Origin of the sequence: Arthrobacter sp. CAN_A6 (assembly GCF_015751715.1) — a bacterium.
GTDB lineage: Bacteria > Actinomycetota > Actinomycetes > Actinomycetales > Micrococcaceae > Arthrobacter_D.
In genome coordinates, this window is the sequence record NZ_JADOUV010000005.1 from 114627 (window position 1) to 171128 (window position 56502).

General features: G+C 67.9%; 56 protein-coding genes and 4 tRNA genes (2 of these 60 running past the window's edge). 34 read left to right on the forward strand and 26 right to left on the reverse strand.

Features of this window, described 5'->3' with window-relative positions; all coding sequences use genetic code 11:
* The 9 genes from IWX75_RS10250 to IWX75_RS10290 all read right to left on the reverse strand — a co-directional run.
* Positions 1-1330 carry the 5' portion of a 3-hydroxyacyl-CoA dehydrogenase NAD-binding domain-containing protein gene (locus IWX75_RS10250; protein ID WP_196822156.1) on the reverse strand. It extends 794 nt beyond the left edge of the window, so only the first 1330 of its 2124 coding nucleotides appear in the window; the start codon lies at positions 1328-1330; the stop codon falls past the left edge of the window.
* A complete protein-coding gene (locus tag IWX75_RS10255; RefSeq protein ID WP_334684247.1) occupies positions 1327-2577 on the reverse strand; it encodes a thiolase family protein in 1251 nt (416 codons plus the stop codon). Before IWX75_RS10255 ends, IWX75_RS10250 begins: the two co-directional genes overlap by 4 nt.
* Before the next feature lie 65 nt (positions 2578-2642).
* Entirely contained in the window at positions 2643-4001 is a 1359-nt protein-coding gene (locus IWX75_RS10260; RefSeq protein WP_196822157.1) for a ribonuclease D, read from the reverse strand.
* Between the two features lie 85 nt (positions 4002-4086).
* Complete coding sequence (locus tag IWX75_RS10265) at positions 4087-4731, reverse strand: DUF3000 domain-containing protein (RefSeq protein WP_196822285.1); 645 nt, start codon at positions 4729-4731, stop codon at positions 4087-4089.
* 96 nt (positions 4732-4827) lie between these two features.
* Positions 4828-5898: a threonine aldolase family protein gene (locus IWX75_RS10270; protein ID WP_196822158.1), complete on the reverse strand. Its 1071-nt coding sequence runs from the start codon at positions 5896-5898 to the stop codon at positions 4828-4830.
* 7 nt (positions 5899-5905) lie between these two features.
* A complete protein-coding gene (locus IWX75_RS10275) occupies positions 5906-6679 on the reverse strand; it encodes an SDR family NAD(P)-dependent oxidoreductase (protein ID WP_196822159.1) in 774 nt (257 codons plus the stop codon).
* Positions 6676-8049 (reverse strand): DUF6421 family protein, encoded by a 1374-nt coding sequence (locus IWX75_RS10280; RefSeq protein WP_196822160.1) that lies wholly within the window; start codon positions 8047-8049, stop codon positions 6676-6678. The genes IWX75_RS10275 and IWX75_RS10280 overlap by 4 nt, the downstream gene beginning before the upstream one ends.
* Positions 8050-8275: 226 nt before the next feature.
* Positions 8276-8722, reverse strand: a complete 447-nt coding sequence (gene msrB, locus IWX75_RS10285; protein ID WP_196822161.1) for a peptide-methionine (R)-S-oxide reductase MsrB — start codon at positions 8720-8722, stop codon at positions 8276-8278.
* 14 nt (positions 8723-8736) lie between these two features.
* Positions 8737-9222 carry a hypothetical protein gene (locus IWX75_RS10290; RefSeq protein WP_196822162.1) on the reverse strand — a complete coding sequence of 162 codons (486 nt, stop codon included), beginning with the start codon at positions 9220-9222 and terminating at the stop codon, positions 8737-8739.
* 103 nt (positions 9223-9325) lie between these two features.
* Between IWX75_RS10290 and IWX75_RS10295 the strand changes: the two genes are divergently transcribed.
* Complete coding sequence (locus IWX75_RS10295) at positions 9326-10588, forward strand: alpha/beta hydrolase family protein (protein WP_196822163.1); 1263 nt, start codon at positions 9326-9328, stop codon at positions 10586-10588.
* 22 nt (positions 10589-10610) lie between these two features.
* On the opposite strand, the gene IWX75_RS10300 is transcribed toward IWX75_RS10295, so the two are convergent.
* Positions 10611-11054, reverse strand: a complete 444-nt coding sequence (locus IWX75_RS10300) for a SufE family protein (RefSeq protein ID WP_196822164.1) — start codon at positions 11052-11054, stop codon at positions 10611-10613.
* A gap of 2 nt (positions 11055-11056) precedes the next feature.
* Positions 11057-11977 carry a sulfurtransferase gene (locus IWX75_RS10305; RefSeq protein WP_196822165.1) on the reverse strand — a complete coding sequence of 307 codons (921 nt, stop codon included), beginning with the start codon at positions 11975-11977 and terminating at the stop codon, positions 11057-11059.
* Between the two features lie 216 nt (positions 11978-12193).
* Between IWX75_RS10305 and zapE the strand changes: the two genes are divergently transcribed.
* Positions 12194-13222 (forward strand): cell division protein ZapE, encoded by a 1029-nt coding sequence (gene zapE, locus IWX75_RS10310; protein WP_196822166.1) that lies wholly within the window; start codon positions 12194-12196, stop codon positions 13220-13222.
* Between the two features lie 78 nt (positions 13223-13300).
* Here zapE and IWX75_RS10315 read toward each other — a convergent pair whose 3' ends face one another.
* From IWX75_RS10315 to IWX75_RS10335, 5 genes are all read right to left on the reverse strand, one after another.
* The gene (locus IWX75_RS10315) at positions 13301-13585 is read right to left on the reverse strand and encodes an antitoxin (protein WP_196822167.1); all 285 of its coding nucleotides are present in this window, start codon (positions 13583-13585) and stop codon (positions 13301-13303) included.
* A 265-nt stretch (positions 13586-13850) separates the two neighbouring features.
* Positions 13851-13927 (reverse strand) — tRNA-Gly (locus IWX75_RS10320).
* Positions 13928-13958: 31 nt separating this feature from the next.
* Positions 13959-14030 (reverse strand) — tRNA-Val (locus IWX75_RS10325).
* Positions 14031-14055: 25 nt separating this feature from the next.
* A tRNA-Cys gene (locus IWX75_RS10330) sits at positions 14056-14129 on the reverse strand.
* Positions 14130-14191: 62 nt separating this feature from the next.
* Positions 14192-14265, reverse strand: a tRNA-Gly gene (locus IWX75_RS10335).
* A gap of 172 nt (positions 14266-14437) precedes the next feature.
* Here IWX75_RS10335 and IWX75_RS10340 point away from each other — a divergent pair.
* From IWX75_RS10340 to rpe, 5 genes are read left to right on the forward strand one after another with little or no spacing between them, the layout of a single operon-like run.
* Complete coding sequence (locus IWX75_RS10340; protein WP_196822168.1) at positions 14438-15319, forward strand: cytochrome; 882 nt, start codon at positions 14438-14440, stop codon at positions 15317-15319.
* A gap of 42 nt (positions 15320-15361) precedes the next feature.
* Positions 15362-15976: a peptide deformylase gene (def, locus tag IWX75_RS10345; RefSeq protein ID WP_196822169.1), complete on the forward strand. Its 615-nt coding sequence runs from the start codon at positions 15362-15364 to the stop codon at positions 15974-15976.
* A complete protein-coding gene (gene fmt, locus IWX75_RS10350) occupies positions 15973-16905 on the forward strand; it encodes a methionyl-tRNA formyltransferase (protein ID WP_196822170.1) in 933 nt (310 codons plus the stop codon). The genes def and fmt overlap by 4 nt, the downstream gene beginning before the upstream one ends.
* Positions 16902-18488, forward strand: coding sequence for an RsmB/NOP family class I SAM-dependent RNA methyltransferase (locus tag IWX75_RS10355; RefSeq protein ID WP_196822171.1), 1587 nt, complete (start codon positions 16902-16904; stop codon positions 18486-18488). The genes fmt and IWX75_RS10355 overlap by 4 nt, the downstream gene beginning before the upstream one ends.
* A 45-nt stretch (positions 18489-18533) precedes the next feature.
* Entirely contained in the window at positions 18534-19193 is a 660-nt protein-coding gene (gene rpe, locus IWX75_RS10360) for a ribulose-phosphate 3-epimerase (protein ID WP_196822172.1), read from the forward strand.
* Positions 19194-19201: 8 nt separating this feature from the next.
* Here the strand turns inward: rpe and IWX75_RS10365 are convergent, their stop codons facing one another.
* Positions 19202-19849, reverse strand: coding sequence for an acVLRF1 family peptidyl-tRNA hydrolase (locus tag IWX75_RS10365; RefSeq protein WP_196822173.1), 648 nt, complete (start codon positions 19847-19849; stop codon positions 19202-19204).
* Between the two features lie 158 nt (positions 19850-20007).
* Here IWX75_RS10365 and IWX75_RS10370 point away from each other — a divergent pair, with 158 nt between their 5' ends.
* From IWX75_RS10370 to nusB, 13 genes are all read left to right on the forward strand, one after another.
* On the forward strand, positions 20008-21348 hold the full coding sequence (locus IWX75_RS10370) for a replication-associated recombination protein A (protein WP_334684264.1): 1341 nt from the start codon (positions 20008-20010) through the stop codon (positions 21346-21348).
* Positions 21349-21620: 272 nt separating this feature from the next.
* A complete protein-coding gene (gene rpsD / locus IWX75_RS10375; RefSeq protein WP_196822174.1) occupies positions 21621-22247 on the forward strand; it encodes a 30S ribosomal protein S4 in 627 nt (208 codons plus the stop codon).
* 151 nt (positions 22248-22398) lie between these two features.
* A complete protein-coding gene (locus IWX75_RS10380; protein WP_196822175.1) occupies positions 22399-22773 on the forward strand; it encodes a DUF948 domain-containing protein in 375 nt (124 codons plus the stop codon).
* A gap of 45 nt (positions 22774-22818) precedes the next feature.
* A complete protein-coding gene (locus tag IWX75_RS10385; protein WP_334684248.1) occupies positions 22819-23076 on the forward strand; it encodes a hypothetical protein in 258 nt (85 codons plus the stop codon).
* Positions 23077-23164: 88 nt separating this feature from the next.
* Positions 23165-25843: an alanine--tRNA ligase gene (alaS, locus tag IWX75_RS10390; protein WP_196822176.1), complete on the forward strand. Its 2679-nt coding sequence runs from the start codon at positions 23165-23167 to the stop codon at positions 25841-25843.
* Positions 25844-25853: 10 nt separating this feature from the next.
* Complete coding sequence (gene ruvX, locus IWX75_RS10395; RefSeq protein WP_442858968.1) at positions 25854-26456, forward strand: Holliday junction resolvase RuvX; 603 nt, start codon at positions 25854-25856, stop codon at positions 26454-26456.
* On the forward strand, positions 26453-27685 hold the full coding sequence (gene mltG / locus IWX75_RS10400; protein ID WP_196822177.1) for an endolytic transglycosylase MltG: 1233 nt from the start codon (positions 26453-26455) through the stop codon (positions 27683-27685). Before ruvX ends, mltG begins: the two co-directional genes overlap by 4 nt.
* Positions 27686-28618 (forward strand): shikimate dehydrogenase family protein, encoded by a 933-nt coding sequence (locus IWX75_RS10405; protein ID WP_334684249.1) that lies wholly within the window; start codon positions 27686-27688, stop codon positions 28616-28618.
* A 32-nt stretch (positions 28619-28650) separates the two neighbouring features.
* Positions 28651-29850, forward strand: coding sequence for a chorismate synthase (aroC, locus tag IWX75_RS10410; protein ID WP_196822178.1), 1200 nt, complete (start codon positions 28651-28653; stop codon positions 29848-29850).
* Positions 29850-30434 (forward strand): shikimate kinase, encoded by a 585-nt coding sequence (locus IWX75_RS10415; protein ID WP_196822179.1) that lies wholly within the window; start codon positions 29850-29852, stop codon positions 30432-30434. The genes aroC and IWX75_RS10415 overlap by 1 nt, the downstream gene beginning before the upstream one ends.
* Positions 30424-31515 (forward strand): 3-dehydroquinate synthase, encoded by a 1092-nt coding sequence (gene aroB, locus IWX75_RS10420; protein WP_196822180.1) that lies wholly within the window; start codon positions 30424-30426, stop codon positions 31513-31515. The genes IWX75_RS10415 and aroB overlap by 11 nt, the downstream gene beginning before the upstream one ends.
* A gap of 148 nt (positions 31516-31663) precedes the next feature.
* The gene (gene efp, locus IWX75_RS10425) at positions 31664-32227 is read left to right on the forward strand and encodes an elongation factor P (RefSeq protein WP_026550346.1); all 564 of its coding nucleotides are present in this window, start codon (positions 31664-31666) and stop codon (positions 32225-32227) included.
* Positions 32224-32634, forward strand: a complete 411-nt coding sequence (nusB, locus tag IWX75_RS10430) for a transcription antitermination factor NusB (RefSeq protein ID WP_196822181.1) — start codon at positions 32224-32226, stop codon at positions 32632-32634. The genes efp and nusB overlap by 4 nt, the downstream gene beginning before the upstream one ends.
* A gap of 108 nt (positions 32635-32742) precedes the next feature.
* On the opposite strand, the gene IWX75_RS10435 is transcribed toward nusB, so the two are convergent.
* From IWX75_RS10435 to IWX75_RS10455, 5 genes are all read right to left on the reverse strand, one after another.
* Entirely contained in the window at positions 32743-33150 is a 408-nt protein-coding gene (locus IWX75_RS10435) for an ester cyclase (RefSeq protein ID WP_196822182.1), read from the reverse strand.
* A gap of 204 nt (positions 33151-33354) precedes the next feature.
* A complete protein-coding gene (locus IWX75_RS10440) occupies positions 33355-33858 on the reverse strand; it encodes a hypothetical protein (protein ID WP_196822183.1) in 504 nt (167 codons plus the stop codon).
* Positions 33859-33894: 36 nt separating this feature from the next.
* A complete protein-coding gene (locus tag IWX75_RS10445) occupies positions 33895-34974 on the reverse strand; it encodes a S1C family serine protease (RefSeq protein ID WP_196822184.1) in 1080 nt (359 codons plus the stop codon).
* A gap of 37 nt (positions 34975-35011) precedes the next feature.
* Positions 35012-35482, reverse strand: a complete 471-nt coding sequence (locus IWX75_RS10450; RefSeq protein ID WP_196822185.1) for a hypothetical protein — start codon at positions 35480-35482, stop codon at positions 35012-35014.
* 386 nt (positions 35483-35868) lie between these two features.
* The gene (locus IWX75_RS10455) at positions 35869-37122 is read right to left on the reverse strand and encodes a PrsW family intramembrane metalloprotease (RefSeq protein ID WP_196822186.1); all 1254 of its coding nucleotides are present in this window, start codon (positions 37120-37122) and stop codon (positions 35869-35871) included.
* Between the two features lie 96 nt (positions 37123-37218).
* Here IWX75_RS10455 and pyrR point away from each other — a divergent pair, with 96 nt between their 5' ends.
* The 13 genes from pyrR to IWX75_RS10520 all read left to right on the forward strand — a co-directional run bounded on the left by pyrR (position 37219) and on the right by IWX75_RS10520 (position 52300).
* Entirely contained in the window at positions 37219-37818 is a 600-nt protein-coding gene (gene pyrR / locus IWX75_RS10460; protein ID WP_196822187.1) for a bifunctional pyr operon transcriptional regulator/uracil phosphoribosyltransferase PyrR, read from the forward strand.
* Complete coding sequence (locus tag IWX75_RS10465) at positions 37815-38864, forward strand: aspartate carbamoyltransferase catalytic subunit (RefSeq protein ID WP_196822188.1); 1050 nt, start codon at positions 37815-37817, stop codon at positions 38862-38864. Before pyrR ends, IWX75_RS10465 begins: the two co-directional genes overlap by 4 nt.
* Entirely contained in the window at positions 38861-40210 is a 1350-nt protein-coding gene (locus tag IWX75_RS10470) for a dihydroorotase (protein WP_196822189.1), read from the forward strand. The genes IWX75_RS10465 and IWX75_RS10470 overlap by 4 nt, the downstream gene beginning before the upstream one ends.
* Positions 40211-40233: 23 nt before the next feature.
* Complete coding sequence (locus IWX75_RS10475; protein ID WP_196822289.1) at positions 40234-40725, forward strand: PH-like domain-containing protein; 492 nt, start codon at positions 40234-40236, stop codon at positions 40723-40725.
* 29 nt (positions 40726-40754) lie between these two features.
* Positions 40755-41957: a glutamine-hydrolyzing carbamoyl-phosphate synthase small subunit gene (carA, locus tag IWX75_RS10480; RefSeq protein WP_196822290.1), complete on the forward strand. Its 1203-nt coding sequence runs from the start codon at positions 40755-40757 to the stop codon at positions 41955-41957.
* Positions 41957-45283, forward strand: coding sequence for a carbamoyl-phosphate synthase large subunit (gene carB, locus IWX75_RS10485; protein ID WP_196822190.1), 3327 nt, complete (start codon positions 41957-41959; stop codon positions 45281-45283). The genes carA and carB overlap by 1 nt, the downstream gene beginning before the upstream one ends.
* Complete coding sequence (gene pyrF / locus IWX75_RS10490; RefSeq protein WP_196822191.1) at positions 45273-46232, forward strand: orotidine-5'-phosphate decarboxylase; 960 nt, start codon at positions 45273-45275, stop codon at positions 46230-46232. Before carB ends, pyrF begins: the two co-directional genes overlap by 11 nt.
* Before the next feature lie 99 nt (positions 46233-46331).
* Positions 46332-46670, forward strand: coding sequence for an integration host factor, actinobacterial type (gene mihF / locus IWX75_RS10495; RefSeq protein ID WP_196822192.1), 339 nt, complete (start codon positions 46332-46334; stop codon positions 46668-46670).
* Positions 46671-46680: 10 nt separating this feature from the next.
* Positions 46681-47250, forward strand: coding sequence for a guanylate kinase (gene gmk, locus IWX75_RS10500; RefSeq protein WP_196822193.1), 570 nt, complete (start codon positions 46681-46683; stop codon positions 47248-47250).
* A gap of 43 nt (positions 47251-47293) precedes the next feature.
* The gene (rpoZ, locus tag IWX75_RS10505) at positions 47294-47554 is read left to right on the forward strand and encodes a DNA-directed RNA polymerase subunit omega (protein WP_026533320.1); all 261 of its coding nucleotides are present in this window, start codon (positions 47294-47296) and stop codon (positions 47552-47554) included.
* Positions 47555-47588: 34 nt separating this feature from the next.
* The gene (gene coaBC, locus IWX75_RS10510) at positions 47589-48806 is read left to right on the forward strand and encodes a bifunctional phosphopantothenoylcysteine decarboxylase/phosphopantothenate--cysteine ligase CoaBC (protein ID WP_196822194.1); all 1218 of its coding nucleotides are present in this window, start codon (positions 47589-47591) and stop codon (positions 48804-48806) included.
* A gap of 74 nt (positions 48807-48880) precedes the next feature.
* Positions 48881-50092 carry a methionine adenosyltransferase gene (metK, locus tag IWX75_RS10515; RefSeq protein WP_334684251.1) on the forward strand — a complete coding sequence of 404 codons (1212 nt, stop codon included), beginning with the start codon at positions 48881-48883 and terminating at the stop codon, positions 50090-50092.
* A gap of 51 nt (positions 50093-50143) precedes the next feature.
* Positions 50144-52300, forward strand: coding sequence for a primosomal protein N' (locus IWX75_RS10520; RefSeq protein WP_196822195.1), 2157 nt, complete (start codon positions 50144-50146; stop codon positions 52298-52300).
* Positions 52301-52348: 48 nt separating this feature from the next.
* Here the strand turns inward: IWX75_RS10520 and IWX75_RS10525 are convergent, their stop codons facing one another.
* Genes IWX75_RS10525 through IWX75_RS10535 form a run of 3 tightly spaced genes read right to left on the reverse strand, consistent with a single transcriptional unit; the run spans position 52349 to position 55283 of the window.
* Entirely contained in the window at positions 52349-53428 is a 1080-nt protein-coding gene (locus tag IWX75_RS10525; protein ID WP_196822196.1) for a glycosyltransferase family 4 protein, read from the reverse strand.
* A complete protein-coding gene (locus IWX75_RS10530) occupies positions 53425-54453 on the reverse strand; it encodes an alpha/beta fold hydrolase (RefSeq protein WP_196822197.1) in 1029 nt (342 codons plus the stop codon). Before IWX75_RS10530 ends, IWX75_RS10525 begins: the two co-directional genes overlap by 4 nt.
* Positions 54453-55283: an aldo/keto reductase gene (locus IWX75_RS10535; RefSeq protein WP_196822198.1), complete on the reverse strand. Its 831-nt coding sequence runs from the start codon at positions 55281-55283 to the stop codon at positions 54453-54455. Before IWX75_RS10535 ends, IWX75_RS10530 begins: the two co-directional genes overlap by 1 nt.
* Positions 55284-55354: 71 nt before the next feature.
* Here IWX75_RS10535 and IWX75_RS10540 point away from each other — a divergent pair, with 71 nt between their 5' ends.
* Positions 55355-56329, forward strand: coding sequence for an AAA family ATPase (locus IWX75_RS10540; RefSeq protein ID WP_196822199.1), 975 nt, complete (start codon positions 55355-55357; stop codon positions 56327-56329).
* A 26-nt stretch (positions 56330-56355) separates the two neighbouring features.
* Here the strand turns inward: IWX75_RS10540 and IWX75_RS10545 are convergent, their stop codons facing one another.
* On the reverse strand, positions 56356-56502 hold the 3' portion of the coding sequence (locus IWX75_RS10545; RefSeq protein ID WP_196822200.1) for a sugar-binding domain-containing protein. It continues 846 nt past the right edge of the window; 147 of the gene's 993 nt are visible here — the last part of the coding sequence; the start codon falls outside the window, past its right edge; its stop codon occupies positions 56356-56358.

Here is a 56502-nt window from a genome sequence, read left to right on the forward strand (position 1 = left end):
AGACCTGCTTCTTGACGGACAGCTCCTCGAAGACGGCTTCGATGACGAAATCCGCGTCGGCGAAGACGTCCTTCGACACGGAGCCGGAGACCAGCGCCCTGGTGCGGTTGGCGGCGTCCAGGGACAGTCGCTTCTTGCCCAGCAGCTTGTCCACTTCAGCGTGCACGTAGGCCACGCCCTTGTCCACGCGGGCCTGGTCGATGTCCGTGAGCACCACGGGAACCTTGAGGTTGCGGGCGAACAGCAGCGCGAGCTGACTGGCCATCAGACCGGCGCCCACGATGCCCACCTTCGTCACGGGCCGGGCCAGCTTCCGGTCCGGCGCCCCGGCCGGGCGCTTGGCACGCTTCTGCACGAGGTCGAGGAAGGCGTACACCGTCGAGTGGAACTCGGGGGTCTGCATGAGGTCGCTGAGCGCCTTGCACTCGGCGCGGGCCGATTCCTCCCTGGAATAGCTCTTCCCGGCTTCGAAGAGGTCGAGGACCCTGGACGGCGCCGGGGCGGCATTGCCGGTCCTCGCCTCGACGAAGGCCCGGCCGGCGGCGACGGCGGCGTCCCAACTGGCGTCGTCGTAGGATCCGAGCCGCGAGCGCCGCTCCTCCTGCGTCCGGATGGCAGCAGCATCCCCGGAGACGATCCTCGCCGCCCACAGGAGCGACTGCTCCAGGAAATCCGCCGGTTCGAAGAGCTGGTCGGCGATCCCGAGCTCGAACGCCGCCGCGCCGTCCAGCATCCGGTTGTTGCTCAGCGGATTCTCGATCATGACCTTCACTGCTGCGGCGGGCCCGATCAGGCGGGGCAACCGATACACGCCGCCCCAGCCGGGAACGAGCCCGATGAAAGCTTCCGGAAGACCGATGCCGTTGGCACCCGTCGACACCGTGCGGTAATCGGCGGCGAGGGCGATCTCCAGCCCGCCGCCCAGGGCGACACCGTTGATGAAAGCGAAGCTCGGAACGCCCAGGCTTCCGAAGAGGTTGTAGGCCTCGTGGCCCAGCTCGGCCATCAGGAGTCCGTACTGCTCGGTCTTCAGCGACTTCACGGTCGAGAGATCGGCGCCGGCCACCAGGAAGTACGGCTTGCCCGTCACTGCGACGGCCTGGATCTCGCCACGTCCGGCACGCTCCTTGAGGCCCTCGAGGGTGCGGCCGTATTCGATCAGCGTGTTCGGGCCCAGTGTGGTGGGCTTCGCGGAGTCGAGGTCGTTGTCGAGCGTGACCAGCGCCAGCACGCCGGCCCCGAACGGGAGGTCGATGTCCTGGACGTAGGGATGGGTGACGATTTCGGTGGGAACCAGCGCGGCAAGTTCCTCAAAGCGGTCGAAGCTCATGCTGCGTCCTGTCCATAGTCGGCGTGGTGGGGGTTCTCCCAGATGACGGTGGCGCCCATTCCGAGGCCGATGCACATTGTCGTCATTCCGTAGCGCACGGCCGGGTCCTTCCCGAACTGGCGTGCGAGCTGGTTCATGAGGCGGACGCCGGAGGACGCGAGCGGATGCCCGACGGCGATGGCACCGCCGTACTGATTGACGCGAGGGTCCTCGTCGTCGATGCCGAAGGAGTCGAGGAAGGTCAGCACCTGCACGGCGAAGGCCTCGTTGATCTCGAACAGCCCGATGTCGGAAATGTCGAGCCCTGCCTGGCGCAGGGCCTTCTCGGTGGCCGGCACCGGGCCGATTCCCATGACCTCGGGCTCGACGCCGGCGAAGGCGTAGGCCACGAGGCGCATCCGGACGGGAAGGCCCAACTCCGCTGCGGCGTCGGCAGAGGCCAGCAGTGCCGCCGTCGCGCCGTCGTTCAGTCCTGCCGCGTTGCCGGCTGTCACCCTGCCGTGGGGGCGGAACGGCGTGCGGAGCTGTGCGAGGTCCTCGACGGTGGTGCCGGGACGGGGTGGCTCATCAGCGGTGTTGAGGGTCCAGCCGGCTCCCGCCTTCTTGCCCGCGACGGGCACGAGGTCGGGCTGGATGTGCCCGGCTTCAAGCGCTGCCGCGAACTTCGCCTGGCTCCGGGCCGCGTAGGCGTCGGTGCGCTCCTTGGTGATCGCGGGGAAACGGTCGTGGAGGTTCTCCGCGGTGTTTCCCATATTGAGGGCTGCGGGGTCCACGAGGCGCTCGGACAGGAACCGGGGGTTGGGGTCGGTTCCGGCACCCATCGGGTGGTTGCCCATGTGCTCGACGCCACCGGCGATGACGACGTCGTAGGCGCCGAAGGCGATGCCCGAGGCAGTGGTGGTCACGGCCGTCAGGGCGCCCGCGCACATGCGGTCGATCGCGAATCCGGGTACGCTCCGCGGCAGGCCCGCGAGGAGCGCGGCGGTCCGCCCGATCGTCAGGCCCTGATCGCCCGTCTGGGTGGTGGCGGCGATGGCGACGTCGTCGATACGCTCCGGCGGAAGCGAGGGGTTCCGGCGCATGAGCTCGCGGATGCATTTCACGACGAGGTCATCGGCCCGTGTTCCGGCGTGGATTCCCTTGCTTCCGGCCTTGCCGAAGGGAGTGCGTACCCCGTCGACGAAGACGACGTCCCGAACGCGGCGCGATGCTCCGCGGGCAGGGGTGGTCTCGATTTCTGCGCTCACCTGTTGCTCCTCTTTGAGATGTTGGTCCGCGACTAGGTTACTGACCGGTAACTTAGGGTGGCAAGTCAGCCGGCAGAGGCATCGAGCCGGGCAGTGTTCTCCGTGCCGGACGCCGTGCCGGGTCCCCCGCCGGAATTCTTGGCGGGGAGCGGATCAGGATCGAGGAAGGCCACGGTGATGATTGCCGCGACCTGCTCGATCTGCCATTGCCGCGCTCCCAGTGCTGCAAGCGCCGAGCTGACTGTTTCAAGAGTGATGTCCGCGGGCGGGCGCCAGGCGATCCGCCGGAGGAAATCAGGGGTCAGGAGATTCTCCAGCGGCAGGTTGAGTTTCTCCGCCTGGGCGGCCACCCGGGGCCGAGCCGTTCCGAGCCGTGCAGCGGCCTCCGGGTCCTTCTCCGCCCAGATACGCGGCGGAGGCGGCGCGTTGCTCGGAACATGCAGGGGCGGCAGGTCGGTGGCCTTCCGGGCGTCGTTGATGCTCTTGATCCACCGGGGCGCCTCCTTCTGCGCGGCACGGCCGTTGAAGCCTTTGGTGGAGAGCAACTGCGGGACGGTCGACGGCATCGCCTTCGCCGCGGCCACGATGGCCGAGTCCGGGATCAGGCGACCCGGGGCGACGTCACGGCGCTGTGCGAGATCTTCTCGCTCGAGCCACATCTGGCGCACCGCCTCGAGCTGGCGGCGGTCACGCAGTTGATGGAGCCCCGAGGTGCGGCGCCAGGGATCGGTCTTCGGTTCTGCCAGGGGGGACGTGCGGATGTGCTCGAATTCCTCTTCGGCAAGGGCGAGCTTGCCGCTCTCGGCAAGGCGCTCCACCAGCTTGTCCCGCAGTTCGGTGAGGACCTCGACATCGAGGGCCGCGTAGCGCAGCCACGGCTCGGGCAGCGGGCGCTTGGACCAGTCGGCTGCCGAGTGTTCCTTCGCCAACGAGAAGCCGAGCTGGGATTCGATGACGGCGGCGAGGCCCACCCGCGGCAGTCCGGCGAGCCGTGCCGCAAGCTCGGTGTCGAACAACTTGTCCGGCCACATGCCCAGTTCCGACAGGCACGGCAGATCCTGGCTGGCCGCATGCAGGATCCATTCGACCCCTTCGAGGGCGTCATCGAGGATCTTCAGGTCCCGGAAGGGTTCGGGGTCGATGAGCCAGGTTCCAGCCCCTTCCCGCCGGATCTGTACGAGGAAGGCGCGTTGCCCGTAGCGGAAGCCCGATGCCCGTTCGGCGTCCACTCCCGCGGGACCGGTCCCGGCAGCGAGGGCCGCCGCTGCCCGCTCCAGCCCGGGAAGCGTGTCGATGACGAGGGGTACGCCGTCGCGCGGGTCGGTCAGCACGGCGAGCGGCGGACTGTTCTCGGGAGACTCGTTCGGCGGGAGTGTTTCAGGAGCGGGAATGTTGCCCGCTTGCTCGGAAGTCTGGGAACTCATGGTGATTTCAGTCTATCCCCGCGGTGATTGCCGTTCGTGCTGCTGGTGCCGGGGCTGGTGGGCGCTCGGCCGGGGCTCGTGGGCACTAGCTCCGCCGGTGCGGCAGCGGAAGGACGCCCTCGGGCAGGGGAGGGATCCCCGCGAAGGTGCAGACCATGTCCGACCATGCCTCCAGGTGGCTGCGCACGTCCCCGCTCGCCGGCGTCCAGGAGGCGCGAAGCTCGATGTCGATGGTGTCGCCCCGTTCCTCGAGGGTGCCGTAACTCTCCGAGAGGATCCGGGTCGCCGTACCACCCGCGCTGTGGTGATGTGCACCGTGGTTCTCCAGGGCTTCGACGAGCCACGTCCAGGCGACGGAGCCGAGCAGGGCGTCATTGCCCATGTCCGCGTCGAGCTGAGCGCGGATATAGGTCACCACGCGGAACGTCCCGTTCCACACTTCCGGGCGTCCGGGATCGTGAAGAAGGATGAAGCGCCCCGTGGCGAGCTCCTCGGGTTCCCGGGGAACCGGACCGAGCCGGGCAGGGCCATGACCGAAGGCTGCGGAAGCCCTCCGCGTCGGAGCTGCGTACAGCGGAGGGAAGACCTCGGCGCCCAGTGCGACGGCGAAGGGAGCAAGGCGCGACGGCGCGGGGAGCTCTTCGAGGCGCAGCTCATTGCGGCAGGTGGCCTCCCGGAGTCCGGACAGGGCACTCAGGAATTCCTGGGGGACCTCTTGCAGGCCGCCGATTGCGCTCACTACCGCAGGCTATGCCCTGCAGTAGTGAGAACAGCACAGCGACGCGCCGGGGAGCCCGGTGTGCAGGCCGGTGGTTTCCGCCTGGTGTCAGCTCCCCAGTTCGCGCCGGATCGCGGCGGCGAAGGCGTCGACGTCTTCCTCGGTGGTGTCGAAGGAGCACATCCAGCGCACTTCACGCGTCTGCTGGTCCCAGTCGTAGAACCTGAAGTGCTTCCGGATACGGTCGGCAGCCCCGGGAGGCAGGATGGCGAAGACCGCGTTGGCCCGGGTCTCCTGGGTGAGCTGGACGCCGTCGATTCCCCTCACCGCCTCGGTGAGGCGTGCCGCCATGGCATTGGCGTGGGAAGCCGATCGGAGCCACAGGTCGCCCTCGAGCAGCGCGATGAGCTGAGCCGAGACGAACCGCATCTTGGAGGCGAGCTGCATGTTCATCTTCCTCAGGAACTCGAGCCCCGTCGACGCCTGCTCGTTGAGTACCACTACGCACTCGCCGAAAATGAGTCCGTTCTTCGTACCGCCGAAGGACAGGATGTCGACGCCGGCGTCGCGCGTGAACGCCCGCAGCGGGACGCCGAGTGCGGCTGCGGCGTTCGCCAGGCGGGCGCCGTCCATGTGGAGGTGCATGCCACGTGCATGGCAGTGGTCGGCGATCGCACGGATTTCCTCGATCGAGTACAGCGTGCCGAGCTCGGTGGTCTGGGTGATGGAGACGGCCAGCGGCTGCGCACGGTGCGGGTCGCCCCAGCCCCATGCCTCGCGGTCGATGAGCTCAGGGGTGAGCTTCCCGTCCGGGGTGGCTACGGGCAGGAGCTTGATGCCTCCCACGCGCTCCGGGGCAGCATTCTCGTCGACATTGATATGGGCTGTCTGCGGGCAGACGACGGCGCCCCAGCGGGGCAGGATCGACTGCAGCGACAGGACGTTGGCGCCGGTGCCGTTGAAGACGGGGAACACGGAGATGCCCTCGCCGAAATGGCCCTCCATCACCTGCTGGAGGTGCCGGGTGTAGACGTCGTCACCGTATGCGCCCTGGTGTCCGCCGTTGGCTGCCGCGAGGGCGGCAAGGACCTCGGGATGGACGCCCGAATAGTTGTCGGACGCGAATCCGCGCACCGAGGCGTCGTGAAGCGGCTGGAGGGTCGAGAGAGTTTCAGTCACCGTGCCATTATCCACCAGCAAGCCCCGCGTCCGGGCCTGCTGGTGCGAGGAGCTCGGCGGGGAGGAACCGCCTGCCGTTCACCGCTGCCGCGGGAGCCGACATCAGTGCGGCGACGGCGTCGGCCAGCTGCTCGACCGGGGTGAAGCCCGGGAACTTTCGCTCGGGCTGCGCAAGGCGCATCTCCTCGTCCACGAGGGCCTTGACCACCAGCGCCGTGGAGGCGGCCGATGTTCCGTCCTTCGCGAACCCGTCCGCCACCGCACGCAGCCAGGTCTCGACCGCTGACTTGACGGCCGCGTAGGAAGCAGTCGACGCCGTGGGATGCTCGACGGCGGTCGCGGACACCGCCACCAGGCGCCCGTTGTTCGCGGCCAGCTGGTCATAGAAGGCCCGGCTGGTGTTGAAGAGCGTGCCGAACACGGAGGAGGAGAGGAAGGCGAAGTCCTCGTCCGTCTGCGTGGGAATTCCCTGCCCGCCGCGCCAGCCGCCCACCAGATGCACCAGGGCCGAGGCGCCGCCGTCGTCCTCCTGCGCGATCCGCGTGGCCAGGGACCGGACTGCCGCGGCATCTGCGAGGTCGCATACGCTCACTTCGACGCCGGGAACATCCCCCAGCGCGGCATCGAGCCGCCCGGCATTGGAGCCGACGCCTATCACCCGCGCCCCGCCGGCGGCGAGGCGGCGGGAAACCGCGACGCCCGCCGCGCTCGTGGCACCCGCTACCACCACGGTTCTCCCGGCAAGGGATTCGCTGGTGCTTTCTCCCGGATCGGCGTTCACCCGGCAGCTCCGGTGATGCCGGCCGTCGACTCGATGACGGGTTTCATCTTGCGCTCGAGTGCCTCGAAGAACATCGACAGGGGGAACTCGTCGTCGAGCACGGCGTCGGTCAGCCCGCGCGGCGGCCCGGTCAGCGCGAGTGCGTCGGGCCCTTTCGCCCAGACGGACGCCGGGTGCGGGGTGACGGTCTTCGACACCAGCTGGTACGCGGCGAGCCAGTGCGCCGTCTTGGGGCGGTCGATGGAGCGCCAGTACAGCTGCTCGATCTCCTCGCCGAGGGCCACGACGACGCCGGCGGCCTCGTCCCAGTCGATCGTCAGTTTGGTGTCGGTCCAGTGGAGGACGCGGTGCTGGTGCATCCAGGCGAACAACAGCTGCCCGCCCAGGCCGTCGTAGTTGCGCACACGGGTTCCCGTGATGGAGAAGCGGAAGATGCGATCGAAGATGACGGCGTACTGCACGAGCCTGGCGTGCCTGCGTGCCTCGGGGGAGGCGTCGTCGTCCTTCGCGATCTTCACCGATTCGCGGAAGGCGGTGAGGTCGCACCGCAGTTCCTCGAGCGAGTAGAGGAAGAAGGGCATGCGCTGCTTGATCATGAAGGGGTCGAAGGGCAGGTCGCCGCGCATGTGGGTGCGGTCGTGGATCAGGTCCCACATCACGAAGGTTTCCTCGGTGAGCTTCTGGTCGTCGAGTAGCTCGCGGGCCTCCTCCGGCAGGTCCAGGCGGGTGATCTCGGCAGCCGCCCGCACCACCCGGCGGAAGCGGGCAGCTTCGCGGTCGGCGAAGATGGCGCCCCAGGTGAAGGTGGGAGTCTGGCGTACGGCGACGGTTTCGGGAAAGAGGACCGCCGAGTTGGTGTCGTATCCCGCGGTGAAGTCGAGGAAGCGGATGGGTACGAAGAGGCCGTTCGAGTAGTCGCCGGCCTCGAGTTCGGCGATGAATTCAGGCCAGAGCACCTCGATCAGCACGGCCTCCACGAGGCGGCTCGAGCTGCCGTTCTGGGTGTACATGGGGAACAGGACCAGGTGGTGCAGCCCGTCGATGCGGCTCTGCTGCGGCTGGAATGCCAGCAGCGAGTCGAGGAAATCGGGAGTTTCGAAGCCCTTGGCCTCCCAGGCCTGGAAGTCCGCGATGACCAGCTCCAGGTAGGGGGCGTCGTGGGGAAACAACGGCAGCAGTTGCCGGACCGACCCGGTGAGGATGTCCGTCAGTGCCGATGCACGGGCATGGTCGTCCGGCTCGGGGATCGAACCGTCCTTGACCTGCAGTCCCTGCAGTTCGGTGGCTGCCGCCTTGAGGGCCAGCCACGCCAGATGGTGCTGCGGAGCTGTGGTGCCGAGGATTGCTGGTGCCACTGATGTCGCGGTCATGTTGCCTGCTTTCGGTGCCGGCCCGAGGTTCGCCCGGGGACTGAGCGGAGGATTGGCACGAGCGTAGCAATAAAAAAGCGTTTCTTATGCTGAGAACATCCCAGCATAAGAAACGCTTTTGCTAGACGGAGAACTCCCTGTAGGAAGCAACAGCGGCCCTGCGCCTGCTGACTGAGCGGTGGCAGGCAGCGCCGGAGCTGCCCCGGCCGCTCAGCCGCCCGTCTGCTCAGCCGCCCGTCTGCTCGGCCGCCACCGAGGGAACGAGCTTCATCGAGATCGAGTTGATGCAGAAGCGCTGGTCCACCGGGGTCTGGAATCCCTCACCCTTGAACAGATGTCCGAGGTGGGAATCACACCGGCCGCAACGGACCTCGATGCGTTCCATGCCGAGTGAACGGTCGTGGAGGTAGCGGACCCGGTCCTCGGCGAGCGGTGCCCAGAAGGACGGCCACCCGCAGGAGGAGTCGAACTTCTCATTGCTGGTAAACAGGTCCTGTCCGCAGGCACGGCACTGGTAGACCCCCTCGGTATGCGAGTCGTAGTACTCGCCCGTGTAGGGACGCTCGGTGCCGGCTTTCCGGAGCACCTGGAATTCCTGCGGCGTCAGTTCCTGGCGCCACTCGTCGTCGCTCTTGGAAACCTCGGGCTGGTGGGCATTCTTCGCGGAAGTCATATCCTGGTCAACGCCTACGAGTCACCAATAAATCCCGAACCGGAATAGAGGTGGAGCACCGCGATACCGAGCTGGTCCTGGGCCTGGTTCGCCCAGTCCCGATGGAACGTGTCCGCCACGGCATGCGGCCGGGTGATCACGACCGCCTGGGACGCATCGGTCTCCTTCGCTGTTGCCACGAGGGCCTTCACCGCGTTTCCCTCAACCGTCTCCCCGCGTGCGGCAAGTCCGTGCCGCGTTGCCACCTCCAGCGAGTTCTGCAGTGCGGTGGCAGGAGCCGGCGCGTCTGCTGGAGGCTCGTCCTTCGAAAGGCCGCGGAAGGCTTCCGCAAGCTCCAGCAGGCTCAGGTGATGGAGGAATTCACCCACCACCGAGGTATTGCGGTCCTCAGGAACCAGAAGCAGGAATTCCGTGGCGTCGTCGCCCTGCAGCGCCTGCAGATTCAGCGCGTCGGCATCGGTGAGTGCTTCCTCGGTCAGTACCACGATTGTCTGGTTCATGCTCAAAACATTAGCCGGGTATCGTCCGCGAATCAGCCTCGCCCCGGGAGTGGCTCTCCGGCCCGAATCGACGCTCCGCATCCCTGCGGGTAAGAATGTGGGTATGTCACCGAAGCAAGCAGGGTCCGCGGCAGCGGAACCCACCACCTCTCCGTGGATCAAGTGGACCGCGCTCGGCGTGGGAATCGGAGCCGTCCTCACCTCGTCGGCCGCGGGAGCCGCCTCCGGCCTCGCCGCGCACTTCGCCCGCCAGATCGTGACTCCGGCGCGATACCGGGAGGAGAACCTCGACATCCTCGCCGTCGTCAACACGGGCACCGGACAGCAGGTCATCCTTCCAGCGAACGACGACACCACCGTCGAGGGAACCTACAGCCTCTATTTCGCCAAGGGAGCCGGGCACGCGCGCATCGGCGCGATCCGCTCCTACGTCCCGCGGGAAGGCACGGTGCAGCGCGACGTCGAGAAGGTCTACGCGGGAGACCTCGCCGCCGCGACCCGCGGCTGGTGGAGCGGGGCGGTCTACGCTGTGCCCTCGGATCTCGGGCTCGCGGATGAGGAAGTGAGGATACCCGTCGACGGCGGTGGAGCTCCGGCATGGCTGGTGCGCGCTGAGGTTCCCTCCGAGACCTGGGCGATCCTGATCCATGGCAGGGGCGCCGACCGCTCGGAAACGCTGCGGGCGCTGCATCCCGCGCGGACCCTCGGCCTGACCAGTCTCGTGATTTCCTACCGGAACGACGGCGAAGCGCCCTCCGCTCCGGACGGCCGCTACGGCCTCGGCATGACCGAGTGGCGCGACGTCGAGGCCGCCATCGACTATGCGGTGTCGCACGGAGCGCGGCAGGTGGTGCTGTTCGGCTGGTCGATGGGCGGCGCTATCGCCCTCCAGACCGCTGACCTCTCGCGCCACCGCCGCAGGATCAGCGCACTGGTGCTGAACGGCCCGGTCATCAACTGGATCGAGGTACTGGCGCACCACGCCGAACTCAACAGGATTCCCGCCCCCGTCGGAAGGCTCGGCCAGTGGCTGCTGGCCAACGACGCCGCGAAGCGGATCACCGGACTCGCAGCTCCGCTGGACCTCAAGAGCATGGACTGGATAGCCCGCGCCGAGCAACTGACCATCCCCACCCTGATTTTGCACAGCGAGGACGACGAGTTCGTTCCGGTCGGTGCCTCGGCCCAGCTCGCCGAACGGAACCGGGCCTTCGTGACCTTCGAGCGGTTCCACCGCGCCCGCCACACCAAGGAGTGGAACGTAGCTCCCGAGCGCTGGGAGCAGACGGTCACCGGGTGGCTGAACGGGCTGCTGTACGAGAAGGCGATGCCGGGGGGACGAATCCCCCCGGCAAGTACCGCCTAGGCTCCCCGGCCCGCGCGGGGCATCATCCGTCCGATTCCCGGATCTTCCGCTTGATCTTGCCCAGCATGGCCGTCATTCCCCTCATTCGCAGGGGAGTGATCGCACGGGTGAGGCCGAGCCGGTCGGGGACGTCGTCGGGCACTGCGAGGATCTCGGCGGCGGGAAGACCGTCAAGGCCCTCGAGCAGGACGCCCGCGAAGCCGCGCGTGGTCGGCGCTTCCGGGGGAGCGGAGAAGAACAGGTGCACGGGACGCTCGGGCGCCTCCCCGATCTCGAGGGAGAGGAAGAGCGGACTCTGGCACTCGACCACCTGCTCAAGCAGTTCCGGGTGCTCCTTGAGTCGGGCCGGCAGTTCCGGGAGTCCCCGCGAGAAGTCGAGCAACAGCTGGAGCCGGTCCGGTTCGGTCAGGTCCTGGAAGTCGTCCACGATCTCGGCGAGCTGGCGAGGCAGTGTCTCGTTGGTCATGGTTAGCTGCCCGACACCGCGTTCGCGCGAGCCGGAGCCGAGCCGCGCTCGGTGCCCTTGACGATGGGCACGCGAACCGCGTTGCCCCACTCGGTCCAGGAGCCGTCATAGTTCCGGACCTTGTCGAAGCCCAGCAGGTACGCCAGAACGAACCAGGTGTGGCTCGAGCGCTCGCCGATGCGGCAGTAGGCCACGACGTCGTCGCCGGTCTCCAGTCCGGCCTCCTCGCGGTAGATAGCATCGAGCTCATCGCGCGGCCGGAACGTGCCGTCCTCTGCCGCGGCGCGACCCCAGGGGACTGATGCGGCGGTGGGAATGTGCCCGCCGCGCATGGCGCCCTCCTCCGGGTAGGCCGGCATGTGGGTGCGGACGCCGGTGTACTCGTCGGGAGAGCGGACATCGATCAACGGGCTGCCGAAGTGGTCGAGGACATCGCCCAGGAACGCACGGACCGGAGCATCGTTGCGCTCGATGACGGGGTAGTCGGTGGGGGAGGCGACCGGACGGTCGGTGGTCAGGGCGCGGTCCTCGGCGATCCATTTGTCCCGTCCACCGTCCAGGAGCCGGACGTCCTCGTGGCCGAAGAGAGCGAATACCCAGAGTGCATAGGCAGCCCACCAGTTGCTCTTGTCGCCGTAGATCACCACGGTGGTGCCGCGGGAGATTCCCTTGGCGGACATCAGTGCCGCGAACCCCGCGCCGTCCACGTAGTCCCGCGTCACCTCGTCATTGAGCTCGCTGTGCCAGTCGATCTTCAGCGCTCCCGGAATATGGCCGGTCTCATAGAGCAGGACATCCTCGTCGGACTCCAGAACCACCAGTCCCTCGGCTCCGAGGTGTTGCTCGAGCCACTGCGTCGACACGAGGCGCTCGGGGTGGGCGTAGGCGGCAAACTTTTCCTGGGGGTCGTTCCCGATGGTCATGGCGACCTTTCTCCTGGCGGTTGGTTTCCTTCTAGCCTAACCACGCGGGAGCCCGAATACTTCCACTGCCGCCCTTCCCGGGCACCACAGCCCGGTGCCGGACGCAAGCTCCGCCCCGGGAGCGGCAGCGTCGCAGAAGTGCCGTATTCTTGCGTAGCGTGACGGCCTCCGGGCGCAGCGCACCACCCTTCCCGGCATGAGAAAGCGGTCGAACCTGTGGCAAACATAGAGCACCTGACGCACCGGGTGCCCAAGGTCTCCGTGAATGAGCTCCTTGACGGTTTCTACCCGTCGCTCCGATTCGGGGATGTGTCCTTCGACAGTTACCGCCCCGACCCCCAGCAGCCTTCGCAGTCCGCGGCGGTCCGGGCGCTCCGTGGATTTGCAGCCTCGGTGAACGAGCCGGAACCCTCGGGGTTCCGCAAGTTCTTCGGCGCCAAGAAGGCTCCGGCCCGCGCGGGCATCTACCTCGACGGCGGGTTCGGCGTTGGCAAGACCCACCTGCTGGCGTCGCTGTGGCACGCATCCGTCGGTCCCAAGGCCTTCGGTACCTTCGTCGAATACACCAACCTCGTGGGGGCGTTGTCCTTCCGGAAGACGGTCGACGCCCTCAGCGGCTACCGGCTGGTCTGCATCGACGAATTCGAACTCGACGATCCCGGCGACACGGTGCTGATGTCCCGGCTGATGCGCGAACTCGCCGACGCCGGCGTCAAGCTCGCTGCGACCTCGAACACCCTTCCCGGCTCGCTCGGTGACGGCCGGTTCGCCGCCGTCGACTTCCAGCGCGAGATCCAGGTGCTCGCCGATCAGTTCGACGTGTCACGGATCGACGGCGAGGACTACCGCCACCGGGGTCTGCCGGAGGCACCGCGGCCCCTGACCGAGGCCGGGCTGCGCGACCGCATCCGGAGCTTCAGCGGCGGCACGCTGGCGGAGGACGGCTTCGCCGAACTCATCAACCACCTGGCCGGAGTTCACCCGAGCAGGTACCGGCAGCTCCTCGACGGCGTCGACGCCGTGGCCTGGCACAACGTCCAGACCATCACCGAGCAGGCCGTGGCCCTGCGCTTCGTGGTCCTGGCGGATCGGCTCTACGACCGGGACGTGCCGATCCTGGCCAGTGGGGCGACATTCGACAAGCTGTTCACCGATGAGATGATGCACGGCGGCTACATGAAGAAGTACTACCGCGCAGTGTCCCGCCTCACGGCCCTGGCCCGCCAGGGGAGCGACGCGAGCTGAGCGACCGGCCAGAACACGCAAAAGCGCCGGCTCCGCCTCACGGCGGGACCGGCGCTCCTTTTGTCGTGCTGCAGGCGTCTAAGCCGGGGTGGAAGGACCCGTGGTTCCGGTGCCTTCGTCGCGGATGACATCGCGATTGATCCCGTTGGACTTATGGGTCTTCTCGGCGTTGTCCACCAGCGTGGAGGCCTTGGCCTGGACTCCGGTGATGTGCTTGGAATACTTGCCACCGGTGCGGCCATTGACGAAGTGGCCGGCCTTTCCGATGCCGTTCTTCACTTTTCCGGAGTTCGAGCCAACCAGCGCGGTCGCCTTTTCCTTCAATCCACCGGCTTTGCCTTTAAGCCCGTCAAATAAAGACAACAGGCACCTCCTTTCATCCGTGGGAACGGAATTCCGTCCCCTTCGCTGTCGATCGTAGCCCACTTTCCTGAAGTTTCGCTGGCTGTTCGCTACCAGGAATACCGGCGGGAATGCTGTGCCGGGTAATCCGTGGGCCAGCCAGGAAAATCTCCTGCGAACGTTGGAAGAGGTTGGATGAACGGCTTGACGGGACGCGCAATCCAGGACGGTCCCGTGGACGGGAGCCTGCTGGGGAGGCGAGGCGAAGGAGAAACGGGGAACGGTGTGGAGCGGACGACGGGATTCGAACCCGCGACATCCACCTTGGCAAGGTGGTGCTCTAGCCAGCTGAGCTACGTCCGCAAAAAAAGCGTCCCGGACAGGGACGCTTTAGTGGGCGATACTGGGATCGAACCAGTGACCTCTTCCGTGTCAGGGAAGCGCGCTACCGCTGCGCCAATCGCCCATGGATATGGGTACTCGTACTGTACTGGAGGTGGGGACGGGATTCGAACCCGCGTGGACGGCTTTGCAGGCCGCTGCCTCGCCTCTCGGCCACCCCACCGTGACCCAAACGAGCGGCCGCCGGTCAACTCTGGAACAAACCCGGCAGTACAGTGACTTGCGAGCGGACGACGGGATTCGAACCCGCGACATCCACCTTGGCAAGGTGGTGCTCTAGCCAGCTGAGCTACGTCCGCAGAAGGAATTTCGAAAAGTTGACCGTCCGGATGCAGGGCATTTGGCCGGTTTCTTCGCTTTCCAACGAGAGAAAACTCTATAGGACGCCAGGGGGTTCGTCCAATCCGCACCTTCGCGCCCTCGGTGGACCTGCCCTACGGAAGTGTCGGAGCGGGATGACAGACTTGAGCCATGACAGAGCCGCTCCTAGCCCACCCGACCGCCAACGGCCGGATGTATGCACGGTCGACGACGGAACAGCCCACCGTCCCGTCCATCACCACCGTCATTTCACAGCTGCCCTCCTCCCTCGGCGGCTGGTTCGGCCATATGGCAGCGACGGCGTTGTCGAAGGATCCGCGCCTCGCCGGCTCGGCGGGAAAGCCGGCCGAACTGCGGGCCGCGGTGCAGGACGCCTCGAAGGCCGCTGAGCGCTACCGGGACCAGGCGGCGGAGCGGGGCACCCGTGTGCACCACTACTGCGAGCAGGTTTCGCTTCGGGCCCTTGACCGCCCGCACGAGCTCGATGCAGCCCGAACCGCTCTGGCGCAGAACGGCGAGGAAGGTTTCGCCCAGCGGTTCGACGAGTGGTGGGACCTCTACGACGTCCGCCCGATCGCTCCGGAGCTCACGATATGGAATTCCGAACTCGGCTATGCCGGAACGCTCGACCTCGTCGCCACCATCGGTGGGCGGATCTGCCTGATCGACTACAAGACGAAGAACACCGACCGCGAGGGCTTCGTCAAGGCACTCGACGACAAGGTCGTGATGCAGCTGGTGGCCGGCATGAAAGCGCAGGAGTCGCTCGTCGACCCGCACGCGGGGCAGTGGGAGGCCTGGAAGTACGGGAACGAACCGCTGCTCCTCGGAGTGGCCGTGGGCCAGACCGAAGTTCGGGCGATGCGCGCGAACCCCGCGGTCCTCAAGGAACACTGGCTCCGGTTCTGCGCGCTGCGGCGCGCGTGGGAAGCAGGCCTCGCGGCGGACGGCGCCGGCCGGGCACTGCTCCCGATCGGACCTCCGCCTTCGGGGAGCGCCGCCCAGCCGGTCGCTGTCGCCGCCCTAGACTAGGGAGGTCATTATTTCGTTCCGCCTCCCCAGAAGGATCCCCAGATGGCTGTCCTGAGTATCCGGATCATCGGAGATCCCGTCCTTCGAACACCCGCCGTCAGGGTGACGGACTTCGGGCCCGAGCTGTCGAAACTCATCACCGACATGGAAGAGACGATGATCAACGTCCAGGGTGCGGGCCTCGCCGCACCGCAGGTCGGCATCGGGCTCCAGGTCTTCACCTACCGGATCGACGGCTTCGAGGGGCACGTAGTGAACCCCGTGCTCGAGGTGGGCCAGGAGCAGCAGGAGGAAGGCGACGTCGAAGGCTGCCTCTCGGTGCCGGGCCTCGGGAACTTCCTGCCGCGCGGCCGGTGGGCGCGGGTCCGCGGGCAGGATCGGCACGGGAATCCGCTGGACATCGAAGGCACCGGCATGCTCGCGCGCTGCCTCCAGCACGAAACCGACCATCTTCGCGGCAAGCTCTACATCGACCGGCTTGAAGGAGAAGAAAAACGGGCGGCGATGCGGGCGATCCGCAGTGCCGGCTTCAACTCGGTCACCCAGCAGACAGCCCTTCAGAGGGCCAGGTCATTGGGGTCGAGCTTCAGCAGGGCGGAGCAGCCCGGAGCCGCGGCGTTCGCGCCCACCGGAGCGCGGCGGAAATCCCGCCCATGAGGATACTCTTCGCCGGAACGCCCCGTGTCGCTGTTCCTTCGCTCCAGGCGCTCTCCGACGCCGGCTTCGAAATAGCTGCAGTGCTCACCAGGGTGGACGCCCCCCTTGGCCGGAAAAAGGTGTTGACGCCAAGCCCGGTTGCCGGCCGTGCCGAGGAGCTCGGGCTTCCCGTGATCAAAGCCAACCGGTTCGACGACACCGTGATCGCCGAACTCGACGCGCTGGCCCTTGATGCTGCAGCGATCGTCGCCTACGGCGGCCTCGTCCCCAAGCGGGCCCTCACCATTCCACTGCACGGGTGGATCAACCTGCACTTCTCCCTGCTTCCCGCCTGGCGCGGAGCAGCGCCCGTCCAGCATGCCGTGCTGAACGGCGACGACATCACCGGAGCGTCGACGTTCCGCCTCGAGGAAGGGCTGGACACCGGACCCGTCTTCGGATCGATGACCGAGACGCTCCGTCCGGCTGACACGAGCGGCGAAGTGCTCGATCGGCTCTCGGTCAGCGGAGCGGTGCTGCTGATGCAGACGCTGTCGGCAATCGACGCCGGCGGAGTCGAAGCGCAGCCGCAGCAGGGCGGCATCACCCTTGCCCCCAAGATCACTATTGCCGATGCACGGATCGACTGGAACCAGCCCGCCGTCGCCGTCCGCCGGCGAATCAACGCCGTCACTCCGGAGCCGGGGGCATGGACCATCGCTGGAGGCCAGCGGATCAAGCTGGGGCCGGTGACTCCGGTGGAGGCAACCGACCAAAGCCGGCAGGCCGTATCGCCCGGTCGCGTCCTGGTGCAGGGCAACGACGTCGTCGTCGGTACCGGGACCGTGCCCGTCCTGCTCCGCGGGGTCCAGCCGGCCGGCAAGAAAATGATGGACGCGCCCGCCTGGGCGCGGGGAGCGTCAGCGCACGGAGGGTTGGTATTCGAATGAGTACATCGGAGGGCCCCGGAGGGGGCAACACCAGAGGCGGCAACACCAGTCGGGGCAGCGACAAGGGGAGCGGCGACGCCGGAACCCGAAGGCGCAACGAGCAGGGGCGGGAGCGCAACCGGGGCGGCGAGCGGAAATTCTCCGAGGCCGCTCCGTCGCAGCGCACCCGGCGTGCAGATCCGGCACGGCTGGTGGCGTTCGAAGTGCTGCGCGCCGTCGCCTCGGAGGACGCCTATGCGAACCTCGTGCTGCCGGGAAGCATCAAGAAGCACCGTCTTGACCGGCGCGATGCCGGTTTCGCCACCGAACTGGCATACGGAGCCCTCCGGGGACAGGGCACCTACGATGCCGTGCTCGCCCGCTGCGTGGACCGGCCTCTCGACCAGCTCGATCCCGCGATCCTGGATGCCCTGCGTCTCGGCGCCCATCAGCTCCTCGCGATGCGGGTTCCCGCCCATGCCGCGCTGGACCAGACGGTGGGACTCGTGCGTGCCGTCGTGGGAGCCGGGCCCAGCGGCCTGGTCAACGCCGTGCTGCGGAAGGTTTCAGCGAAGGACTCCGCTGCCTGGGTGGCGGAGCTCGTGGCAGGGCAGAGCGACGCGACGAAGATCGCGGCGCTGACCCACAGCCACCCGGAGTGGATCGTGCGGGCGCTCCGGCAGTCGCTCGTGGCCCACGGCAGGGAAGCGGCCGAGATCGACGCCCTGCTCGAGGCCGACAACGCTGCCCCGATGGTCAATCTGATTGCCCTGCCCGGGCTGGGATCGCTCGGGGAAGCCGAGGCGGAAGGGGCTGCGCCGGGTAGATTCGCCGAGGGATCGGCCTACTTCGCAGGAGGCCACCTCACCCAGCTCAGCGGGATCCGGAACGGCACGGTGAGGGTCCAGGACGAGGGATCGCAGCTCGTGGCCCGTGCACTGGCCGCCGTCGTCCTCGAGCCGGTGCGGCCGGACGCCGGCGCACCGAAGGAGCGGTGGCTTGATCTCTGCGCTGGCCCCGGCGGGAAGTCGGCCCTGCTTGCCGCCCTTGCCCAGCCCCGGGGCCATACCCTCGTGGCCAACGAGCCCGTGCCGCACCGGGCGCAGCTGGTCCGCCAGGCGCTCAACCCCATCGACGCGGGTACCTGGCGCGTACGGGTGGGGGACGGGCGCGAGCTCGGGCAGGAGGAGCCCGGGGAGTTCGACCGCGTGCTGGTGGACGCGCCCTGCACGGGCCTCGGTGCCCTACGGCGTCGGCCGGAGTCGAGGTGGCGGCGGCAGCCGTCCGACCTCGTGGATCTGGCACCCCTGCAGCGGGAACTCCTCTACTCTGCGCTCGACGCCGTGCGGCCCGGCGGCGTGGTGGCCTATGTCACCTGCTCGCCGCACCACGCGGAAACGCTCGCCGTCGTCGAAGACTGCCTGCGGAAGCGCCCTGGCATGGAACTGCTGGACTCGGGCACCGTCCTCGATTCCGTGAGCATCGGGGGTCCCCTCGACGCGGGCTCCGGCTCCACCGCCCAGCTGTGGCCCCACGTACACGGGACCGACGCCATGTTCCTCGCGCTGATCCGCAAGCCCCTCGCCGGCCCACCAGGAGCCTGACGCCGCCTGCAGCACACCTATCCACACGCATCCCGAAGGACAGCCATGGCAGCCTGCTGCATTCACCCGAGTATCCTCTCCGCCGACTTCGCCAACCTCCAAGCGGAGCTTGAGCGCATCCGGTCGGCCGACGCAGTCCATGTCGATGTCATGGACAACCATTTCGTGCCGAACCTGACGCTGGGGCTTCCCGTCGTGAAGCGGATCCAGGAGGTGAGCCCACTGCCGCTCGACGTCCACCTGATGATCGACGACGCCGACCGCTGGGCCCCCGCCTATGCGGAACTGGGAGTCGCGTCGGTGACCTTCCACGCCGAGGCGTCCGCGGCGCCGGTCCGACTCGCACGCGAGTTGAGGTTCACCGGCGCCAAGGCAGGGATGGCACTTCGTCCCGCCACGCCGGTGGAGCCCTACCTCGACATGCTGGGGGAGCTGGACCTGCTGCTCGTGATGACGGTCGAGCCCGGCTTCGGCGGGCAGTCCTTCCTTGACCTGACGCTGCCCAAGATCCGGCGTGCGGCCGCAGCGGTCCGCGGCGCGTCACTGCCCCTGGCCATCCAGGTGGACGGTGGAATCACCGAGGAGACCATCGTCCGTGCAGCCGACGCCGGTGCCACCGTCTTCGTTGCGGGTTCCTCCGTGTACGGAGCGGATGATGCGTCGGCTGCCATCGACCGGCTGCGCCGTGCTGCGATGGATTCCTGAAGCTGCCGCTAACCCGGCGGGTCGGTGATCGTGATCCGCACCGCCGTCGTCTCCATGGCGACCCTCTGGAGGATGACAAGGCGCGGATCGGGAACCGTCGCGAACGGCAAGTGGGGCAACGACCCGTACTTTCCCAGCGACGGCTGCTCGAACACTTCCGCCGCCAGTGCGCGGTCGCCGCCGCGCTGGATGCACTCGACGGGATGTCCGCCGAAAATGGCCGCTGCACGTTCCGCAGCCTCGAGGACCAGGGACGACGCCTGGTTGGCGCGGCGCCGTGCGAACCGCTGCTGCGACCACCCGCCGGCCGCGGTGCGGGACTGGACGTAGCGAGTGCCGGTCTTCGACGCGACGAGCATTCCGCTGCGGGCCACGCCCACCGAGTAGCCGCCGCGCCGGATGAGGACGACGCCGGCGGTGCGGGGCGAACCCGCGGCGGTTCGAATGGCATCGATCACCTCGGCCTCGACCGGGGGCCCCTCTTTCAGGGCCAGGGGCAGCGGGGGAGTGATCACCGCACGGCACTGGTTGGCGCCGGTGAGAACGGCCGCTCCGGGTTCGGCCGTGAAGGTATAGCCGCCGTTGCGGGCCGCGAAGCGTTCGAGCCAGCCCGGAAGACGGCCGGCAGCGACCAGCACGGTCCTCGTGTCCGTCATGAATGTGCTCCTCCGCCCGGAACAGCCCGGCCGCTGCGCTGTCCGTGCTACACAGTAGCCTTGGCGGTGTGAATGATCTATTCAGCATGGACGCGGATACCGATGCCGATGCCGACGACGATGGTGTCGTCCCGGCGGGCGGCGGGCGTGTTCCGGGAATGGGTGTTCCCGGCGGAGGGCAGCGCCCCCGGAGTCCCCTTGCTGTCCGGATGCGGCCCCGGACCCTCGACGAGGTGGTGGGCCAGCAGCATCTGCTCGGCCCGGGTTCCCCGCTGCGGACCCTCGCCGGGGATGCCGATTCCGGCGGTCCGGCCGGGCCGTCGTCAGTCATCCTGTGGGGCCCGCCGGGAACGGGGAAAACAACCCTGGCGCATGTCATCGCGCGCGGGCAGGGCCGCCAGTTCGTGGAGCTTTCCGCCATCACCGCGGGCGTCAAGGATGTGCGCCGGGTCATGGATGAGGCGCTCACCGCCAGGGACCTGCACCGTCGGACCACCATCCTCTTCCTCGATGAGATCCACCGGTTCAACAAGGCCCAGCAGGACGCCCTGCTGCCGGGCGTGGAGAACCGCTGGGTGGTGCTGATTGCGGCGACCACCGAAAACCCCTCCTTCTCCGTGGTGTCACCCCTGCTGTCGAGGTCACTCCTCCAGACCCTCAGACCCCTGACCGAGGCGGACATCGGGGGGCTGCTCCAGCGCGCCGTCGACGACGAACGCGGCCTCGCAGGATCCGTCCGCCTCACCGAGGAGGCGCTCGCCCATCTGGTGCGGCTGGCGGCGGGAGACGCGCGGCGCGGCCTCACCGCCCTTGAAGCGGCGGCGGGTGTCGCCCAATCCGTGCAGGGCAACCCCCCGGGCCCCGTCGACGTCGAACTCTCCCATGCGGAGAAAGCGGTGGACGTGGCAGCGCTGCGCTACGACCGCGCGGGCGACCAGCACTACGACGTCGCAAGCGCGTTCATCAAGTCGCTTCGCGGCTCCGACGTCGACGCAGCGCTGCACTACCTCGCGCGGATGCTCGAAGCAGGCGAGGACCCCCGTTTCGTGGCGCGGCGGCTCATGATCTCCGCTTCCGAGGACGTGGGCATGGCCGATCCCTCGGCCCTGCAGACGACGGTCGCGGCCGCGCAGGCCGTGCAGCTCGTGGGAATGCCGGAGGCGCGGATCATCCTCGCCGAGGCAGTTGTGCATGTCGCCACCGCACCCAAATCGAATGCAGCCTACAATGGCATCAATGCTGCCGTTGCTGATGTCCGGGCGGGCCGTGGCCAGGGTATCCCTGCACACCTCCGGGACGCCCACTACCCCGGCGCGGGACAGTTGGGGCACGGCAAGGGGTATGTCTACTCGCAGAACGAGCCGCATGGCATCGCTTTCCAGCAATACGCCCCGGACGACCTCGTGGGACGCGACTACTACACTCCCACTGATCGGGGTGCCGAACGCGATATCGGCACCCGGCTCGGCCGCCTGCGGCGGATCATCCGCGGGAAGTGAACGGGCCGAATCCCTCCCGCGGCGGGCTCCTGCCGTCGGAATTCAGCGGTCCGGCGCTGAACTGCTAACATTGCAGGTTGACTGGCAAGTCGCCGATCCCTCCTTATCCTTTCCGCACGTTCCGTGCGCGGCGGATGAACGGACGGCGGACTGTAGCACCGGGAAGCGGCCAATCCCGGCTCTCCTCACTGGAGGCCAGCAACATAGAGGAAGTGCCGCGCAGCTTCGAAGGCTGCGCCGGCTCTTCGCCGCAGAAATAGTGAAAGGTAGACGTGGCTAACAACACACGTGCCCGCCGTAAGGTCCGCATTTCGCGGGCCCTCGGCATTGCTCTGACTCCCAAGGCCGAGAAGTACCTCGAGCGTCGGCCCTACGCGCCCGGCCAGCACGGCCGCGCACGCCGCAAGCAGGACAGCGACTACGCCGTACGCCTGCGCGAAAAGCAGCGTCTGCGCGCCCAGTACGGAATCCGCGAGGCGCAGATGACCCGCGTCTTCGAGGAAGCCCGCCGCACGGCAGGCCTGACCGGTGAGAACCTCATCGAACTGCTCGAGATGCGTCTCGACGCCCTCGTACTCCGCTCCGGCTTCGCCCGCACGATCGCCCAGTCCCGCCAGCTCGTGGTTCACCGCCACATCATGGTCGACGGCGCCCGCGTAGACCGTCCCTCGTTCCGCGTCGCCGAAGGCCAGCTGATCCACGTCCACACCCGCAGCGAGACCATGGTTCCGCTGCAGGTTGCGGCAGCCGGTGCACACCGCGATGTCCTCCCGGCAGTTCCCGGGTACCTCGATGTGCAGCTCGACAAGCTCCAGGCCCGCCTGGTGCGTCGCCCCAAGCGCTCCGAGGTGCCTGTCACCTGCGAAGAGCAGCTCGTGGTCGAGTACTACGCACGCTAGCCGTGCCGCCCGGTGGCACTGCCCCCGGGAATAACTGAAGAGCCCTACCCGATAGCCCGCGGCACACGCCGCGGGCTATCGGGTAGGTAAGGTAAGAAGAAACCCGCTGTTCGGCGGCCCCGCAGAGAAATCGCGTAAAAGGAGACTGCCCATGACCGGTGGAGATATTGCCGGCCTGATTGCGGCCGGTGTGTTCGCTGTCCTGGTCGCATTGCTGGCTGTTCCGATCTGGAAGCTCGGCAAGGTGTTCGACGAGTTGCGCGCCTCCATCCGCACCGTCACCGACGAAACCACCCCGCTGATCGAGGAAGTCACCAGTACGGTCAGCACCACGCACCAGCAGTTGAAGACCGTCGACGGGATCACCTCGCACGTCTCGGACGCGTCAGCCAACCTCTCCGCGTTGTCCTCGCTCGCGGCGGCAACGCTCGGAGCGCCGCTCATCAAGGTGGCAGCGTTTTCCTACGGCGTCCGCTCCGCGTTCGCGGGCCGCCACGTTCCAGCACGTCGCCGTCGCAGCCGCTAGCTCCGAAGAAGCAGGAGATCAACCATGATTCGAAGAGTCTTTTGGATGGCAGCAGGCGTCGCCATCGGAGTGATCGCAGTACGAAAGGTGTCCCGGGTGAAGTCGACCCTGGGCCCGGAGGGACTGAACCGCGCGGTGGGCCAGGTCGGTGACAGCATCTCCGATTTCGCGGACGCCTTCCGGTCCGGCATGCGCGAACGCGAGACCGACCTCAAAGCGGCCCTCGGCGTCGAGGTGCCCGTCGCCTCGACGGGCGCGGCTGACCTGCAGCCCGCCGTCGCCGGCCGCCGCGCAGCTCTCTAGCCCGCGCAGTTCACTCCCCGACCTCCAGGCATGCACCGCTGATTTTGCCACGCCTGGGACACACGCCTGAGACAAAGGATTCAGTCCGATGAAATCCCAAGAAATCGCAGACCGCTGGCTGAGCTATTTCGAGAAGAACGGGCACACCGCCGTGCCCTCGGCTTCCCTGGTGTCGAGTGATCCTTCGCTGCTTTTCACCGTCGCCGGTATGGTGCCCTTCATCCCCTACCTGACGGCGCGCGAACAGGCCCCCTATGACCGTGCGGTCAGTGTGCAGAAATGCATCCGCACGGGGGACATCGAGGAAGTCGGCAAGACGGCACGGCATGGCACGTTCTTCCAGATGTGCGGCAATTTCTCCTTCGGCGACTACTTCAAGAGCGATGCGATACGCATGGCCTGGGAACTGCTGACCACCGGTGTAGAACAGGGCGGCTACGGACTGCCGGCCGAGAAATTGTGGGTCACTGTCTACACCGACGACGACGAGGCGCTCGAGATCTGGCGCGACCAGGTGGGCGTGCCCGCCGGACGGATCCAGCGAATGGGCCGCGCCGACAACTACTGGTCCACCGGACAGCCCGGCCCGGCCGGCCCCTGCTCCGAGATCTTCTACGACCGCGGGCCCGCCTACGGCATCGACGGCGGCCCGGAAGCCGACGATTCACGGTATGTGGAAATCTGGAACCTCGTCTTCATGCAGTACCAGCGTGGCGAGGGAACGGGCAAGGACGACTTCGAGATCCTCGGTGAACTGCCCAAGAAGAACATCGACACAGGCCTCGGACTGGAGCGCCTCGCGATGATCCTCCAGGGTGTCGAGAACATGTACGAGACCGACCAGGTGCGGCCCGTCCTCGACCGCGCGGCCGCGCTCAGCGGCCGGGAGTACACGAGCGCCGAGTCACCGGATGATCCCCACCACACCGACGACGTCCGCATGCGTGTGGTCGCGGACCACATCCGGTCCTCACTGATGCTGATCGCCGACGGAGTGTCGCCGTCGAACGAAGGCCGCGGCTACGTGCTCCGCCGGCTCATCCGCCGCGCTGTGCGCGCCATGCGACTTCTCGGCGTGGAGAAAGCCTGCCTCCCGGAGCTGCTCCCCGCCTCGCGGGACGCCATGAAGGGCGTCTACCCGGTCGTCGAGGAGGATTTCGCCCGGATCAGCCGGATCGCCTACGCCGAGGAGAAGGCGTTCCTCAGGACCATCGCCTCCGGCACGGCCCGGCTCGAGGACGCGGTTCGGGAGTCCAAGGCCGCCGACCGCCCGTTGTCCGGCCAGGACGCCTTCGCCCTGCATGACACCTACGGGTTCCCCATCGACCTCACGCTGGAAATGGCGGAGGAGGCAGGTCTCGCCGTCGACGCCGACGGGTTCCGCGCCCTGATGCTCGAGCAGCGCCAGCGCGCCCAGGCGGACGCCAAGGGCAAGAAGACCGGTCACGCCGATCTCTCGGTCTTTTCCGAGCTGCTCAGCGGCGGCTCGACCATCTTCACCGGCTACGACGAACTGACGGACGAGGGCACCGTCCGCGGCATCGTGGTCAACGGGCGGGCGGTGCCGGTCGCATCCCAGGGGGACGAGGTGGAGCTGATCCTCGATCGCACCCCGTTCTATGCCGAAGCCGGTGGCCAGGCCGCCGACGTCGGGCTGATCACCGGGAACGGCTTCGTCGTCGAGGTGCTCGATGTGCAGCGACCCGTGAAGGGTCTCAGTGTGCACCGTGCAGTGGTCCGGGAAGGAGAGCTCACCGTTGGCGCGACAGCTACCGCCGCCGTCGACCGCCAGCGCCGGCACGCCGGGGAGCAGGCCCACTCCGGAACCCACATCGTCCACGCGGCACTCCACCAGATCCTCGGTCCGGAAGCACTGCAGCGCGGCTCGTTCAACAAGGCCGGCTATCTGCGGTTCGACTTCGCCTGGGGCGAGGGCATCAGCCCGGCAGCCCGTTCCGAGATCGAAGAAGTGTCGAATATCGCCATCCGCAACAACCACCAGGTCGAGACGAAGATCATGTCCCTCGACGATGCGAGGGCACAGGGCGCCACCGCGCTCTTCGGAGAGGCATACGGGGACACCGTCCGCGTGGTCGAGATGAACGGCGACTGGTCAAGGGAGCTGTGCGGCGGCACGCACGTGGCATCGACGTCGCTCATCGGCAGCCTGACGCTGCTGGGCGAGCAGTCCGTCGGGTCGGGAAACCGACGGGTCGAGGCCCTCGTCGGGATGGATGCCTTCCGTCATCTCGCTGCCGAGCGGGCGCTCGTCACCCAGCTGTCGGACCTGCTCAAGGTGCCCTCCAATCAGTTGCCCGAAAGGATCTCGGCGACGCTCGGCAAGCTCAAGGCCGCCGAGAAGGAGCTCGAGAGGCTGCGCAGGGACCAGTTGACGGCGGCAGCGGCGTCATTGACCGGCACGGCCGAGGATATCGACGGCGTGCGCCTCATCGCCCACGACGCCGGTGCTGTCGGCGGTGCCGATGAGCTGCGGACCCTCGCCCTGGACCTTCGCGCCAGGCTCGGTTCCGGTGCCGCAGTGGTTGCCGCGGCGGGCACGGCCAACAACCGGCCGCTCGTGCTCGTGGCCACCAACGAAGCGGCCCGCGCTGTGGGCGTCAAGGCCGGGGCCCTCGTCCGCCAGGCCGCAGGCGTGCTCGGCGGCGGCGGCGGCGGCAAGGACGATGTCGCGCAGGGCGGCGGTGCTGACCCCGCCAGGGTGCCCCAGGCGCTCGACGCCATCCGAACCGCTGTGGCTTCACGCTGAACCGCCGACGATGATGACAGGCCCGGGTTCGGATCCGGTACCCGGCTATCCCGCCGGTCCGAAGCTCGGCGTCGACGTCGGACTGGTGCGGGTGGGACTTGCCGGCAGCGGCAGGGATTCATCGCTGGCCATGCCCATCCGCACCCTTGCACGGGATTCCAAAAGGAACAGCGACATCCGGGTGGTGGTGCGCGAAGCTGCGGAGCGCGGAGCCGTGCAGGTGTTCGTGGGTCTTCCGAAAAATCTCAGCGGCCGCGAATCGGAGTCGGCGGCCATGGCGAGAAGCTACGCCGACCTCCTTGCGGCAGCCCTGCAGAAAGCCGGCCTGGGAATCCCGGTCCGCCTGATCGACGAGCGGCTCACCACCGTGTCGGCACACCGTGCACTGCATTCGGCTGGCGTCGGCAGCCGTGGGCATCGTAAGCTGGTAGATCAGGTGGCGGCCGTTGGAATACTCCAGCACGCCATCGACATGCAACGTTCGCTTAATCGGGATGTAGGGGACCCCGTTCCAGCGCGTCAGATGGACGGCCATTCAAGCCCTTCATTGACCTTCAACGAGGAGTCGGCAATTTCCGCTAACACGTCAAAGGAGGGGGATCAGGAGCTATGAGCCATCGATCCGCCCCGCCCCCAGCGCCCCACGACCGGGAGCAGCCCTCCGATGCCGGCGACTACGACGACGGCCCGGTGCACCCGGAGCCGATCGCGCAGTTCTTCGACACGACGGATGCCGACGCACCGAAACCCAAGAGCCAGGCCTCGAAGGCCCGACTGCGACAGCGCCGGCGTCGCCGACGCACGGTGGTCATGCTCGTTGTCCTGCTAGTCTTCGCCGGCGTCGTTTTCGGGGTGGCGATGATGCTGCGGGACCTTCTGGGCCTCGATGACGTCACCGACTATGCCGGCCCCGGCGGCGAGAGCGTGATATTCACAGTGCCGGAGGGGGCCGGTTCCCTCGCCATCGGTACGGGACTGGAGTCCGAGGACATCGTTGCGGACTCCGAGGTCTTCATGTCCTCCCTGGCCGCCATCGCCGGCGGACGCGAAGTCCAGCCCGGCGAATACGAGATGCGCCGCCAGATGTCCTCCGACGGCGCCGCGGAGGCGCTGCTCGGCGAGGACCCCACCCAGGTGCACTATGCGGCAGTTGCGCGTGACCTGCGCCAGGGGGAGGTCTTCACTGTCCTCTCCGAATCCACAGGGATCCCCGTCGCCGAATTCGAGGCCCTTGCCGCCGCTCCTGCGCAGTTCGGATTGCCTGAAGAGGCCCGAAGCCTCGAGGGCTACCTGCACCCGGGCGAATACCGCTTCGACGTCGCACTGACGGCAACGGAGATCGTCCAGCAGATGGTGGACAACACCCTCGCGCAGCTCGAGGCGGACGGCATCACCGACCCCGCCGAGCAGTACCGCATCCTGACCATCGCCAGTATCGTGCAGGCGGAAGCCGGCGAGGGCGACTACGCCTCGGTGGCGGGAGCGATCATGAACAGGCTCGGGCCCGACAACGTCGAAACAAGCGGGCTCATCCAGTCCGACGCGACCGTCACCTACGGTCTGGGCAGGAAGAGCTACGACCTCACCCCTGAGGAAAAAGCCGATACCAGCAACCCCTACAACACCTATGCCAACCCGGGGCTGCCCGTAGGGCCCATCGGATCACCGAGCGAAGAGGCGATCGACGCAGCAGCGGAACCGGCGGACGTGCCCTTCTTCTACTGGGTCACCGTGAATCTCGACACCGGGGAAACCAAATTCTCCGAGACCCTGGCCGAACATGCCCGCTACGTGGCCGAATACCAGGCGTGGTGCGCCGACAACGCCGGCCGGTGCCTCTAGGTGAGCCAAGCAGACGGTACCGCCCTTAATCCGGCGGTACCGGGCCCTGCAATGCCCGCGCACGCTGCGGGTACCCGCGCAGCGGTCATCGGGCACCCGATCGCCCACTCGAAGTCACCTGCCCTGCACAGCGCCGCATACCGCCTGCTGGGCGTCGGCTGCCAGTATTCCGCGGAGGATGTCCTCCCGGGGGAGCTCGAGCAATTCCTCGCCCGGATCCGGCAGCAGGAGGACTGGCGCGGACTGTCCGTGACGATGCCGCACAAGGCCGCCATGACACACCTGACGACGAGCAATACGCCCCTGGTGGAGGCACTCGGCGTGCTCAACACCGTCACCTTCGACCGGAAGGGCGACGGGGTGCACCTCACCGGGCACAATACCGATGCCGCGGGCGTTGCCGGCGCTCTCTCCTACAGCGGGATGGGGTCTCCCACCCGTGCGGCGATCCTCGGAGGCGGCGGAACCGCCGCGGCGGCCGTCGCCGGACTGCACCTTCTCGGTGCGGACCGCGCCGACGTCTTCGTCCGGTCGCCCGAGCGAGCGCGCGGATTGACCGACGTCGGAGCCCGGCTCGGTATCGCCGTCACGATTCAGCCCTGGAGCGGGGCCCGGCACGCGCTGGCCGCCGCCGACGTCGTCGTGTCCACGCTTCCGCCGCACGCGGCCGATTCGCTCGCCGCAGAGTGGTCCGCTGCAGCGGAGCAGCGACACCCCGCCACTCCGGGCACGCTCCTCGACGTGGCGTACGACCCCTGGCCGAGCGCACTGGCGGCCGCCTGGTCCGACGCCGGGGGAACGGTGGTGCCCGGGATCGAGATGCTGCTGTACCAGGCCGTCGAACAGATCCGGCTGTTCTTCCCGGAGGCACCGGAGCCCGGGCGCGAGGTCATAAATGTGATGTGTGACGCAGTGGGGGTACCGCGGCGCTGATCCGGTCCCGGCAGCGTGGCAGTATTGAAACCATGCTGCGTTGGTTAACTGCCGGAGAGTCCCATGGCCCTGCCGTGGTCGGAATCATCGAGGGGCTTCCTGCCGGGGTGTCGGTGACCACCGCCGATATCCAGGCCGCGCTGGCCCGCCGGAGGCTCGGCTACGGCCGCGGAGCCCGGATGAAGTTCGAGTTGGACACGGTGCGGATCCTCGGAGGCGTCCGGCACGGCCTGACGCAGGGCGGGCCCGTCGCGATCGAGGTCGCCAACACCGAGTGGCCCAAATGGGAAAGCATCATGGCCGCGGACCCGGTAGCCCCGGAGGAACTCGATTCGCTCGCCCGGAACGCGCCGCTCACCCGGCCCCGGCCCGGGCATGCCGACTTCACCGGTATGCAGAAGTACGGCTTCGATGAGGCACGCCCCGTCCTCGAACGCGCGAGCGCGAGGGAGACAGCAACCCGGGTGGCACTCGGAACGGTGGCCTCCCAGTTCCTCGCGGCCCTAGGCATCCGCCTCGTCAGCCACACCGTGTCGATCGCTTCGGTATCTGTCCCGGAGGACGCGCCCCTGCCCACTCCTGCCGACGTGATCGCCCTCGACGCCGATCCCCTGAGGTGCTTCCACCGCGACACCTCCGACGCCATGGTGGCCGAGGTGGACGCCGCGCACAAGGAAGGCGAGACGCTGGGAGGGGTGGTCGAGGTGGTGGCCTACGGCCTGCCCCCGGGCCTCGGTAGCTACGTGCACTGGGACCGCCGGCTCGATTCGCGCCTCGCCGCAGCCCTGATGGGGATCCAGGCCATCAAGGGCGTGGAGGTGGGCGACGGCTTCGCGACCGCGGCCCGGCGTGGCACCGCCGCGCACGACGAGATCGTGCGCAACGACGCCGGCAAGATCGTCCGGACCAGCAATCGCGCCGGGGGTATCGAGGGCGGGATGAGCATCGGCGACGCACTACGGGTCAGGGCAGCGATGAAACCCATCGCCACGGTGCCGCGCGCCCTGAGGACCATCGACGTCAGCACCGGTGCCGCCGCCCGCGCCCACCACCAGCGGTCCGATGTCTGTGCCGTTCCGGCGGCCGGCGTGGTGGCCGAGGCGATGACCGCACTGGTGCTGGCGGAGGCCGTCACCGAGAAGTTCGGCGGCGATTCGGTCGGCGAGACGCTGCGGAATCTACAGGGCTACCTCGCCAACATCCCCGGGTCCCTGGACTCGGCCGGACACTGATGCGGCAGCACCCCGTTCCACTCGTGCTCGTCGGGCCGATGGCGGCAGGCAAGACGGCGCTGGGGCGGACCTTGGCCACACGCCGGGGTGCGGCCTTCGTCGACACCGACCGCCGCATCGTCGAGCGCCACGGTTCGATCGCACGAATCTTCGCGTCGCGGGGCGAAGCCGGTTTCCGGAAACTGGAGGCCGCCGTCGTCCGGAAAGCCCTCGCCCCGGGCGGCAGCGCGGTGGTGGCCCTCGGCGGAGGCGCCGTGCTCGACGCCGGTACACGGGCCGCCTTGAAAAGCGCCTTCGTCGTCTTCCTCGACACCGACCTACCCACAGTCCTCCCGCGCATCCTGCCCGACACCGGCAGGCCACTTTTGGCCGGTGACCCCGCGGCCCGTTGGCTCGAATTGTACGAACAGCGCCGCCCGCTCTATGAGGAGGTGGCGGACCTCGTGATCGATACGCGCGGCCGCGCCCTGCCGGATGTGCTGGAGCAGGTCCTGCGCCGGCTCGATGACCTGACAGACCAGATCCAGCAGGCCGGCGAGATCCAGCCCACCGACGAAAGTAGGACACCCGGCCATGACCACTGAAGCCACCGTCATTCACGTCACGGGAAGCACCCCCGAGCACAACTACGACGTCGTGGTGGGCAGGGGACTGCTCGAACGGCTGCCTGCACTTCTCGGGGAGCGCGTCCGCCGCGTCCTCGTGATCCACCCCCGTGCGCTGCGGGCGACGGGGGACACCGTGCGGGCGGAGCTGGCCGACGCGGGTTTCACCGCCGTCACTGCCGAGATTCCCGATGCGGAGGAGGGCAAGCACATCCAGGTCGCCGCCTTCTGCTGGCAGGTGCTGGGGCAGAATGACTTCACCCGGTCCGACGCCGTCGTCACCGTGGGTGGTGGAGCAGTCAGCGACCTCGGGGGCTTCGTGGCGGCGACATGGCTGCGCGGGGTGAAAGTGGTCCACCTGCCGACGAGCCTGCTCGGGATGGTGGACGCCGCGGTGGGCGGCAAGACCGGCATCAACACCGCCGAGGGCAAGAACCTGGTGGGCGCGTTCCATCCACCGGCCGGCGTCCTGGTGGACCTCGACGCCCTTGCCACGCTGCCGAAGAACGAGCTCGTGACCGGAATGGCGGAGGTGGTGAAATGCGGTTTCATCGCCGACCCGCAGATCCTCACCCGGATCGAGGACAATCCGGGGGCGGTGTCCGAGGCGGACTCGGCGGTAGTGCGCGAACTCGTCGAACGTTCCATCGCGGTCAAGGCGGCAGCCGTGTCCGAGGACCTCCGCGACACCGGACGCCGGGAGTTCCTCAACTACGGCCACACCCTCGGCCACGCCATCGAACTCGCTGAGCGGTACTCCTGGCGCCACGGTGCGGCCGTCTCCGTGGGCCTGGTCTTCGCGGCCGAACTCTCCCGCATGGTGGGGCGCCTCAGCGACGCCGAGGCGGACCGGCACCGCAGCATCCTTGAATCACTCGGCCTTCCGATCACCTACCGGCGTGACCGGTGGGCTGCCCTGCTCGACGGCATGAGGCGCGACAAGAAGGCGCGGGGAGACCTCCTGAGGTTCGTGGTGCTCGACGGCGTCGCACGCCCCGGCATCCTCGAAGTCCCCGACACATCGCTGCTGTTCGCCGCCTATCAGGAGATAGCCTCGTAGCGACGCAGGCTCCCGCCGCTGAGCGGGAACGGCCTAGCGGCAACAGGGTAGACTTACCGGTGGACTTTCCCGGCGCTGCCCCATGCCCCCTCGAGGCTGGGTGGCCGCTTGTAACAAGTTCTTCCAGTTCGTCGACGAAAGTGAACCCGTGGCCACCACGAATGACATCAAGAACGGCACTGTGCTGAAGCTTGAAGGAAACCTCTGGAACGTGCTCGAGTTCCAGCACGTCAAGCCAGGCAAGGGCGGCGCCTTCGTGCGCACCAAGCTGCGCAACATCCTCTCGGGCAAAGTGGTGGACAAGACGTTCAATGCCGGCCTGAAGATCGAGACGGCGACGGTCGACCGCCGCGACTACCAGTACCTGTACAAGGACGGCGAAGACTTCGTGTTCATGGACACGAGCGACTACGACCAGATCACCGTACCCGGCAAGACCGTCGGATCGGCCGAGAACTTCATGCTCGAGAGCCTGATGGTCACGATCGCCATGCACGAGGGCTCGGCGCTCTACGTCGAGCTGCCGCCGTCAGTGGTCCTCGAAATCACCTACACGGAGCCCGGCCTCCAGGGCGACCGCTCCACGGGCGGCACCAAGCCCGCGACGGTCGAAACCGGTTACGAGATCGCAGTACCGCTCTTCCTCGGTACCGGAACGAAGGTCAAGGTGGATACCCGTACCGGCGATTACCTGGGACGCGTCAACGAGTGAGTGCCCGCAGCAAGGCCCGACGCCGGGCACTGGACATCCTTTTCGAAGCTGAGCAGCGCGCGGTGACGCCGCTCGAGGTCATCAAGGCCCGCCGCGAGAAGACCGACATGATCATTGCCGACTACTCGGTGGACGTGGTCGAGGGAGTCCTCGCCCACAGCGAGCAGATCGACGAGTACCTGAGCACCTACTCCCAGGGCTGGACCCTGGACCGCATGCCCGCCGTGGACCGCATGATCCTGCGGATCGGGAGCTGGGAACTGCTGTACAACGACGACGTCCCCGACGGCGTCGCGGTCAGCGAAGCGGTGGAACTCGCCAAGATGCTGTCTACGGACGAATCCCCGGTGTTCATCAACGGCCTTCTCGGCCGTCTGCAGCAGCTCAAGCCGACACTGCTGGCCTGAATCCGACGCCGGCCGCCCTGCTTTCCCAGGGGGCCGGCCGGTCGGGTCCTGCATGATGCCAACCCGACCCGGACACCTAGTTCCCGCTGCAGGTTCTCCCCGCCGAAGTCAGCTCGCGCCCAACTGCTCGAGGATTCCGGCCTCGTCGGTGGCACCCCAACGCTCGACGATCTTTCCGTCATCGAACCGGGCGACCTGGATTCCCCGGACGGTGAACCGCTTGCCGGTTGGTTCCACTCCCTGGAACGGGCCCCGGTGGGTGCCGGTGACCGTCAGCACCACGGCAACGTTCTCATCATCGGCGACCATTGTCTCCGGGGTGAGGACCAGGTCGGGAAAGGCAGTGAGGAACTGCGTCCAGAAGTCCTTGAATCCCTGAACGCCCGGGCCCTGGTCCGGCGCCGGGTCATGGTCATGCACGTTGTCCGCGAATACTTCATCGAACTGGTCGATCGCGCGGCGTTCAATCAACTGACCCAGTTTCTGCTGGGCCGTCATGTTCTTCTCGCGTGACATGCTGATCCTCCGTTGTCGGAAAGTAAGTACGCTTACGACACTAACGAGGCTGGCCGCGGACCGCAAAGATCCGCGGGAATCCGTGGGAGGTGCATACGGAGCCGCGCACCAGTGGCGGAGGCACAAAGCGGGCAGCCGCCAGCAGTGCACAAAGCCCCGAATGAGCAGCCTACCCGGGAGGCCCGGGGGCCGGCTGCCGACCGCCTAGGGCGAGGTGGTGACGGCGGTGGCGTCGATGTAGTACTCGCCCTCCCAGTCCAGGAAAACCTCGTCAGCAAGATCGACGCCGGATGTTTCTTCGAAGGCCTGGACATCGAACCCCTCGCGCACCAGGCCAGCTATTTCCACCGTCTGCCCGGTCTCCAGCCCCGGAACCTCGGATCCGGTGACCACCAGCAGGGGCTCGGCCTCATCGTCACCGACGATCGTCAGGGCCTCCGCCGTAAGGACTTCTCCCACTTCCGCGGACAGTGTGACCCCACTTCCCAGATAGCTTGGGATGTCGCCCCGGAAGTCGGCGTCGAACACTCCTGAGAAAGGACCTACATCAGCACCGTTCGCAACCTGCCCGGGCGCGTTCGGCTCCGTTTCCCCGATGATCTCCTGAAGATCCGCGGCCTCGGGCTCCGAGGAGCACCCGGCCAGACCGATCACCACCACCGGTGCCATCACCAGCGGGGCCAACACTTGTTTGAGTCGGTTGTTCATCCTGATATCTCCTCCAGTCATCGTGCCCGCCTGTGCCTACGGCTGACTCACGGGTCGGTCTTCGAGTTGCACTTCGAGCGGGATCTGCTCGCCATCCCGCCGAACCGTCAGATCCACGGTGGTTCCCGGATCCTGTTCCCGCAGGGCGGCCAGCAGCGCCTCCGGCGAGACGATGTCGGTGCCGGCCATCGAGACGACGACGTCACCGGGGCGTACTCCTGCGTCGTCGGCAGGGCTGCCGTCCTGAACGGACAGCACGACTGCGCCTTCAGCGCTTTCCAGGCCGAGCTGCTGGGCGATTTGTGCGGTGATTGCTCCCGGCACGAGCCCCAGGAAGGCGTGCTCGGCCGTGCCGTCCTCGAGCAGCTGCTCGGTCACCTCCACGGCAGTTGCAGCGGGGATGGCGAAACCAAGCGCCACGGCCCCGGCCTGGGGAGGTATGTAGGCCTCACTGATGCCGATGATCATCCCCTGCCCGTTGACTACGGCACCTCCGGAATTACCGGGGCTGATGGGGGCGTCGGTCTGGATCAGATCAACGAGCGACTGGCTCGTTCGGGCGGATCCCGGAATCTCCCGGTGGAGCCCCGAGATGATTCCCGCCGTCACGGTGTTCTCGAAGCCGAGGGGAGAGCCGATGACGATGGCGGTCTCGCCGGTCCGCGGCAGGTCGGTCTCGAATTCGGCGGCAGGCAGACCGGTCCGGTCCGCCCGCACCAGGGCGAGGTCGGAGACGACATCCGTCGCCTCGACCGTGCCACTCACGCGCTGCCCGTCGGCGAAGGCCACCTCGACCTCGGTGTTCCCCCGCACTACGTGCTCATTGGTGAGGATCAAGCCATCCTCTGAATAGATGACGCCGCTCCCGAGCCCGCCGCCTCCGGTGAAGATGGTGACTACCGAGGGCTGGACCTCGTCCACGATCTCGGGGATGGTCGGCGCTGCCGCTGATTCGCTCTGCTCGGCGGTTGCCGGGGCGGAGGCGCTGCGCGAGGTCTGAGCCTGCGGTGGACCGTCAGTCGTGCAGGCTCCCAATCCGAGGGCAAGGGCAACGGCCAGGGGTATGGCCCCGGCGGGCCGCAGGTTTCGGGACGGGGGCGGTGAAACGTGACTCATGAAAATCCTTCCGGCATCGGCTGGTGGGGGACTGGTGCTAGCGCTCGGGGTCGGCTGGAGCAAAATCGCGGTACTCCTCGTCGGTGCCGTCCACGACGGGGATTTCCACTGCTTCGTCGTCGGAACCGACGCCGATGGAGACGGTCATGATGGTTCCCGGCGTGACATCGGCGGATTCGAAGAATGTAGGGGTCGCTGCGAACGCGAACTCGCTATCCGCGGGGACCGTGACGACCACCTCGTCGTCCGCATCGGAGAGCGTGACGTCCATGGGGAAAGCCGACTGGTTGATGAGGGTGCCGAGGAACCGGGCAGGTTCTCCCTCCTCCAGTGCCACGAGATAGAGGTCCTCCATCTCGACCACATTCACCTGGGCATCGGCCCCGTTCAGTTCGGCGCTCCCGGTGCTGTCTGCGGAGGAACAACCCGCCGCGAGGAGGGTCGCCAGTGCGGCCCCGCCCATGGCTGGTAAACGCGCATCTGCGCTGCGTGCGACCTTGATGGTCATCGTCGAAACTCCTTCGGATTCGTGGAGAAGGCAGGCGCGCGCACCACCCGGGAAATCCGGAGCAGCGGCACCATGTCTCTGCCGGAGCCGACCTGATGATCAGCACACTTACTACCACGCTAGGTGCTCAGGCGGTGCGGGAACAACCGCCTTAATCCGATTGTGACTCGCAGCGGCTCCTCCAGCGGTCCGTGCTGCGTCCCGAGTAGTTCGAAACCGAATCTTGACTTCCGCCCCGGGCCGACGATGATTTCACGGCCGGAATCGTCTCGTCATCCGCCGTTCGGTACACCATTCCGGGGTTCGGTGGACGACGATCCGACCGCAATGGGTCTGGCCGGCGACCGCAAGCGGCGCACCGTCAGGCGGTCTTCGGCACGCTTACGCTAGGCGTGGCGGTTCCCGGCGATCTGGAGGATGCGGGACCGCCTCCGGGTTGCTTCATCGAGCAGGAAACGTTCCTCCTCCACGTCGCCGGCGTCGTGCCGTCCACCGAGCATCCGCTGGCGCGTGTAGGCGATGCGTGACGCCGTCCGGATGAAAGCCGCCATGTCGGCTTTCGCCCCCACACTTCGCGCCCAGGCCAGCGCCTGCTGGCGTCCGGGGCGGGTTGCGAGCATGGCGACTTCCTGCGGTGTGAACCAGCCTGCCCTGGCGTAGTCACCAAGACGCGCCTCGGTCAGCCGGCGTTCCGAGCGGCGCAGCAGGATCACGCACAGGACGGCGGCAAGGAAGAGCGGAACCTGCACGTAGAAGTAGAAGGAGAAGAAGTCGCTGAACAGGATCACTGTGCCGCCGTTCCACAGCATGTGTCCGGCGATCGCGGGGACCAGGCCGACGACGAAGGCCGGAAGGACCCGCCGGCTCCCGCCGCCGCGGCTGACCGCCAGTCCGAGGACGAAACCGAGTGCCGCCGTGAACATCACGTGCGCGAAGGGCGAGAACAACCCACGGAGGATGAATACGCTGACCAGTGCGCCCGTGCTGCCCGTGTCGATCACCGCCGTACCGAAGTAGAGAATGTTCTCGGTGAAAGCGAAGCCGGCCGCGACGGTCCCGGCGTAGACGATGCCGTCCACGGGGCCGTCGAAATGGCTTCGGCGCGTGTACACGAGTATCAGGACACCGAATCCCTTGGCAACCTCCTCGAGGATGGGCGCCTGCAGTACCGGCCCGATGACGTCGTCGGGTGTGGTGGTCAGCGCCGCCCCGAGCAGCTCGACCACGTAGTTCCCGAGCAGCAGGGTGACCACCACCGAGACGCCTGCACCCCACAGGAAGGCGAACAGCACCGCACCCCGCGGCTCCGGATCCCAGCGGTCGATCCAGCGGATGCCGAGCAGGCAGATGGCCAGCGGAATCAGCGCAAGGACGCCGCACAGCAGCAGCGCGGCGGGACCGAGGGACACGGAGAGGAACAGCAGCACCAGCGCGGTGATTCCGGCCGCCGCGATGGCGAGAATGATGTTGAGCGCGCCCGCGCCACGGGCGCGGGGCTGCTCCCACACGGGAGGGAAGGGAGCGGACAGGCTCACGGGAGGTGCCACCTGGGCGTTCCGCGAGGTCGAGGTCTCCCACCAACCGGAGTCCGATGGCCGGAACGCGGCGGGCAGGGGGCGATGCGGGTCGTTGCTGGCCATGGCTTCACCCTAAGGGCAGATGCGCCTGTGGTAGTTTTGTCAACGCAACCACCCTTTAAGTTCCGTCCAGTGAGGCGGGGAAGGAGGAAGCGTGTTATGACCGTGCCTGCACCGTATTCCGGAGCCAAACAGCGCGTTGTTCTCGCCGAAGCCGATATCGACCGGGCCCTGACCCGCATCGCCCACGAAATCCTCGAAGCCAACCGGGGTACCACCGACCTGGTACTGCTCGGGATTCCCCGCCGCGGATTCCCGCTGGCGCAGCGCCTCGCGCGGAAGATCGCCGACGTCGATCCCACAGTGGACCCGGACGCGATCACCGGGCAGCTGGACGTCACCATGTACCGCGACGACCTCCGGCGGAACCCCACGAGATCCCCCCTGGCCACCCAGCTCCCCGCCACCGGGATCGATGACAAGGTGGTGGTCCTCGTCGACGATGTCCTCTATTCCGGCCGGACCATCCGCTCGGCGCTTGACGCCCTGGTGGACCTCGGCAGGCCCCGGATCGTCCGCCTCGCCGTCCTCGTGGACCGTGGCCACCGTGAACTTCCCATCCGGGCCGACCATGTGGGGAAGAACCTCCCGACGTCGTCGTCCGAACGGGTCCGCGTGCACCTGCGCGAAGTCGACGCCGCCGGCGTGGCGGCCAGCGGTGGGCCCGGCGACGAGGTCGTCATCGAGGGCGGCGCATGAAGCACCTGCTCTCCACCTCCGACCTGTCGGCCGTCAATGCCCTCCACCTGCTGGACGTCGCCGAGGAGATGGCGGCGGTGGGGGAGCGGGAGATCAAGAAGCTGCCCGCCCTTCGCGGTCGCACGGTGGTGAACCTGTTCTTCGAGGACTCCACCCGCACCCGGATCTCCTTCGAGGCCGCGGCCAAGCGCCTGTCAGCCGACGTCATCAACTTCGCGGCCAAGGGTTCGTCGGTTTCCAAGGGTGAATCGCTGAAGGACACCGCGCAGACCCTCGAGGCCATGAGCGCCGACGCCGTCGTGATCCGCCACCCGGCCTCGGGGGCTCCGGCGCGCCTCGCGGCGTCGGGGTGGATCGACGCCGCCGTGGTCAATGCGGGCGACGGGACCCACGAACACCCTACCCAGGCGCTCCTGGACGCCTTCACCCTCCGCCGGCACTGGGCCAGGATCGCGGGGACCAGGTCCGCCGGAACGGACCTGACCGGGATGCGCATCCTGATCGTCGGCGATATCCTCCACTCACGGGTCGCCCGCTCCAACGTGTGGCTCCTGACGACCCTCGGCGCGCACATCACGCTGGTCGGCCCGCCCACCCTGCTGCCGGTCGGCGTCGGGTCCTGGCCCTGCGAGGTCCGGTACAACCTCGACGACGCCCTGGCGACCCGGCCCGACGCCGTCATGATGCTGCGGCTCCAGGCCGAACGCATGAACGCCGCGTTCTTTCCCTCGACCCGGGAGTATTCCCGGAACTGGGGCTTCGACGACGCCCGGCTCGCGCTGCTCGACGTCATGGGCCTCGACGACACTGTCATCATGCACCCCGGTCCCATGAACCGTGGGCTGGAGATTTCCTCAGCGGCAGCCGACTCGCCCCGCTCGACGGTGCTCGCGCAGGTGCGTAACGGCGTGTCGGTCCGGATGGCAGCGCTGTACCTGCTGCTGTCCGGCCAGGGCCATTCCGACGAAGTGCCGGACCCGGGCGGCGCTACCCCGGCAGCCGCCACCCCGACAACCGCGAACCGGACAACGCAGGAGCCAGCATGAGCAAGCACAGCACCCAGTACCTCATCCGGGGTGCCTCGATCCTCGGAGGCCGGACAGCGGACCTCCTGATCGCCGACGGCATCATCGCCGCCGTCGGCCCCGATGCCACGGACGGCGCCGGATCAGCTGCATCCATCATCGACGCCGACGGGCTCGTCGCCCTCCCCGGCATGGTCGACCTCCACACCCACCTCCGGGAACCGGGCCGCGAGGATGCCGAAACGGTGGAGACCGGTTCCCGAGCGGCGGCCCTCGGCGGCTTCACCGCCATCCACGCCATGGCGAACAGTTCGCCCGTGGCCGATACCGCCGGCGTGGTGGAGCAGGTGTACAGCCTCGGCCGGAAATCTGGCTGGGTCGAGGTCCGCCCGGTCGGCGCAGTGACCGTGGGGCTCGCCGGTCTGCGCCTGGCGGAACTGGGGGCCATGGCGGAGTCACGGGCCAACGTGCGGGTGTTCTCCGACGACGGCATCTGCGTCTCCGACCCCGTCCTGATGCGGCGCGCCCTCGAGTACGTCAAGGCGTTCGACGGCGTCATCGCCCAGCACGCCCAGGAACCCCGCCTGACCGAGGGTGCCCAGATGAACGAGGGTGACGTCTCCGCCGTGCTCGGGCTCACCGGCTGGCCCGCCGTGGCGGAGGAGAGCATCATCGCCCGCGATGTGCTCCTGGCCCAGCACGTCGACTCCCGTCTCCACGTGTGCCATGTCTCCACTGCCGGTTCCGTCGACATCCTCCGCTGGGCCAAAGCGCGCGGCATCCGCGTCACTGCGGAAGTCACACCCCACCACCTCCTCCTGACCGAGGAACTCGTCCGCAGCTACGACCCCGTGTACAAGGTGAACCCGCCGCTGCGCACCTCCACGGACGTCCAGGCGCTGCGCGAAGCGCTCGCGGACGGCACCATCGACGTCGTCGGAACCGACCACGCGCCCCACCCGAGCGAACACAAGGAGTGCGAGTGGGCACAGGCCGCCATGGGCATGACGGGGCTCGAAACCGCACTCTCGGTGGTCCAGCACGCCATGATCGAAACGGGACTGATGGACTGGGAGGGTTTCGCGCGCGTCACCTCGGCCGGCCCGGCGCGCATCGGACGGCTGGAATCCCAGGGCAGGCCGCTCCACAAGGGCGAACCCGCGAACGTCCTGCTCGTCGATCCCGCGGCCCGGTGGACCGTCGAGCCGCATAAAATGGCAACCAAAGGGCGTAACAGTCCCTTCGCCGGGACGGTCCTTCCCGGCCGGGTCATCGCAACGTTCTACCGCGGTCATCCCACGGTGCTCGACGGCGCGCTCAACAGCCCGCTCCTTCCCGATGCAGAGGAACCGGCGTGGAATATCTAGGCATCATCGCCACGACCCTGGGGATGATCGCCCTCATCGTCGCCCTCATCGCCCTCGGCTGGCGCGGCCGACTCCGGCGCCAGTCGGGAATCGGCGCACCGCCGGCAACGCCGTCGGACCTCGGACCGGTCCTGTACGAGACCGAGGGCCAGTATGTCGCCACGACGACGGCAGGAGACTGGCTGGACCGCGTCGCGGTCCATGGCATGGGAATCCGCTCCAACGCCGTGGCGACCGTGCACCCGGAGGGCGTGCTCCTCGCACGCGCCGGCGCCCCGGACATCTTCATTCCTCGGGAAGATCTCGACTCGGTCCGGCTCGAAGGCGGCATGGCGGGCAAGTTCGTCGAGAAGGACGGGCTCGTCGTCCTCACCTGGCGGCTGACGGACAAGCGCGTCGATACAGGTTTCCGCACCCGCCATGCCGCACACAAACCGCAGCTGCTGGCGGCCGCCGCCGCGCTGACACCCGACACGACACCACCACAAGACTCCACAGGCAGGGAATTCCAGTGACCACATCCACCCCAACCGCAGCCGTGCTGATGCTGGAGGACGGCCGATGCTTCCGCGGGCGCAGCTACGGCGCCACCGGCACGGCGTTCGGCGAAGCAGTCTTCGCCACCGGAATGACCGGCTACCAGGAAACCATCACCGACCCCTCCTACGCGCGGCAGCTCGTGGTGCAGACCGCCCCCCACATCGGCAACACCGGCGTCAACGCCGACGACGCCGAATCGCGCCGTATCTGGGTCGCGGGCTACATCGTCCGCGATGCAGCACGGCGTCCCTCGAACTGGCGGTCCGAGCAGAGCCTCGACGACCAGCTGCGCAGCCAGGGCGTGGTCGGCATCGAGGGGGTGGATACACGCGCCATCACCCGTCACCTCCGCGAGCGCGGCGCGATGCGGGCCGGGATCTTCTCCGGAGCCGATGCAGCCCTGGCGGAGTCCGAGCTTCGGAACCGGGTGCTGGCCCAGGAGTCCATGGAGGGCGCCCGGCTCGCCGAGGAGGTGAGTGTGACCGAGCAGTACACCGTGGACCCGTCGAACCACGGCTGGGAAGGCGAGCCGCTGTTCACCGTCGCCGCGCTCGACCTCGGCATCAAGGCCATGACCCCTCGCCACTTCGCCCAGCGCGGCGTCCGCACCGTAGTGTTTCCCGCTGCGGCAACCCTCGAGGAGATCCGGGCGGTGGAGCCGGACGGCGTCTTCCTGTCCAACGGACCAGGCGACCCCTCGACCGCTGATACGCAGGTGGCGCTGCTGCGCGAGGTCCTCTCCGAGCGCATCCCCTTCTTCGGTATCTGCTTCGGGAACCAGATCCTGGGCAGGGCCCTCGGGTTCGGCACCTACAAACTCCGCTACGGCCACCGCGGCATCAACCAGCCGGTCATGGACCGCCGCACGCGCAAGGTGGAAATCACCTCCCACAACCACGGGTTCGCCGTCGATGCACCCCTGGACGGTCCCGTCGACGCGCCGCACGGTGGCTTCGGCCGTGTGGAGGTCAGCCACGTCTGCCTCAACGACGACGTCGTCGAGGGCCTTGCCTGCCTCGACATCCCCGCCTTCTCCGTGCAGTACCATCCCGAAGCGGCGGCCGGTCCCCACGACTCCGCGTACCTCTTCGACCGTTTCGTCGACCTCATGACGGCGGAGAAGAAATTCCCGGGCGGAACCGACGCCAGCACGGTCTCGCTCGCCACCACCAGCACCCACCAGCTCCCCGCCCAGGAAGATCACTGATGCCCCGCAGAACCGACCTCAAAAGTGTCCTGGTGATCGGCTCCGGTCCCATCGTGATCGGCCAGGCAGCCGAATTCGATTATTCGGGAACGCAGGCGCTGCGGGTTCTGAAGGAGGAGGGCCTGAGGGTCATCCTCGTCAACTCCAACCCGGCCACCATCATGACCGACCCGGAGTTCGCCGACGCCACCTATGTGGAGCCGATCACCCCGGAGGTGGTGGCGAAGATCATCGCGAAGGAGCGACCCGACGCACTGCTCCCCACCCTCGGCGGGCAGACCGCGTTGAACACCGCCATCGCCCTCGACAAGAACGGCGTCCTGGAGGAATTCGGCGTGGAACTCATCGGGGCGAACATCGCCGCGATCGAGCTCGGCGAGGACCGCGAGAAGTTCAAGGGAGTGGTGGAGCGCTGCGGCGCGGAGTCGGCCCGTTCCATGATCATCCACACCCTGGCCGAAGCCTTCATCGCCGCCGAGGACCTCGGGTACCCGATGGTGGTCCGGCCGTCCTTCACGATGGGCGGCCTCGGCTCCGGTCTGGCCTACAACGAGGGCGACCTCCGCCGCATCGTCGGCCAGGGCCTCCAGTACAGCCCCACCAGCGAAGTGCTCCTCGAAGAGAGCATCCTCGGCTGGAAGGAGTACGAACTGGAGATGATGCGGGACAAGAACGACAACGTGGTGGTGGTCTGCTCCATCGAGAACTTCGACCCGGTGGGTGTCCACACCGGCGATTCCATCACCGTGGCCCCCGCGCTGACCCTTACCGACCGTGAGTACCAGCGGCTGCGGGACATCTCCATTGCGGTCATCCGCGAGGTCGGGGTCGACACCGGCGGCTGCAACATCCAGTTCGCCATCGAACCGGACACCGGTAGGGTCGTCGTCATCGAGATGAACCCCCGCGTGTCAAGGTCTTCGGCCCTCGCCTCGAAGGCGACCGGCTTCGCGATCGCGAAGATCGCCACCAAACTCTCGCTCGGCTACACGCTCGACGAGATTCCCAACGACATCACCCGCAAGACACCGGCATCGTTCGAACCGACGCTCGACTACGTGGTGGTCAAGGTCCCTCGGTTCGCCTTCGAGAAGTTCCCTGCCGCCGATCCCACGCTGACCACCACCATGAAGTCGGTGGGTGAGGCGATGGCGATGGGACGGAACTTCACCGAGGCCCTGCAGAAAGCGCTGCGCTCGCTCGAGCAGAAGGGCTCCCAGCTGGTCTTCGAGCCGGTCGCCGAGGATGACGTCGCAGCCCTCATCGAAGCGGCCAAACGCCCGACGACGGAACGCCTAGCCCAGGTCCAGCAGGCGCTGCTCGGCGGAGCGAGCGTGGATCAGCTGTACGAGGCCACCGGCATCGACCCCTGGTTCCTCGACCAGCTGGTACTCCTCAACGAGGTCGCCGGAGAGGTGCGGAGCGCCCGCGCGCTGACGGAGGAGGTCCTCCGCTCCGCCAAGCGCCATGGTTTCTCCGACGAGCAGATCGGCGCAATCCGCCGCATGCCCGAAGCCGTGGTGCGCGGGGTGCGCCACGCGCTCGGCATCCGGCCCGTCTACAAGACCGTCGACACCTGTGCTGCCGAATTCGCCGCCTACACGCCCTACCACTACTCGTCCTACGACGAGGAGGACGAGGTGGAGCAGCACGAGAAGCCCTCGATCATCATCCTCGGCTCCGGCCCCAACCGCATCGGCCAGGGGATCGAGTTCGACTACTCGTGCGTCCACGCGACGATGGCCCTGCGGAAGGCCGGCCACGAGACCGTCATGATCAATTGCAATCCCGAGACGGTCTCCACCGACTACGACATCTCCACGCGGCTCTACTTCGAGCCACTCACGCTCGAGGACGTGCTCGAGGTCATCGCCGCCGAGGAGCGCACGGGCGGCGTGCTGGGCGTGTTCGTGCAGCTCGGCGGCCAGACTCCGCTGAAGCTCGCGCAGGAACTGGCCGACGCCGGGATCCCGATTCTCGGCACCTCTCCCGAGGCCATCGACCTCGCCGAGCACCGTGGTGCTTTCAGCCGCGTGCTCGACGCCGCGGGGCTGATCGCGCCGAAGAACGGCACCGCGGTGTCCTTCGAGGATTCGAAGAAGATCGCCGACGAGATCGGGTACCCCGTGCTGGTCCGGCCGTCCTACGTCCTCGGTGGACGCGGCATGGAGATCGTCTACGACGAGGCGAACCTGTCGCGCTACATCGCCAATGCCACCGAGATCACCGAGGCCCACCCCGTCCTGATCGACCGCTTCCTCGAGGATGCCATCGAGATCGACGTCGACGCCCTCTACGACGGCACCGAGATGTACCTCGGCGGCATCATGGAGCACATCGAGGAGGCCGGCATCCACTCCGGCGACTCCGCGTGCGTGCTTCCGCCCATCACGCTCGGTGCGGACGTCCTGCAGCGGGTCCGCACGGCCACGCTGGCCATCGCCGAGGGCGTGGGAGTGCGCGGTCTCATCAACATCCAGTTCGCCCTCGCCTCCGACGTCCTCTACGTCCTCGAGGCGAACCCGCGTGCCTCCCGCACCGTGCCGTTCGTCTCGAAGGCGACCGGCGTCCAGCTCGCCAAGGGAGCAGCCCTGATCGGAACCGGGGTGAGCATCGCCGAGCTCCGCACCGTGCACCACCTGCTGCCGGCCCAGGGCGACGGCGGATCGCTTCCGTTCGACGCCCCCGTCTCGGTCAAGGAGGCAGTGCTCCCGTTCAGCCGGTTCCGCACCGTCGACGGCACCGTCGTCGACTCCCTGCTGGGGCCGGAGATGCGCTCCACGGGTGAGGTGATGGGCATCGACAAGTATTTCGACACTGCCTTCGCCAAGAGCCAGGCCGCTGCCAACGCGGCGCTGCCCGTCGAGGGGAAGGTCTTCGTGTCGGTCGCCAACCGGGACAAGCGCGCCATCATCCTGCCCGTCAAACGCCTCGTGGACCTCGGTTTCGAGATCGTGTCCACCGGGGGAACAGCCGATGTCCTCCGACGCAACGGCATCCAGGCCACCACGGTGCGCAAGGTCGCCGAGGGAACCGGCGAGCACGGTGAAGGCACCGTGGTGGACCTCATCACCGACGGCGGCATCGACATGATCATCAACACGCCCTCGGGGGGCCAGGCGCGCGGTGACGGCTACGAGATCCGTGCCGCGGCGACGTCCTACGGACTGCCGGTCATCACCACGATCCCCGAGGTCGGGGCCGCAGTCCAGGCCATCGAGGCCATGCGGTCCTTCGAATGGTCGGTGACGAGCCTGCAGGAGCATGCGGCGAACCTCCGGGAATCGACGCTGCGCGCGTTCGCGGAGGCCGGGAATGCCGGCTAGCGGCCCGGCATCCCGACCCGGAACCGGGGTGCCGCCGTCGCCTGCCCAGCCCGGGAACAGCGCGGTGGCCGAGCCCGCCGGACGTGCTGCCGGGCGCGAGCCCTTCGGGGTCCGCCTCGCGCGTGCGAGGGTTTCCCGGAGCAGCCTCTGCGTGGGCATCGACCCGCATCCGGCGCTGCTGGCGGCCTGGGGGCTGAACGACTCGGCGGCCGGGCTCGAGCGCTTCTCGCTGAGCGTGCTCGACGCCGTCGGGCCTGTGGCCGCCGCGGTCAAGCCGCAGGTCGCGCTCTACGAAAGGCACGGCTCCCGCGGCATCGCCGTCCTCGAGACGGTGCTGGCACGTGCCGCCGAGCAGGGCACGCTGACGATCGCCGACGCCAAGCGCGGTGACATCGGGTCCACCATGACGGCGTACGCAGAAGCATGGCTCGCCGACGGATCGCCTCTCGCGGCGGACGCGGTGACGCTCAACCCGTACCTCGGGTTCGAGTCACTGCGTCCTGCCCTGGACCTCGCCCGCTCCACCGGGCGCGGCGTTTTCGTCCTCGCGCTGACATCGAACCCCGAGGGCGCGTCGGTCCAGCATGCAGGGGGAGCGGCATCGGTTGCCCTCGCCATCACGCGGGCTGCGGCCGCAGAGAATTCCATCCCACGCGAAGCGTCGACCACGCCCGGTTCGGTGGGCCTGGTGGTCGGTGCGACGGCCGGCTCCGCGGTGAAGGCGCTCGGTCTGGACCTCGCCGCCCTGAACGGCCCGATCCTGGCTCCGGGTGTCGGCGCGCAGGGTGCCGGCGCACGGGAGCTCGCCGCGACGTTCGGGGAGGCCCTCGCCCTCGTGGTGCCGACGTCGAGCCGTGCAGTACTTGCTGCGGGTCCCACCATCGCGGCGCTGCGGGCTGCTGCCAGGGAGGCCGCGCAGGAGCTGGAAACCCTCCCGTCCGCGGATTGATTTGGAATACCCGAACCGATAGGTTCAGTTCAAGCCCATTCCACTCGATCAGCGGTCCCGCGGTGCCCACCGACGGTCCGCTCACTGCAGGGAGCACCCGTGACCCTCAAGCCCCTCACCGACTCCGAACGGACGCAGGCGCGCGAGAAGGCGGCGGCGGCACGCGCCGTGCGGGCGGAACTGAAGGTCCGGCTCAAAACGGGTAAAGTGACAGTCGCGGAGGTCATCGCCAGCAGTTCGGGGGATGACGCCGTCGGGCGCCTGAGGGTGCTCGATCTCCTCAAGGCCCTGCCCGGTGTAGGGGACGTGCGTGCGCTGGCCATCATGAACGACGTCGGCATCGCCGCCACTCGCCGGGTGCGCGGGCTCGGTATCCACCAGCGCAAGGCACTGGTCAATCATCTCGAACAACAGCACCCTGGCCCGGCCAGTAAGTAAGGAACTCTTCGTGACGCAGCCCCGGCTGACAGTACTGGCCGGCCCGACGGCTGTCGGCAAGGGTACGGTGTCCACCTACATCCGGGACAACTACCCCGAGGTGTGGCTCTCGGTGTCGGCCACCACCCGGCCCCCACGGCCCGGTGAAGTCCACGGCCTGCACTACTTCTTCGTCTCCGCGGACGAATTCGACACCCTGGCCCGCGACGGCGAGCTCCTCGAATGGGCGGTCGTCCACGGCCGCAACCGCTATGGGACCCTGCGCCGCACGGTGCAGGAAGCCATGGACGAGGGCAGGACCGTGCTGCTGGAAATCGATCTCCAGGGCGCGAGGCAGGTCAAGGAGAGCATGCCCGAGGCGAATTTCGTCTTCCTGGCACCTCCCACGTGGGATGAGATGGTCCGCCGGCTCGTGGGTCGGGGCACCGAAACGCCCGATGAACAACGGCAGCGCCTGGAAACCGCTAAACTGGAACTTGCCGCCGAACCTGAATTCGACCACACCGTGGTCAACGACAGTGTCGAGCATGCGGCGGACGAGCTCGTTTCATTGATGGGACTACGCCCTCTCCAGCGCTAAACCGCAGGTCAGGGACCGGTAACAGCTATTTTTTGGAGATTTTGTGTCAACTCAGCCTGAAGGCATCATCAACCCGTCGATCGACTCCCTCCTTGAGGTCTCGGACTCGAAGTATGCCCTGGTGATTTACGGTGCGAAGCGCGCGCGCCAGATCAACGCCTACTACTCACAGCTCCACGAGGGCCTGTTCGAGTACGTCGGCCCCCTCGTGGACACCAAGCTGAACGAGAAGCCACTGTCGATCGCACTGCGTGAAATCAACGAGGGCATGCTCGTCTCGGCACCCCTGGACGCGGCAGAGTAGTACGGGCAGCGTCAAACCGGCAGAACAGACGCCAGTGCGGATAGTTCTCGGCGTGGGAGGAGGGATCGCGGCCTACAAGGCTGCGTCCCTCCTTCGTTTGTTGACTGAGGCGGGCCACACCGTGACCGTCATTCCCACGGAGGCAGCCCTCCGCTTCGTGGGATCAGCCACCTGGGAGGCGCTGTCCGGCAATCCGGTCAGCAACAGCGTCTGGGACGACGTCGACAGGGTCAACCACGTGCGTCTCGGACACGAAGCCGACCTCGTCATTGTTGCGCCCGCAACAGCAGATGTCCTGGCCCGGGCTGCTGCGGGCCTGGCGAACGACCTGCTGACCGGCACCCTGCTGATGGCCACCTGTCCGGTGTTCTTCGCCCCCGCGATGCACACCGAGATGTGGCGGCATGCGGCGACGCAGACCAATGTGGCAACCCTACGATCCCGCGGCGTCACAGTGATGGAACCGGCGTCGGGCCGGTTGACCGGTGCCGATTCAGGTCCTGGACGGCTACCGGAACCTGCGGAGATCTTCGCTGCCGCCCTGAGGGTGTACGGCGCATCCCAGGCCGCCACCGGCGAGCTCGCAGGCCGCACCGTGACCATCACTGCCGGCGGCACCCGGGAACCGCTGGACCCGGTGCGGTTCCTCGGCAACCGGTCCTCCGGGAAACAGGGGATCGCCCTCGCCCAGGCAGCTTGCGCCGCCGGCGCCGAGGTACACCTGATCGCAGCCCACCTCGAGGTGCCGGTGCCGGCAGACCTGCAGGTGACCCGGGTCGAAACCGCACGTGAACTGAGGTCTGCAGTCCTCGCGGCGCTACCGGCTTCCGACGTCCTCATCATGGCCGCGGCGGTCGCCGATTTCCGGCCGGCCGACGTGATGACCTCGAAGATCAAGAAGGGCGACGACGGCGTCGACCCCGTCATTTCGCTGGTGCGCAATCCCGACATCCTGAAGGAGTCGGTGGAGCGGCGCCGGTCTGCCGGCGGGCCCGCCGTGATCGTGGGCTTCGCTGCCGAAACCGGCGACGCCGACGGCGATCCCCTGGCCCACGCGCGCGTCAAACTGCTGCGGAAGGGTTGCGACCTCCTGGTGCTCAACGACGTCGGACAGGGTCGGGTTTTCGGCGAGGACGCCAGCGCGGTCGTGATCCTCGGCTCCGACGGCAGCGAATCGGCGCCGGTGAGCGGCTCGAAGCGGGATATCGCCGACGCCGTCGTGACGCGGATCACCCGGATCCTCGTCGGCTGAGACCGCCCCGTAACAGTCGCCTCCCGCAGGCACCACCGCCCGGAACCGTCCCTCCGACCAAGTAGAGTGGGCACGTGAATCCAGCAACGCCCATCCCCGCCCTGCGGCTTTTCACCTCCGAATCCGTGACCGAGGGTCACCCCGACAAGATCTGCGATCAGATCAGCGACGCCATCCTCGACGGGCTGCTGAAACAGGACCCCGATTCCCGCGTCGCCGTCGAGACCCTCGTCACCACGGGGCTCGTCCACGTCGCAGGCGAGGTGACCACCGAGGCCTACGTCGAGATCCCGGAAATCGTCCGGCAGACCATTCTCGGCATCGGCTACGACTCCTCGGCCAACGGTTTCGACGGCGCACGCTGCGGTGTCTCCGTCTCGATCGGACAGCAGTCCCCGGAAATCGCCTCCGGCGTGTTCCGGTCACTCGAAACCCGCGAGGGGACGGGATCTGATCCGTACGACGCCCAGGGTGCCGGGGACCAGGGCATCATGTTCGGCTACGCCAGTGACGAAACACCCGTCCTGATGCCCACCCCCATCTGGCTTGCACACCGCCTCTCGGAGCGGCTGACCGCGGTACGGAAGGACGGCACGTTGCCGGACCTGCGGCCCGATGGCAAAACCCAGGTCACCATCGGCTACGACGGCGATGTCCCCGTGTCGGTCGACTCCATCGTCATCTCCTCCCAGCACGCGGCCGGGGTGTCACTCGAACAGCTGCGAGCCGACCTCGTCACCTTCGTCATCGAACCCGTCCTGCAGACCACGGACCTCGATACGTCGAACGTCCGGCACATCCTCAACCCGGGCGGCGAGTTCGTGATCGGTGGCCCCGTGGGGGACGCGGGCCTGACCGGGCGGAAGATCATCGTGGACACCTACGGTGGAATGGCGCGTCACGGCGGAGGAGCCTTCAGCGGCAAGGACCCCTCGAAGGTCGACCGATCGGCTGCGTACGCGATGCGCTGGGTAGCGAAGAACGTGGTAGCAGCCGGGTTGGCGCGCCGCGCCGAGATCCAGATCGCCTATGCGATCGGCATGGCCCAGCCGGTGGGGATCTACGTCGAGACCTTCGGCACGGAGACCGTCGATCCGGCAGCGATCGGAATCGCCGTCCGCGAGACCTTCGATCTCCGGCCGCTCGGCATCATCGACGCGCTCGACCTCAAGCGCCCCATTTACCAGAAGACGGCAGCCCATGGGCACTTCGGACGCGAGGACGAGGGCTTTCGCTGGGAGTTGACCGACCGCGTCGACAAGCTCAGGAGCTATTTCAACGCCTGACGGCCGGCCTGACCGGCCGGTCGTCCCCGAGGAGCGCAGGGTGAGCAGGACATGAGCGGCAGTGCGGACACCGGGGGGATGCAGCTCTCCCTGCTGCACGGCTTCGGGGTTCCCAAACTTCCGCGGGGCGTTCCCGGTGCTGCCGCAGTGAATCCGATCGCGCAGGTCATCCTCGACTCGCCGTTGCCGCACCTGGACCGGCTCTTCGATTACTTCGTGCCGGCCGACCTCGATGCCGAGGCCCGCCCCGGCGTCCGAGTGAAGGTTCGCTTCGCCGGGCGCGAGCACACGGGCTATGTGGCGCAGCGGTGCGCCTCCTCCTCCACCAGCGCCACCCTCCAGCCGCTGGGCACTGTGGTGTCCGGCCAGCCGGTCCTGACGCCGGAGATCCTCGCGCTGGCCCACGCAGTCGCCGCGCGTTCGGCCGGGCTGGTCAGCGACGTCCTTCGGCTGGCCATCCCGCCGCGCGCCGCGCGGGTGGACCAGGAATTCGATCCCGACCAGTTCGCCCCGGTTGGTCCTGCAGCATCCGGCGCACACCCCGCCCCTGCGAGCGCCGGCCGAATGCCGGTCCCCGATGGCGGGATCCCCACGGGCAGCCGGGCCGGATCGGGCAGCTTCAGCCGCTATGAGAACGGTGAGGCGTTCCTCCTGCACCTTGCGGCGGGGGAGTCGCCGCGCGCTGTCCTCACATCGGTGGGCGGGTACGGGCCCCGGGCCTGGCCGCAGGAGGTGACCGACGCGGTCGCGGCAACGGTGACTTCCGGCCGCGGTGCCGTCGTCGTCGTTCCTGACCAGCGCGACCTGGCCCGCGTGGAAGCGGCGCTGGTGGACCGCCTCGGTCCGGACGTCGTGGCGCGCCTGACCGGGGAGGACGGCCCCACGCCGCGCTACCGCAACTTCCTGCGGCTGCTCCATGGGCAGGCGCGCGTGGCGGTGGGCACGCGATCGGCGGCCTACGCGCCGGTGCAGGATCTCGGTCTCATCTGCCTGTGGGACGACGGCGACGACCTCCACCTCGAGCAGCGCGCCCCCTACCACCACGTGCGGGACGTCGTGCTGCTGCGTGCCGACCAGGAGCATGCGGCGGTACTCCTCGCCTCGGTGGCGCGGAGCACGGAGGCGCAGCGGCTGGTCGACGGCGGCTGGGCGCGGTCCATCCACCCCGGCCGCCCCGAGATCCGGCGCAGCACCCCGCGCGTGCAGCATGCCACGGATGCCTTCCAGGTGGAGCGGGATCCCCTCGCAGCCCAGGCTCGCATCCCGCATGCCGCCTGGAAGGCAGCCCAGGAGGGGCTGAGGAAAGGACCGGTGCTGCTGCAGGTCGCGCGGACGGGGTTCTCGCCCGCCACCGCCTGCGAACAGTGCAGGAACCCCGCGCGGTGCGCCACGTGCACCGGTCCGCTGGCCCAGCTGAGCCGCGGCGGTCCGTTGTCCTGCCGGTGGTGCGGACGCCCGGATCCCTCCTGGCGTTGCCCGCACTGCGGCAGCGGTCGGATCCGGGCCACCGTGTCGGGTGCCACACGCACGGCGGAGGAACTGGGACGTGCCTTCCCCGGGGTTCCCGTGGTGTCCTCAGCGGGGGAGCACATCGTCGACACCGTGCCGGATGTGCCCGCCGTCGTCGTCGCGACGCCGGGTGCCGAGCCGCTTGCCGCCAAGGGGTACGCGGCGGTGATCCTGCTCGACGGCACGTCGCTGCTGAGCCGCGAATCGCTGCGCGCAGGCGAGGACGCACTCAGGAAATGGTTCACCGCGGCGGTCCTTGCCCGACCTGCGGACCAGGGCGGCCTCGTGGTGGCCACCGGGGACGACGACGCCACGATCGGTCACCTCGTCCGCTGGGACCCGCTGGGTGCGGCCTCGAGGGAGTTGGCGCTCCGGAAGGAACTCGGGCTTCCGCCGTCGGTGCGGTATGCGGCCCTGACGGGCAGCAGGGAGAGCCTCGCGGCGTTCGTGGAGGGAATCGATCTGCAGCTGTTCGTGCGCCGCGCCGGGCCTGTTCCGGTGCCAACCGGAGGAGGGAGGCCGGTGGAGACCGATCCGGACTCCCTGGCGGGAAGCGGCGGACACCGGCTGCTGCTCTTCTTCTCCTACCGGAACGCCGCGGCTGCCGTGGCCGGATTGCGGGCGCGGCGGGTCGAGCTGTCTGCCAAACGCACGAGCGAGCCGGTACACATCCGCTGCGATGCCGTCGACATCCTTTGACATCTTTGACATCCCTACCGTCCCCTACCGTCCCGGGCGGGCCTGCGGTCACCGCTCCCGATGCAGGCGGAGGGCCTCCTCGGCGGCATCGAGGAGTTGGCGTGCCGAGCGCTCCCAGGAGTAGGTCGCGGCCCGTGCCCTTCCTTCGGACGCGGCGCGGTCCCACCGGTCGTGGTCGCCGAGCGCCCGGATCGCGGCAGTGAATGCCGCAGGATCGTCCGGGTCGACCAGGAGTGCTGCACTGCCGCCCACTTCCCGGAAGATCGGCGTGTCCGCAGCGACGACTGGGGTTCCCGCGGCCATCGCCTCGATGACCGGCAGGCCGTAACCTTCCGCCCTGGACAGCGTCACGAGGGCCGTGGCCCTGCCGAGCAGGGCGTCGTATTCGTCGTCACTCACGCCGTCATGGAAGATGACATCGGCCCCATGCGGGATCAGCTGCTCGAGTTCCGCCCTGCGGCCGGCGGAAACCCGGCTCAGCAGGTGCAGGGTGTAGCCCTGCAGCCCGGCCATTCCCGCGATCACGGTCTCGACGTTCTTGTAGGGCATGAAGGATCCCATGTAGAGGAGGGATTTCTCAGGCTCTCCGCCCCGCGTCCGGGCGACGGCGGACGCCTGCGGAGCGTTTCCGACAACCCGGACGGGGCGCCGAGTGAGACGGTGACGGGCCATAAGTGAGGCCGTGGTGTCCGAGATGGTCGCCACGACGTCGGCACGGTTCAGCAGGAGCCGCTGCGGCCAGTACCCGAGGTGGTAGAGCCGCCACAGCACGCGGACGGGAAGCGGAAGGAACGACGGCGGGGTGCGGTTCTGGTAGTAGATGAGGTCGTGAAGCGTCAGCACCAGCGCATACTTCCTTCCCCACGAACCCATGGTCTGCATCGGACTGAAAACGACGTCGGGTGCCAGCCGGTTGATTCTCCGGGCGAGGAAGACCTCGGCGGGGGAGAGCGGGCTTCCCACCAGGACATGGGGGACGTCGGGCAGCAGGGCGAGCTGCCGCTCGTCGCTGATGAGCATTGTGACGTCCGCGAGCCCGGCGACGGCGGCGATGAGGCTCGCTCCGTAACGGCTGATGCCGTCGTGGTGATCGGTTCGGGTGAACCGGGCGTCGATCAGGATCCTCACTTGGCCGGCTCCGCGGGCGAGGGTGCCGGTGGACCGGGGGAAGGCGCGACGGCGTGGCCGGCGGAATTGCTGGGGGCCCGTCCGGGATCGTGTTCAGCAGCCGGCCCTGCGGCCGGGACACCCGCGAGGAATTCGGTGATGACCTGCGCTGCCTCGCCGGGCTTCTCATAGTGGATGAGATGCCCCACGCCGGGAAGGATCGACAGGGTCGAGGAGGGAATGAGGGCGGCGAGTCGGCGCTGGCCCTCGAGGGAACCGATGTCGTCGAGCTCGGCGGCGATCAGGAGGACCGGCATCCGCAGGTCCGCCGCGCTGTCACGGACGGTACCGGAGATGGAGGCACGGAACGCCTCGAGGACCACGCGCCGCGACGCGAAGGAGCTGAAGTGGGCGGAGTGCTGCGCGTGGATGTAGCGGCGCACCTCGGGAACGCGGGTCTTGGCCATGAAGACGCTCATGAGGCGCACGATCAGCGGATTGGCGAGGAGCGCCCTGCCCCCGGCCTCGGGCAGGTGCGCGGCTGCGACGTAGTAGAGCTCGGCGGCCTTGGACGCCAGGCGGCTGGGGCCCTCGAGGGCCGGAGCGCAGATGGGGTTGACCAGCACGAGGGCGGCAATTCTGCCGGGATGCCTCGCGGCGAAGTCGGCTGCCACGATCGAACCGAAGGAATGCCCGAGGAGCACTGTAGACGGTCCGAGCGCAAGCACGCCAAGGCTGTGCTCCACGAAACTCGAGTAGGCCTCGGTGGTGTGCGCGCCGTCGAGCTGCCCTGACTGACCGAAGCCCGGGAGATCCGGCACGATGACGCGGTTCCGTGGGAGGGCTTCGACGATCCGGAGGAGCCCGTGATGGTCCCCGCGGAATCCGTGGACCATGAGAACGGCCGCAGCGGCACCGCCGGCCGCGGTCTCAACCGGCGGGAAATCCCAGTAGTGCTGGAGCACCCCGTTCCACGGCACGGTCCGGACGACGGCGGTCCTTTCCGTGCGGACGGCGCCGACGGCGGGGCCGGATCCAGCCGTCATCAATTCACCCGATCCGGATGGGAGCCGAACCGCTGGCCACGGTCCAACTGCCCGATGGCGGCTCTGTGTCCGGCGTCGAGCTCGAAACCGAAGATGTCCAGGTTGCCCGCGATGCGGTCGGCGCTGCTCGCCTTCGGGATGGTGAGGTTGCCGGCTTCGTAGTGCCATCGCAGGATCACCTGGGCGGGCGTGCGCCCGCACTCGGCGGCGATTCCCGAGATGACCGGATCCTGGAGGACCGCGCCCCGCCCCAGGGGGCTCCAGGCCTGTGTCGCGATCGAGTGGGCGTCGTGGAACTTCCGCAGCTCGTGCTGCTGGAGGTAGGGGTGGAGTTCCACCTGGTTGACGGCCGGCACGACTGTTGCGTTCTCGAGGAGCCGCTCGAGGTGGGCCTGCTGGAAGTTCGACACACCGATTCCGCGCACGCGGCCGTTCCGGTGCAGCTGTTCGAGCGCGCGGTAGGTATCCCCGTACAGTCCACGCTCCGGGCACGGCCAGTGGATGAGGTACAGGTCCACGTAGTCGAGCCCCAGGCGGCCCAAGGATTCCTCGAAGGCACGCAGCGTTGCATCATAGCCGTGATCGCTGTTCCAGACCTTCGTCGTCACGAAGAGCTCCGAGCGGCCCACGGTGTCCGCTGCCTGCCGCACAGCCTGCCCGACGCCTTCCTCGTTCCCGTAGAGCGCCGCGGTGTCCAGGGTGCGGTAGCCCGCGTCGATCGCCGTCGTACACAGCACAGCAGTTCGATCCGGCGGCACCTTGTACACGCCGTAGCCGACGGCGTCGATGCCGGAGCCGTTGTTGAGCTGAATTCTCGGAGCGCGTTGCATAGTGGAACTCTACCGAGAAGCAGCCCCTCTGCCTGGTCGATCCAGGGACGATCGGTGCGATAGTCGTCCTCATGAGTACTGACCGCGATCCTGGCCCGCCGGCGAGATATCTCGACCCGAGCCCCGCCCTGTACCGGCTGCAATGGATACTGGAGGGACTCTCGGGAGAACCAGGGTGGGGTTCTGACAGTGCCGCAGCGCTCGATCCAGGATTCGTCGATGCCATCCACCCCGTCGACTACGTACAGAGAACCCTCGATCGGGCGCCCGCATATGCACCGTTGACCGTCTCTCTCCTCGAAAGCGCCGGACATACCGCTCGGGCGCAGCTGCGCAACAGGGACGGTTCCATCGATGTCCTCAGCTGTACCGTCGCCGAGCGTGCTCCGCATCGAATTCTTTCCACCTGGCTTCACCCACTCGTACCTACCGACCTGTCGCCGCGCCTGCCCGCGGTCTTCGAAGCGGCCGCTGCGGGACGATCGCCGACTCAGCTCATCATCATCACGGGCGTGCCGGGCACGGGGAAAAGCACCCTCGCCGAAGCCCTCGGTCGAGAACTCGGCATGCCGGTCTTCTCCATCGACTGGATCCTTGGAGCTTTCACACCGTTCGGCGGGCGGACATTCGAGCACGCGTGGGAGATGGGCCTGGAAGTTCTGACCACCCTCGCCTTCCAGCAACTGGAGCAGGGCCGGTCGGTCATCCTCGACGCCCCCGCCGAAGAGGTAGCCACCCGAACCCCATGGCTGAGCCTCGCATCCCACTTCGGGTCCGCCGTGCTGGTGATCGAGTGCGTGTGTACTGATGCTGATGAACACCGACGCCGGCTCGCAGCGCGAACCCGCGGCATACCGGGATGGCACGAAGTCGGCGATTGGGAGCAGGTCCGACAACGAGTATGGGGCCTGCAGCCATGGAGTTCTGACGTGCTGACCCTCGACGCCGTCCATCCGGTGACGGAGAATCTCGACGCCGTGCTGGAGTCCCTGGGTAGCTCGCGTCCGTCGCAGGTGGCGGTGCCGGGAGTCCCACCGGTTCGGTGAACCAGCGGGACTCTCGCGGCGTTCGCTCAGGAGTGCATCAGCCGACGGGCCGAGCCCTCGTCGAGGATCAGGTCCGTGGCGAGTCCCGCGGCGAGCGCTCCCCGAAGTCCATGGATCTTCGATTCGCCGGATACGACGCAGATCCGCCGTTGGACCTTCTTCAGCAGCGTGAG

What these genes read in the sequence shown, in the direction of transcription:
- IWX75_RS10260 (WP_196822157.1), bottom strand. Translation starts at nt 4,001, where the DNA reads ATGAGTTCCCAGACTTCCGAGCAAGCGGGCAACATTCCCGCTCCTGAA.
- IWX75_RS10280 (WP_196822160.1), bottom strand. Translation starts at nt 8,049, where the DNA reads ATGACCGCGACATCAGTGGCACCAGCAATCCTCGGCACCACAGCTCCG.
- msrB (WP_196822161.1), bottom strand. Translation starts at nt 8,722, where the DNA reads ATGACTTCCGCGAAGAATGCCCACCAGCCCGAGGTTTCCAAGAGCGAC.
- IWX75_RS10290 (WP_196822162.1), bottom strand. Translation starts at nt 9,222, where the DNA reads ATGAACCAGACAATCGTGGTACTGACCGAGGAAGCACTCACCGATGCC.
- IWX75_RS10295 (WP_196822163.1), top strand. Translation starts at nt 9,326, where the DNA reads ATGTCACCGAAGCAAGCAGGGTCCGCGGCAGCGGAACCCACCACCTCT.
- IWX75_RS10300 (WP_196822164.1), bottom strand. Translation starts at nt 11,054, where the DNA reads ATGACCAACGAGACACTGCCTCGCCAGCTCGCCGAGATCGTGGACGAC.
- IWX75_RS10305 (WP_196822165.1), bottom strand. Translation starts at nt 11,977, where the DNA reads ATGACCATCGGGAACGACCCCCAGGAAAAGTTTGCCGCCTACGCCCAC.
- IWX75_RS10340 (WP_196822168.1), top strand. Translation starts at nt 14,438, where the DNA reads ATGACAGAGCCGCTCCTAGCCCACCCGACCGCCAACGGCCGGATGTAT.
- def (WP_196822169.1), top strand. Translation starts at nt 15,362, where the DNA reads ATGGCTGTCCTGAGTATCCGGATCATCGGAGATCCCGTCCTTCGAACA.
- fmt (WP_196822170.1), top strand. Translation starts at nt 15,973, where the DNA reads ATGAGGATACTCTTCGCCGGAACGCCCCGTGTCGCTGTTCCTTCGCTC.
- IWX75_RS10355 (WP_196822171.1), top strand. Translation starts at nt 16,902, where the DNA reads ATGAGTACATCGGAGGGCCCCGGAGGGGGCAACACCAGAGGCGGCAAC.
- rpe (WP_196822172.1), top strand. Translation starts at nt 18,534, where the DNA reads ATGGCAGCCTGCTGCATTCACCCGAGTATCCTCTCCGCCGACTTCGCC.
- IWX75_RS10365 (WP_196822173.1), bottom strand. Translation starts at nt 19,849, where the DNA reads ATGACGGACACGAGGACCGTGCTGGTCGCTGCCGGCCGTCTTCCGGGC.
- IWX75_RS10370 (WP_334684264.1), top strand. Translation starts at nt 20,008, where the DNA reads ATGGGTGTTCCCGGCGGAGGGCAGCGCCCCCGGAGTCCCCTTGCTGTC.
- IWX75_RS10380 (WP_196822175.1), top strand. Translation starts at nt 22,399, where the DNA reads ATGACCGGTGGAGATATTGCCGGCCTGATTGCGGCCGGTGTGTTCGCT.
- IWX75_RS10385 (WP_334684248.1), top strand. Translation starts at nt 22,819, where the DNA reads ATGGCAGCAGGCGTCGCCATCGGAGTGATCGCAGTACGAAAGGTGTCC.
- alaS (WP_196822176.1), top strand. Translation starts at nt 23,165, where the DNA reads ATGAAATCCCAAGAAATCGCAGACCGCTGGCTGAGCTATTTCGAGAAG.
- ruvX (WP_442858968.1), top strand. Translation starts at nt 25,854, where the DNA reads ATGATGACAGGCCCGGGTTCGGATCCGGTACCCGGCTATCCCGCCGGT.
- mltG (WP_196822177.1), top strand. Translation starts at nt 26,453, where the DNA reads ATGAGCCATCGATCCGCCCCGCCCCCAGCGCCCCACGACCGGGAGCAG.
- aroC (WP_196822178.1), top strand. Translation starts at nt 28,651, where the DNA reads ATGCTGCGTTGGTTAACTGCCGGAGAGTCCCATGGCCCTGCCGTGGTC.
- IWX75_RS10415 (WP_196822179.1), top strand. Translation starts at nt 29,850, where the DNA reads ATGCGGCAGCACCCCGTTCCACTCGTGCTCGTCGGGCCGATGGCGGCA.
- aroB (WP_196822180.1), top strand. Translation starts at nt 30,424, where the DNA reads ATGACCACTGAAGCCACCGTCATTCACGTCACGGGAAGCACCCCCGAG.
- IWX75_RS10435 (WP_196822182.1), bottom strand. Translation starts at nt 33,150, where the DNA reads ATGTCACGCGAGAAGAACATGACGGCCCAGCAGAAACTGGGTCAGTTG.
- IWX75_RS10440 (WP_196822183.1), bottom strand. Translation starts at nt 33,858, where the DNA reads ATGAACAACCGACTCAAACAAGTGTTGGCCCCGCTGGTGATGGCACCG.
- IWX75_RS10445 (WP_196822184.1), bottom strand. Translation starts at nt 34,974, where the DNA reads ATGAGTCACGTTTCACCGCCCCCGTCCCGAAACCTGCGGCCCGCCGGG.
- IWX75_RS10450 (WP_196822185.1), bottom strand. Translation starts at nt 35,482, where the DNA reads ATGACCATCAAGGTCGCACGCAGCGCAGATGCGCGTTTACCAGCCATG.
- IWX75_RS10455 (WP_196822186.1), bottom strand. Translation starts at nt 37,122, where the DNA reads ATGGCCAGCAACGACCCGCATCGCCCCCTGCCCGCCGCGTTCCGGCCA.
- pyrR (WP_196822187.1), top strand. Translation starts at nt 37,219, where the DNA reads ATGACCGTGCCTGCACCGTATTCCGGAGCCAAACAGCGCGTTGTTCTC.
- IWX75_RS10465 (WP_196822188.1), top strand. Translation starts at nt 37,815, where the DNA reads ATGAAGCACCTGCTCTCCACCTCCGACCTGTCGGCCGTCAATGCCCTC.
- IWX75_RS10470 (WP_196822189.1), top strand. Translation starts at nt 38,861, where the DNA reads ATGAGCAAGCACAGCACCCAGTACCTCATCCGGGGTGCCTCGATCCTC.
- IWX75_RS10475 (WP_196822289.1), top strand. Translation starts at nt 40,234, where the DNA reads ATGATCGCCCTCATCGTCGCCCTCATCGCCCTCGGCTGGCGCGGCCGA.
- carA (WP_196822290.1), top strand. Translation starts at nt 40,755, where the DNA reads ATGCTGGAGGACGGCCGATGCTTCCGCGGGCGCAGCTACGGCGCCACC.
- carB (WP_196822190.1), top strand. Translation starts at nt 41,957, where the DNA reads ATGCCCCGCAGAACCGACCTCAAAAGTGTCCTGGTGATCGGCTCCGGT.
- pyrF (WP_196822191.1), top strand. Translation starts at nt 45,273, where the DNA reads ATGCCGGCTAGCGGCCCGGCATCCCGACCCGGAACCGGGGTGCCGCCG.
- IWX75_RS10520 (WP_196822195.1), top strand. Translation starts at nt 50,144, where the DNA reads ATGAGCGGCAGTGCGGACACCGGGGGGATGCAGCTCTCCCTGCTGCAC.
- IWX75_RS10530 (WP_196822197.1), bottom strand. Translation starts at nt 54,453, where the DNA reads ATGACGGCTGGATCCGGCCCCGCCGTCGGCGCCGTCCGCACGGAAAGG.
- IWX75_RS10535 (WP_196822198.1), bottom strand. Translation starts at nt 55,283, where the DNA reads ATGCAACGCGCTCCGAGAATTCAGCTCAACAACGGCTCCGGCATCGAC.
- IWX75_RS10540 (WP_196822199.1), top strand. Translation starts at nt 55,355, where the DNA reads ATGAGTACTGACCGCGATCCTGGCCCGCCGGCGAGATATCTCGACCCG.